Origin of the sequence: Streptomyces sp. NPDC058697 (genome assembly GCF_042715345.1) — a bacterium.
In the GTDB taxonomy this organism is placed as follows: domain Bacteria; phylum Actinomycetota; class Actinomycetes; order Streptomycetales; family Streptomycetaceae; genus Streptomyces; species Streptomyces liliifuscus.
Genome location: NZ_JBHXSU010000023.1, coordinates 82,210 through 137,926, shown reverse-complemented (window position 1 = coordinate 137,926; position 55,717 = coordinate 82,210). Strand labels below are relative to the sequence as shown.

At 70.0% G+C, this 55,717-nt stretch carries 53 protein-coding genes and 1 riboswitch; of the genes, 30 read left to right on the top strand and 23 right to left on the bottom strand.

Annotation, left to right across the window (positions count from 1 at the left end; genetic code table 11):
- Positions 1-372: 372 nt before the first annotated feature.
- Both ACFWXQ_RS37100 and ACFWXQ_RS37095 read left to right on the top strand, forming a co-directional pair.
- On the top strand, positions 373-2,937 hold the full coding sequence (locus ACFWXQ_RS37100) for a helicase-associated domain-containing protein (protein ID WP_383940218.1): 2,565 nt from the start codon (positions 373-375) through the stop codon (positions 2,935-2,937).
- Positions 2,938-3,387: 450 nt separating this feature from the next.
- Positions 3,388-3,612, top strand: coding sequence for a hypothetical protein (locus ACFWXQ_RS37095; protein WP_383940221.1), 225 nt, complete (start codon positions 3,388-3,390; stop codon positions 3,610-3,612).
- Here the strand turns inward: ACFWXQ_RS37095 and istB are convergent.
- Positions 3,590-4,918 (bottom strand): IS21-like element helper ATPase IstB, encoded by a 1,329-nt coding sequence (gene istB, locus ACFWXQ_RS37090; RefSeq protein ID WP_383940297.1) that lies wholly within the window; start codon positions 4,916-4,918, stop codon positions 3,590-3,592. The two genes, ACFWXQ_RS37095 and istB, sit on opposite strands and share 23 nt — an antisense overlap.
- Positions 4,919-5,296: 378 nt before the next feature.
- Here istB and ACFWXQ_RS37085 point away from each other — a divergent pair, with 378 nt between their 5' ends.
- The 3 genes from ACFWXQ_RS37085 to ACFWXQ_RS37075 all read left to right on the top strand — a co-directional run bounded on the left by ACFWXQ_RS37085 (position 5,297) and on the right by ACFWXQ_RS37075 (position 11,039).
- On the top strand, positions 5,297-6,940 hold the full coding sequence (locus ACFWXQ_RS37085; protein WP_383940224.1) for a hypothetical protein: 1,644 nt from the start codon (positions 5,297-5,299) through the stop codon (positions 6,938-6,940).
- Entirely contained in the window at positions 6,937-9,324 is a 2,388-nt protein-coding gene (locus tag ACFWXQ_RS37080) for a tetratricopeptide repeat protein (RefSeq protein ID WP_383940227.1), read from the top strand. Before ACFWXQ_RS37085 ends, ACFWXQ_RS37080 begins: the two co-directional genes overlap by 4 nt.
- 71 nt (positions 9,325-9,395) lie before the next feature.
- Positions 9,396-11,039 (top strand): DNA repair helicase XPB, encoded by a 1,644-nt coding sequence (locus tag ACFWXQ_RS37075; RefSeq protein WP_383940230.1) that lies wholly within the window; start codon positions 9,396-9,398, stop codon positions 11,037-11,039.
- A 158-nt stretch (positions 11,040-11,197) separates the two neighbouring features.
- Here ACFWXQ_RS37075 and ACFWXQ_RS37070 read toward each other — a convergent pair whose 3' ends face one another.
- Positions 11,198-11,386: a hypothetical protein gene (locus ACFWXQ_RS37070; protein WP_383940233.1), complete on the bottom strand. Its 189-nt coding sequence runs from the start codon at positions 11,384-11,386 to the stop codon at positions 11,198-11,200.
- Positions 11,387-11,725: 339 nt separating this feature from the next.
- Here ACFWXQ_RS37070 and ACFWXQ_RS37065 point away from each other — a divergent pair, with 339 nt between their 5' ends.
- Positions 11,726-13,804 (top strand): HelD family protein, encoded by a 2,079-nt coding sequence (locus tag ACFWXQ_RS37065; protein WP_383940299.1) that lies wholly within the window; start codon positions 11,726-11,728, stop codon positions 13,802-13,804.
- A 114-nt stretch (positions 13,805-13,918) separates the two neighbouring features.
- Here ACFWXQ_RS37065 and ACFWXQ_RS37060 read toward each other — a convergent pair whose 3' ends face one another.
- On the bottom strand, positions 13,919-14,608 hold the full coding sequence (locus ACFWXQ_RS37060) for a copper homeostasis protein CutC (protein ID WP_383940236.1): 690 nt from the start codon (positions 14,606-14,608) through the stop codon (positions 13,919-13,921).
- Between the two features lie 175 nt (positions 14,609-14,783).
- Here ACFWXQ_RS37060 and ACFWXQ_RS37055 point away from each other — a divergent pair, with 175 nt between their 5' ends.
- The 3 genes from ACFWXQ_RS37055 to ACFWXQ_RS37045 all read left to right on the top strand — a co-directional run bounded on the left by ACFWXQ_RS37055 (position 14,784) and on the right by ACFWXQ_RS37045 (position 17,873).
- Positions 14,784-15,437, top strand: coding sequence for a hypothetical protein (locus ACFWXQ_RS37055; RefSeq protein ID WP_383940238.1), 654 nt, complete (start codon positions 14,784-14,786; stop codon positions 15,435-15,437).
- 120 nt (positions 15,438-15,557) lie between these two features.
- Positions 15,558-16,814, top strand: coding sequence for a Cmx/CmrA family chloramphenicol efflux MFS transporter (locus ACFWXQ_RS37050; protein WP_383940302.1), 1,257 nt, complete (start codon positions 15,558-15,560; stop codon positions 16,812-16,814).
- Positions 16,815-16,832: 18 nt separating this feature from the next.
- Entirely contained in the window at positions 16,833-17,873 is a 1,041-nt protein-coding gene (locus ACFWXQ_RS37045) for a GNAT family N-acetyltransferase (protein ID WP_386270137.1), read from the top strand.
- 35 nt (positions 17,874-17,908) lie between these two features.
- On the opposite strand, the gene ACFWXQ_RS37040 is transcribed toward ACFWXQ_RS37045, so the two are convergent.
- A complete protein-coding gene (locus ACFWXQ_RS37040; RefSeq protein WP_359934112.1) occupies positions 17,909-18,184 on the bottom strand; it encodes a DUF4031 domain-containing protein in 276 nt (91 codons plus the stop codon).
- Complete coding sequence (locus ACFWXQ_RS37035) at positions 18,181-18,606, bottom strand: hypothetical protein (protein WP_383940245.1); 426 nt, start codon at positions 18,604-18,606, stop codon at positions 18,181-18,183. Before ACFWXQ_RS37035 ends, ACFWXQ_RS37040 begins: the two co-directional genes overlap by 4 nt.
- Before the next feature lie 146 nt (positions 18,607-18,752).
- Between ACFWXQ_RS37035 and ACFWXQ_RS37030 the strand changes: the two genes are divergently transcribed.
- From ACFWXQ_RS37030 to ACFWXQ_RS37020, 3 genes are all read left to right on the top strand, one after another.
- The gene (locus tag ACFWXQ_RS37030; RefSeq protein ID WP_383940247.1) at positions 18,753-19,676 is read left to right on the top strand and encodes a MurR/RpiR family transcriptional regulator; all 924 of its coding nucleotides are present in this window, start codon (positions 18,753-18,755) and stop codon (positions 19,674-19,676) included.
- Between the two features lie 189 nt (positions 19,677-19,865).
- Positions 19,866-20,840, top strand: coding sequence for an N-acetylmuramic acid 6-phosphate etherase (gene murQ, locus ACFWXQ_RS37025; RefSeq protein ID WP_383940250.1), 975 nt, complete (start codon positions 19,866-19,868; stop codon positions 20,838-20,840).
- A 165-nt stretch (positions 20,841-21,005) separates the two neighbouring features.
- The gene (locus ACFWXQ_RS37020) at positions 21,006-21,593 is read left to right on the top strand and encodes a hypothetical protein (protein WP_383940253.1); all 588 of its coding nucleotides are present in this window, start codon (positions 21,006-21,008) and stop codon (positions 21,591-21,593) included.
- A gap of 9 nt (positions 21,594-21,602) precedes the next feature.
- Here the strand turns inward: ACFWXQ_RS37020 and ACFWXQ_RS37015 are convergent, their stop codons facing one another.
- Positions 21,603-23,120 carry a subtype B tannase gene (locus ACFWXQ_RS37015; protein ID WP_383940255.1) on the bottom strand — a complete coding sequence of 506 codons (1,518 nt, stop codon included), beginning with the start codon at positions 23,118-23,120 and terminating at the stop codon, positions 21,603-21,605.
- 287 nt (positions 23,121-23,407) lie between these two features.
- Here ACFWXQ_RS37015 and ACFWXQ_RS37010 point away from each other — a divergent pair, with 287 nt between their 5' ends.
- Complete coding sequence (locus ACFWXQ_RS37010; protein ID WP_383940258.1) at positions 23,408-23,863, top strand: MarR family winged helix-turn-helix transcriptional regulator; 456 nt, start codon at positions 23,408-23,410, stop codon at positions 23,861-23,863.
- 73 nt (positions 23,864-23,936) lie between these two features.
- Here the strand turns inward: ACFWXQ_RS37010 and ACFWXQ_RS37005 are convergent, their stop codons facing one another.
- Positions 23,937-24,587 (bottom strand): FMN-dependent NADH-azoreductase, encoded by a 651-nt coding sequence (locus ACFWXQ_RS37005; protein ID WP_383940261.1) that lies wholly within the window; start codon positions 24,585-24,587, stop codon positions 23,937-23,939.
- A 169-nt stretch (positions 24,588-24,756) separates the two neighbouring features.
- Between ACFWXQ_RS37005 and ACFWXQ_RS37000 the strand changes: the two genes are divergently transcribed.
- Both ACFWXQ_RS37000 and ACFWXQ_RS36995 read left to right on the top strand, forming a co-directional pair.
- Positions 24,757-25,422, top strand: coding sequence for a nitroreductase (locus tag ACFWXQ_RS37000; RefSeq protein ID WP_383940264.1), 666 nt, complete (start codon positions 24,757-24,759; stop codon positions 25,420-25,422).
- Between the two features lie 87 nt (positions 25,423-25,509).
- Entirely contained in the window at positions 25,510-26,307 is a 798-nt protein-coding gene (locus ACFWXQ_RS36995) for a DUF899 domain-containing protein (RefSeq protein WP_383940266.1), read from the top strand.
- Positions 26,308-26,353: 46 nt separating this feature from the next.
- Here ACFWXQ_RS36995 and ACFWXQ_RS36990 read toward each other — a convergent pair whose 3' ends face one another.
- Together ACFWXQ_RS36990 and ACFWXQ_RS36985 are read right to left on the bottom strand one after the other, a co-directional pair.
- Positions 26,354-26,554: a hypothetical protein gene (locus ACFWXQ_RS36990; protein WP_383940307.1), complete on the bottom strand. Its 201-nt coding sequence runs from the start codon at positions 26,552-26,554 to the stop codon at positions 26,354-26,356.
- Positions 26,551-26,778, bottom strand: a complete 228-nt coding sequence (locus tag ACFWXQ_RS36985) for a hypothetical protein (protein ID WP_383940269.1) — start codon at positions 26,776-26,778, stop codon at positions 26,551-26,553. The genes ACFWXQ_RS36990 and ACFWXQ_RS36985 overlap by 4 nt, the downstream gene beginning before the upstream one ends.
- Before the next feature lie 115 nt (positions 26,779-26,893).
- On the opposite strand from ACFWXQ_RS36985, the gene ACFWXQ_RS36980 reads away from it, so the two are divergent.
- The 4 genes from ACFWXQ_RS36980 to ACFWXQ_RS36965 all read left to right on the top strand — a co-directional run bounded on the left by ACFWXQ_RS36980 (position 26,894) and on the right by ACFWXQ_RS36965 (position 29,757).
- A complete protein-coding gene (locus ACFWXQ_RS36980) occupies positions 26,894-27,733 on the top strand; it encodes a Scr1 family TA system antitoxin-like transcriptional regulator (RefSeq protein WP_383940272.1) in 840 nt (279 codons plus the stop codon).
- The gene (locus ACFWXQ_RS36975) at positions 27,717-27,905 is read left to right on the top strand and encodes a DUF397 domain-containing protein (protein WP_383940274.1); all 189 of its coding nucleotides are present in this window, start codon (positions 27,717-27,719) and stop codon (positions 27,903-27,905) included. The genes ACFWXQ_RS36980 and ACFWXQ_RS36975 overlap by 17 nt, the downstream gene beginning before the upstream one ends.
- Positions 27,906-28,192: 287 nt before the next feature.
- On the top strand, positions 28,193-29,020 hold the full coding sequence (locus ACFWXQ_RS36970) for a hypothetical protein (protein WP_383940304.1): 828 nt from the start codon (positions 28,193-28,195) through the stop codon (positions 29,018-29,020).
- Positions 29,021-29,082: 62 nt separating this feature from the next.
- The gene (locus tag ACFWXQ_RS36965; RefSeq protein WP_383940277.1) at positions 29,083-29,757 is read left to right on the top strand and encodes a Uma2 family endonuclease; all 675 of its coding nucleotides are present in this window, start codon (positions 29,083-29,085) and stop codon (positions 29,755-29,757) included.
- An 81-nt stretch (positions 29,758-29,838) separates the two neighbouring features.
- Here the strand turns inward: ACFWXQ_RS36965 and ACFWXQ_RS36960 are convergent, their stop codons facing one another.
- A complete protein-coding gene (locus ACFWXQ_RS36960; protein ID WP_383940281.1) occupies positions 29,839-30,963 on the bottom strand; it encodes an NADH:flavin oxidoreductase in 1,125 nt (374 codons plus the stop codon).
- A gap of 362 nt (positions 30,964-31,325) precedes the next feature.
- On the opposite strand from ACFWXQ_RS36960, the gene ACFWXQ_RS36955 reads away from it, so the two are divergent.
- Positions 31,326-32,141 (top strand): hypothetical protein, encoded by an 816-nt coding sequence (locus tag ACFWXQ_RS36955; RefSeq protein WP_383940284.1) that lies wholly within the window; start codon positions 31,326-31,328, stop codon positions 32,139-32,141.
- A gap of 121 nt (positions 32,142-32,262) precedes the next feature.
- Here the strand turns inward: ACFWXQ_RS36955 and groL are convergent, their stop codons facing one another.
- From groL to thrC, 4 genes are all read right to left on the bottom strand, one after another.
- Complete coding sequence (groL, locus tag ACFWXQ_RS36950; RefSeq protein WP_200396696.1) at positions 32,263-33,885, bottom strand: chaperonin GroEL; 1,623 nt, start codon at positions 33,883-33,885, stop codon at positions 32,263-32,265.
- Positions 33,886-34,222: 337 nt separating this feature from the next.
- Complete coding sequence (locus tag ACFWXQ_RS36945) at positions 34,223-34,429, bottom strand: cold-shock protein (protein WP_007493268.1); 207 nt, start codon at positions 34,427-34,429, stop codon at positions 34,223-34,225.
- 455 nt (positions 34,430-34,884) lie between these two features.
- Positions 34,885-35,160 (bottom strand): MoaD/ThiS family protein, encoded by a 276-nt coding sequence (locus tag ACFWXQ_RS36940; protein ID WP_200396697.1) that lies wholly within the window; start codon positions 35,158-35,160, stop codon positions 34,885-34,887.
- A gap of 129 nt (positions 35,161-35,289) precedes the next feature.
- Positions 35,290-36,594 (bottom strand): threonine synthase, encoded by a 1,305-nt coding sequence (thrC, locus tag ACFWXQ_RS36935; RefSeq protein WP_383940289.1) that lies wholly within the window; start codon positions 36,592-36,594, stop codon positions 35,290-35,292.
- A gap of 17 nt (positions 36,595-36,611) precedes the next feature.
- A riboswitch (SAM riboswitch) is annotated at positions 36,612-36,769 on the bottom strand.
- 216 nt (positions 36,770-36,985) lie between these two features.
- Between thrC and ACFWXQ_RS36930 the strand changes: the two genes are divergently transcribed.
- On the top strand, positions 36,986-37,933 hold the full coding sequence (locus ACFWXQ_RS36930) for a glucosyl-3-phosphoglycerate synthase (RefSeq protein WP_383940292.1): 948 nt from the start codon (positions 36,986-36,988) through the stop codon (positions 37,931-37,933).
- Between the two features lie 221 nt (positions 37,934-38,154).
- Complete coding sequence (locus ACFWXQ_RS36925) at positions 38,155-39,564, top strand: trehalose-6-phosphate synthase (RefSeq protein ID WP_383957311.1); 1,410 nt, start codon at positions 38,155-38,157, stop codon at positions 39,562-39,564.
- Positions 39,565-39,694: 130 nt separating this feature from the next.
- Here the strand turns inward: ACFWXQ_RS36925 and otsB are convergent, their stop codons facing one another.
- From otsB to ACFWXQ_RS36910, 3 genes are all read right to left on the bottom strand, one after another.
- Positions 39,695-40,546, bottom strand: a complete 852-nt coding sequence (gene otsB / locus ACFWXQ_RS36920; protein WP_383957313.1) for a trehalose-phosphatase — start codon at positions 40,544-40,546, stop codon at positions 39,695-39,697.
- Positions 40,547-40,805: 259 nt separating this feature from the next.
- Complete coding sequence (locus ACFWXQ_RS36915; protein WP_383948788.1) at positions 40,806-41,045, bottom strand: DUF3263 domain-containing protein; 240 nt, start codon at positions 41,043-41,045, stop codon at positions 40,806-40,808.
- Positions 41,046-41,156: 111 nt separating this feature from the next.
- Positions 41,157-42,374, bottom strand: coding sequence for an extracellular solute-binding protein (locus ACFWXQ_RS36910; RefSeq protein WP_383948846.1), 1,218 nt, complete (start codon positions 42,372-42,374; stop codon positions 41,157-41,159).
- Between the two features lie 237 nt (positions 42,375-42,611).
- On the opposite strand from ACFWXQ_RS36910, the gene ACFWXQ_RS36905 reads away from it, so the two are divergent.
- The 4 genes from ACFWXQ_RS36905 (at position 42,612) to ACFWXQ_RS36890 (ending at position 46,391) form a co-directional block, all read left to right on the top strand.
- Positions 42,612-43,595, top strand: a complete 984-nt coding sequence (locus ACFWXQ_RS36905) for an ROK family protein (RefSeq protein ID WP_383948791.1) — start codon at positions 42,612-42,614, stop codon at positions 43,593-43,595.
- Positions 43,592-44,806: an N-acetylglucosamine-6-phosphate deacetylase gene (gene nagA / locus ACFWXQ_RS36900; RefSeq protein ID WP_383948794.1), complete on the top strand. Its 1,215-nt coding sequence runs from the start codon at positions 43,592-43,594 to the stop codon at positions 44,804-44,806. The genes ACFWXQ_RS36905 and nagA overlap by 4 nt, the downstream gene beginning before the upstream one ends.
- 144 nt (positions 44,807-44,950) lie before the next feature.
- Entirely contained in the window at positions 44,951-45,889 is a 939-nt protein-coding gene (locus ACFWXQ_RS36895; protein WP_383948796.1) for a 1-phosphofructokinase family hexose kinase, read from the top strand.
- 151 nt (positions 45,890-46,040) lie between these two features.
- Complete coding sequence (locus tag ACFWXQ_RS36890; RefSeq protein ID WP_383948799.1) at positions 46,041-46,391, top strand: peptidase inhibitor family I36 protein; 351 nt, start codon at positions 46,041-46,043, stop codon at positions 46,389-46,391.
- Between the two features lie 87 nt (positions 46,392-46,478).
- Here ACFWXQ_RS36890 and ACFWXQ_RS36885 read toward each other — a convergent pair whose 3' ends face one another.
- Both ACFWXQ_RS36885 and cdgB read right to left on the bottom strand, forming a co-directional pair.
- Complete coding sequence (locus ACFWXQ_RS36885; protein ID WP_383948802.1) at positions 46,479-47,444, bottom strand: carbohydrate-binding protein; 966 nt, start codon at positions 47,442-47,444, stop codon at positions 46,479-46,481.
- A 118-nt stretch (positions 47,445-47,562) separates the two neighbouring features.
- Entirely contained in the window at positions 47,563-49,245 is a 1,683-nt protein-coding gene (gene cdgB / locus ACFWXQ_RS36880) for a diguanylate cyclase CdgB (protein WP_383948805.1), read from the bottom strand.
- 423 nt (positions 49,246-49,668) lie between these two features.
- Between cdgB and ACFWXQ_RS36875 the strand changes: the two genes are divergently transcribed.
- Positions 49,669-50,232, top strand: coding sequence for a flavin reductase family protein (locus tag ACFWXQ_RS36875; RefSeq protein WP_383948807.1), 564 nt, complete (start codon positions 49,669-49,671; stop codon positions 50,230-50,232).
- 14 nt (positions 50,233-50,246) lie between these two features.
- On the opposite strand, the gene ACFWXQ_RS36870 is transcribed toward ACFWXQ_RS36875, so the two are convergent.
- Complete coding sequence (locus tag ACFWXQ_RS36870) at positions 50,247-50,573, bottom strand: hypothetical protein (protein WP_383948810.1); 327 nt, start codon at positions 50,571-50,573, stop codon at positions 50,247-50,249.
- Between the two features lie 264 nt (positions 50,574-50,837).
- Positions 50,838-51,266, bottom strand: a complete 429-nt coding sequence (gene arfB / locus ACFWXQ_RS36865; RefSeq protein WP_383948813.1) for an alternative ribosome rescue aminoacyl-tRNA hydrolase ArfB — start codon at positions 51,264-51,266, stop codon at positions 50,838-50,840.
- Positions 51,267-51,482: 216 nt separating this feature from the next.
- On the opposite strand from arfB, the gene ACFWXQ_RS36860 reads away from it, so the two are divergent.
- The gene (locus tag ACFWXQ_RS36860; RefSeq protein ID WP_306938732.1) at positions 51,483-52,058 is read left to right on the top strand and encodes a TerD family protein; all 576 of its coding nucleotides are present in this window, start codon (positions 51,483-51,485) and stop codon (positions 52,056-52,058) included.
- Positions 52,059-52,165: 107 nt separating this feature from the next.
- Positions 52,166-52,681 carry a GNAT family N-acetyltransferase gene (locus tag ACFWXQ_RS36855; RefSeq protein WP_383948816.1) on the top strand — a complete coding sequence of 172 codons (516 nt, stop codon included), beginning with the start codon at positions 52,166-52,168 and terminating at the stop codon, positions 52,679-52,681.
- 20 nt (positions 52,682-52,701) lie between these two features.
- Here the strand turns inward: ACFWXQ_RS36855 and ACFWXQ_RS36850 are convergent, their stop codons facing one another.
- Positions 52,702-54,114 (bottom strand): M1 family metallopeptidase, encoded by a 1,413-nt coding sequence (locus ACFWXQ_RS36850; RefSeq protein WP_383948819.1) that lies wholly within the window; start codon positions 54,112-54,114, stop codon positions 52,702-52,704.
- A gap of 37 nt (positions 54,115-54,151) precedes the next feature.
- On the opposite strand from ACFWXQ_RS36850, the gene ACFWXQ_RS36845 reads away from it, so the two are divergent.
- Positions 54,152-54,652: a hypothetical protein gene (locus tag ACFWXQ_RS36845; protein ID WP_200396712.1), complete on the top strand. Its 501-nt coding sequence runs from the start codon at positions 54,152-54,154 to the stop codon at positions 54,650-54,652.
- A 251-nt stretch (positions 54,653-54,903) separates the two neighbouring features.
- On the opposite strand, the gene ACFWXQ_RS36840 is transcribed toward ACFWXQ_RS36845, so the two are convergent.
- Positions 54,904-55,596 (bottom strand): pentapeptide repeat-containing protein, encoded by a 693-nt coding sequence (locus ACFWXQ_RS36840; RefSeq protein WP_383938122.1) that lies wholly within the window; start codon positions 55,594-55,596, stop codon positions 54,904-54,906.
- Positions 55,597-55,717 lie beyond the last annotated feature (121 nt).

Here is a 55,717-nt window from a genome sequence, read left to right as displayed (position 1 = left end):
GGGACGACGTTAGCGCAGCGGGGTGGGCACGGACGCGGGTCAGGTCGGCTCGTACTCGCGTCGGAGTCGAGGTCCGTCCCCGGGGCCCCCGATCCCCCGGATCACTCAATTCCCTTGACCGGCCGAGCAGTTGACCGGGAGGCCAGAGTGACCGGTGCGGGTGGAGTGGCGCCTTGGGTGACGCCTGGAGTGACGCCCGGGGTGGCGTGATCCTCCTGACGATGTTCGTCCCGCGGCCGTCCGGGAAGCGTTCCGTCCGTCCGGCGTCCGTGCGGCATCCGCACGGCGTACGTCCGACATCCGCCCGGCACACGGGTTCCGCGCCCTGGTACACGGCCCCTGGCGGGCCCGCCACCCGCTACCGTTGAGCGGATGAGCAGCGATGAGAAGCAGGTGGCCCCGCGGTCCCTCGCGGAGGCGCTCCGCGCGAAGGACGACGGTTCCCTCGCCGCGCTCCTGCGCGCCCGCCCGGACCTCATCACGCCCGTCCCCACCGATCTCACGCAGCTCGCGACCCGTGCCGGCACCCGCGCCTCGGTGATCCGTGCCCTGGAGCGCCTGGACCGGTTCACGCTCCAGACGGCGGAGGCGCTGGCGGTGGCCCCGGAGCCTGCGGACCGCGAGACGCTCCTGGCGCTGCTGGCCGGCGACGAGAACGACCCCGCGGTCGTCGGGGCGTTCCCGCACGCCCTGGCCGCCCTGCGCGAACAGGCCCTGGTGTGGGGCCCGGACGACCGGCTCCGCCTGGTCCGCACGGCCCGTGAACTGCTCGCGCCCTCGCCGCAGCATCCGTCCCCGACGGGTCTCGGGCCGACGGTCGCGGAGGCCACCTCAGGCATGTCCCCCGGCCGGATCCAGGAGATCCTCACGGCTGCGGGGCTGCCCACGACGCACGACGCGGTGTCGGCGGTGGCGTCCCTGACCGGCCTGTTCACCGACCGCGCCCGGATGGCGGAGCTGCTCGCCGCGGCCCCGCCGGACTCGCTGGACGTCCTGTCCCGGCTGGTCTGGGGCCCGCCCTACGGCCAGGTGACCGCCGATCCCGCCTCGCGACTGCGCTGGCTCCTGGACCGCGGTCTGCTCCTGCCGACGGCGCCCGGCACGGTCGTACTGCCCCGCGAGGTCGCCCTCCACCTGCGCGCGGGCCGCGCGCACCGGGACACCGAGCCGCTGCCGCCCGCCGTCGAGCCCGCCGCCACGCACCGTCCACAGGTTGTGGACACGACGGCGGCCGGCCAGGCGTACACCTCGCTCGCGACCATCGAGGAGCTGCTGAAGGACTGGGACGAGGGCGGCCCGACGGTCCTGCGCGCGGGCGGCCTGAGCGTACGGGACCTCAAGCGCACCGCCGTGGCCCTGGACGTCCCGGAGCCGGTCGCCGCGTTCTGGGTCGAACTCGCCTATGCGGCAGGCCTGTTGGCGTCGGACGGCGAGGCCGACGAGCGGTACGCGGCGACCCCGGCGTACGACGAGTGGCTGGAGCTTCCGTCGGCGGAGCGCTGGACGCGGCTGGCCGCGGCCTGGCTGTCCGCCACCCGCACGGCGGGCGTGATCGGCGGCCGGGACACCAGGGAGCGCACCCTGTCGGCGCTGGGCCCTGGCCTCGACCGCTCGGCCGCCCCCGAGGTCCGCCACCGCGTCCTGACACTCCTCGCCGCACTCCCCGAGGGCGCCTCCGCGTCCCCCGACTCCCTGGTCGCCCGCCTCCACTGGGAGCGCGCGCTGCGCGGCGCCGCCTCCTCGGACGACCTGCGGGCGCGGCTCGCCCGGTGGACGCTGTCCGAGGCCGAGTCGCTGGGGATCACGGGGCGGGGGGCGCTGTCGGCGCACGGGCGGGCGCTGATCGGGGCGCAACCGGGCCCGGCCGCCCCGGAGACGGACTCTCTCCCGGACCAGGCCTCCGGTCCGGGCGACAAGCTCCCCGTGCACCACCACAGGCACCACCCCGCGCCCCCTCCGCAGCCCCGCTCGCCCGCCGAGCTGGCCTCCGCCGCCGCCCGCGCCGGCAAACTGCTCGCGCCCCTCCTCCCCGAGCCCCTCGACCACGTCCTCCTCCAGGCGGACCTGACGGCGGTGGCCCCCGGCCCGCTGCAACGCCCGCTGGCGGACACGCTGGACGTCCTGGCGGACGTGGAGTCGAAGGGCGGGGCGACGGTGTACCGCTTCACACCGGGCTCCGTACGCCGGGCCCTGGACGCGGGCCGCTCGGCCTCGGACCTGCACGCCTTCCTCTCCGAGCACTCCCGTACCCCGGTTCCGCAGCCGCTCACCTACCTGATCGACGACGTGGCGCGCAGACACGGCCATCTGCGGATCGGCTCGGCGTCGGCGTACGTCCGCTGCGACGACGACGCCCTGCTGAACGAGATCATCGCCGACAAGCGCTCCCAGGGCCTGCGCCTGCGCCGCCTGGCGCCCACGGTGCTGGCCGCGCAGGCCGACCCGGCGACACTGCTCGAAGGGCTGCGTGCGATGGGCTTCGCACCGGCCGCCGAGTCCGCCGAGGGCGATGTACTGATCACCCGCGCGCACGCCCACCGCACGCCCCCGCGCACGGCGCCCGAGCCGGTCCCCGACGGTCCGCCGTCCCCCGACACCACCCTGCTGGGCGCCGCGATCCGGGCCATCCGCGCGGGCGACCTGGCCTCCACGACCCCGCACAAGCCCACCGCGTCCGCCGCTCCCGGCCGAGGCGGCACGCTCCCGCGCACCACCTCCGCCGAGACCCTCGCGACCATGCAGGCCGCCGTCCTGACCGGCGACACCCTCTGGATCGGGTACGTCAACGCCGAGGGCTCCGCCAGCCAGCGCGTCATCGCCCCGATCAAGGTGGAGGGCGGCTTCGTCACGGCGTACGACCACACCGCGGACGAGGTCCGCACCTATCCGCTGCACCGGGTGACGGGCGTCGCGGAACTGGCGGACGAGCAGGCCTGAGGCAGTCCCCGTCGGGTAGAGCACCCCGCCCCCGGCCGGAGATCCGCCCCCGTCTCACTCGTCCGGGTGTAGGCGGCGGTTCATGCACGCCACGCCGCACGCTTCCCACCCATGAGGGACCTTCGGGGACCTCCCGCATCGCGGCGCGAGTCGCGGGGCAGCCACTGGACGTCCTGATCGGGCACCGGCCTGATCACACCACCAGGAGGTAGTCCCATGCGCACTGCTCGCCGTGTCGCCACCGTTCTGATCGGTACCGCCGCGCTGCTCGGCGCACTCGCGTCACAGGCCGCCGCGATCGGCATCGATCTCGGCGGGGGCCTGACCCTCTGAGGCCGCCCCCGCACGTCCCGTACGCCCCGCGGGCCGGACTCGGCATGCCGAGTCCGGCCCGTCCCCTCCGAGGGCCCCCACCCCCGCTCAGCAGCGTTCGAAAGGCTTCAGAAACCCATGCGTTCCACGCTCCGGACCCCCACCACGATCCGTACCGCCGCCGCCACCGCCACGCTCTTCGCCTCGGCCGCGCTCATCGGCGTGCTCGCCCCGCAGGCCGCCGCCGCGCAGCCCGCGCTGCCGCTGCCCATCCCGGTCGCCGCCGTCGAACCGCTCGTCACCGAGGGGGTCAGCATCGAGGGACCGCTGGTCAACAACATCACTCTGCCCACGCTGAAGTAGCCCGGCGCATCCGGTAGCTGTCCCCTTCGAGGCGGACGATCTCCGCGTGGTGCGCGAGGCGGTCGACCATCGCGGGGGCGGCGCCGCCGAAGATCTCGTCCCAGCGGCCGAGCGGGCGGTCGCCGGTCACGATCAGCGAGGACCGCTCGTAGCGGTGCGCGACGAGCTGGAAGAAGAGGTGGGCGGTGTCCGCGTCGAACGGGGTGTAGCCGACCTCGTCCACGATCAGCAGCGGGTGGGCGTCCAGCGCGGCCAGCTCCTCGGCGAGCCGCCCGGCCGCCCGCGCCTCCCGCAGCCTCGCGGCCCACTGAGCGGCGGTCGCGAACAGCACCTGGTGCCCCGCCTGGCAGGCCCGCACGCCGAGACCGACGGCGAGATGCGTCTTGCCGGTGCCGGGCGGCCCGACGAACACCACGTTCCGCCGTGCGGCGACGAAGTCCAGCTTGCCGAGCCGGGCCAGCACCTCCCGGTCGAAGTCCCGCGGATGCTCCTCGTCGAACTCCTCCAACTGCTTCCGGGAGGGAAAACGCGCGGCCCGGATCCGGGTCTCGGCCCCCGTCTCGTAGGAGTCGTAGGCAGACGGATCCCGGTTCTCGTACGAGGGCGGGGACAGGTACGAGCCCGTCGCCTGGGCCGGGATCGGGACCTGGACCTGGACCTGAGCCGGGACCTGGGCCTGTGTGACCGCCGCCGAGGTCGAGAACTCGGCGGGGACGGCCGTCGAGGCGCAATGCCCCCCGCCGCATCCGTCCTGCCCCGGCACCGGCCCGTGCCCCTTGTGCGTACGGTCCCCGTGCTCCGCCATCGGCCCCGACATGTACGCCAGGATCGCCGCCGAGGCGATGAAGGCCATGTGGATCACCGTCCCCCAGAGCAGCGAGTGCTGCGAGGTGTGGTGCACGTCCACGAACATCTGGAGCAGGTGGACGGAGGAGATGCCCACGATGGCGGTGGCGAGCTTCACCTTCAGGACGTTGGAGTTGACGTGCGAGAGCCATTCCGGCTGGTCACGGTGGCCCTGGAGACCGATGCGGGAGACGAAGGTCTCGTACCCCCCGACGATCACCATGATCAGCAGGTTCGCGATCATGACGACGTCGACCAGCTTCAGCACGGCGAGCATGACGTACGTCTCGTTCGCCTGACCGGTCACGCACCGGAGAATTAAATTCCACAGCTCGTTGAAGAACTTGTAGACGTACACGCCCTGCGCCGCCACCAGCCCGAAGTAGAGCGGGGCCTGGAGCCAGCGGGTGGCGAAGAGGGCGTACCCGAGCGTCGTGGACGGCTGGGAGACGACCGGCAGCGGAACAGTCGGTGAGGCCGGCGGAGGCGCGTGCGGCGGTGCATGGATGTGGCTGTGACCGGGTCCGGACAACGGTGGCTCTCCCTGGGCGGTGACCTGGGGCAGTGACCTGCGGGGATCGCCATTCTTCGGGTCCACGGCGGTAAATCTGAATTCCCACCACTCATTGGAATGAATAGACATCCAGTAGGACAGGACGGGGCGCCACCCGGTTCGTCGGACCTGGCGCGCGCAACTGAGCGTCCGCACACCCTTCGGCGCGACGTGCCCCACCGGCCCTCGCCCTCGCATCATGGACCTCCCGGCCGCTTGCCGAGGTTCCAGGGATACCGCGGTCAAGTCCGGTGCGGTGCGCCATCCTTGTGCCGGGAGGGCGATGTGGGCAAAGCATCGAGGAAGAAGCAGGAACAGCGGGCGCAGAAAGCCACCTCGGTAGAAATCTTGGACGGTGGTGACCCGCGAGCGCGCGGCGAGGAAGCCCTCGAGCGGCTACTGCGCTCGAACACGCCGGGGAAGATCAGTCTGGCCGGTGCCTACGCGTGGGGTTACGCGGCGCTGGGACTCGCTCAGCAGGAAGGAACCGATCCGGACTGGCACCAGGAGATCGACCCCTTGGACGTCCTCTTCCTGGGAACGGCCTGGCCCAAGGGGTTCCGTAACGAGTTCGAGTTCGCCAACGCACGTGACGCGTGGCTGCGGCTCTTGCGCGGAACCGTGCACGGGAAGGGCATCCGGCACTTCGTACGCGAGGCCGTCTCGGTGAGCGAAGAGCTGGGGCTCCCTGTGGACGACGCGGAACTGATGTTGGCACTCATCGGGCGACTCGAAGCGGCCGGGCTCGACCAACGCCGGCTGCCCCGGCGGCTGCTGCCCGAGGTGGCCCTCCAGGACTGTCGTGCGGCCCATGGTCCGTCTCTGGATCTGCGTGTCCCCGACCCCCCGGAGGACGTGCAGAAGCGCGTACGGCGATTCTGGGAAAACGAGGAGGAGCCATGGGCCGATGACAGTCCTCAGGCAGTTCTCCGTAACGGGCTGCGACGGTTCCATGACATGGGTCTGCCGGTCGAAGACGAGTCCGGAGTGTTACTGCCGGCCTTGTACGCGGCGCTGATGACGAAGCCGGGCGAGCTTCTGGAGGACATGGGCGAACATGCCTGGGCGTGGGCTGTTTCCCTGGACGAAGCGTCGCCATTGGTGCCGGTGCTCGACATCCTCCTTGTCGCCCCCGAGCTGGAGATGTCCGTCGCTGAAACCCTCGGGCGTCTCTTCGCCGTCCCCGCGTTCACCGAGCCGTTTCCCTCGGACGCCCTGCTCTGGACCAGCTCTCCAGGTCTCGCTCTACCGCGCCTGGCCTTCGAGTTGGGCATTCCCGAGGTGTCAACCCGGGATCGAGCGATCACCCCGGACCTACTTGACTGGGTGGGCATGCACACCCGGATGCACCTGAGTACCGCCGCTCGCGGCAGTGCAGCCAATCTCGACATCGAGGAGACGGGCCACGCCGAGGGTACGAACAGCCCGCAGAAGGAGCCGGACGAGCCATGGGCCGAGCGACGTGAGTCCGTGCGCGAGGCGGTGCGGCAGAAGACCCGTAAGGCGTCCGGCAGTACGGCCGCCGGAGGCCGCCGGTCCGACCGTCCCGTCGAGCGCATCTGGAACGCGGACGGCAGCTCCGAGATCCGGATCTCGACCGACACTCCGCAGGGGCAGGAGTTGAAGGAGGCTCTGGAGAGCCAAATTGATGCCTTCCGGGACAAGTTCGGCCGCGAGCCGGCGCCGGACGATCCGCTGTTCTTCAACCCCGATGCCGACGAACCCACCCGTATCACCAAGAAAGACTTTGACGACATGCTGCGGCGCATGGCGGAGCGCGCGGTCGAGATGGGTGTCGACCCTGAGTTCCTCCACGCTTGGCGCGAGGTCGGGTACGTGGTCACCGAGGAAACCAGGAAAGGGTTCACCACCGCTGAAGTGATCGCCTTCAACAGGGCTCTCTCTCGGCACCGAGAGGCCTGCGAGTGACCGGCGGAACCGACAATCACATCAGCGGAGGAGTCCTATTCAGCCTCGTCGTCCAGGGGCGGACCGTCACCCTGACTCTGCCGAGCCGTCCGGACCCTGCACTCGCCGGACTTCCCCGACGGTCTGCGACCTACGCGGGGCGCCACAACGAACTGGCTCAGATCCTCGCTGCCTTGGCACCGGCGACGCCGGGCGAGGCGAAGGGCACCGTAATGGTCACCGGGCTCGCCGGGACAGGCAAAACCGAACTCGTACTGCAGGCAGCCCACCGAATGCTTCATGACAAATCCTGGTTCCCCGGTGGAGTCCTCTTCGTCGATCTCCACGGCTACGACGCGGAGCGCAGGGTGTCGCCGAAGCGGGCGCTCGGCACCCTCCTGCGAGCACTCGGCATCCCCCCGGAGCACATCCCTCCCGGGTTGGAGGAACGCGCGCTCGTCTACCGTTCTGCACTCGGCGCACTGGCCGCTGCCGGGCGACGGGTCTTGGTCGTCCTGGACGACGTACCGGCCACCCGCCGCGTACGCCACCTCCTGCCGAGTGACGGAAGCACCGCCACGATCATGTCCTCACGGCACTCCCTCGCGGAACTGGACGCTCTGGCACTGACCCTGCGGGAGCTGCCCGCCGAGGAGGGACGAGAGCTGCTGGGCGACGCCATCCTCACCGCTCTGCCCGATGACTCGCGGATGGCAGTCGAAGCGAGTGAGGCCGACCGGCTTGTCGCGCTGTGCGGCGGGCTGCCACTGGCCCTGCGCATTCTGGCGTCCCTCCTCGTGGACGTGCCGTCCCGACCCCTGTCCCACCTTCGCCGAGACCTTGCGGACGCGCACTCCAGGCTCTCCGTGCTGAGCCGGGAGAAACGCGCCGTAACCGCGGCCTTCGAACTGTCCTACCGAAGGCTCACCAAGGAGCAGGCCAAGCTCTTCCGGCTGACATCCCTGCATCCCGGACCGGACTTCTCTACCGAGGCCACTGCCGAGTTGTACGGCGAGAACCTCAAGAAAACCGAACGACTTCTGCTGGACCTGGCCCGCAGGCACCTGGTCGAGCCGAGAGATCCGTATGGCCGCTGGCAGCAGCACAGTCTCGTACGCCTCTACGCCCGGGAGCAGCTCGTCCCGGACGACAGCGCCTGGGACAAAGCCCTCTTACGTCTGCTCGCTCACTTCCACAGAATGACCACCCTGGCGTGTGAAAGGCTCTTCCGCCCCGCGAGGACCGGACCTGCCGTGGAGTCTGCCTTCACCGACCGAGCCGAAGCGCTGCAGTGGCTGGAGGCTGAGCGACACACTCTGGTTGCGGCGACCCTCTGGGCTCACGACGCCGACGACGATCCGGTGTGTGTGGCCCTGGCCGTGCCCGTCTCAAAATTCCTGATGGAGACGCGCTACCTGGAGGATGCCGGGCGGGTGCTGTCCGCGGGCATCCGGTCGTGCCGACGGAGCGAGGACCTTTTTCACGAGGCATCTCTGCTGAGTTCCTTCGGTGTGGTGCTCCGGGACACACGCAAGCTGCGCAGATCTGTTCGTGCGCACCACAAAGCAATCAAGATCTGCCGAGGGCTGAAGAATCACCAGGCCCTGGCCAGCGCGCTGAACAATCTCGGGCTCTCGCTCCATGAGCAGCGCCGGTTCGAACAGGCTGTGGCGTCCCACACCGAAGCCGCGCAGCTGTTCAAGCGCGCCGGTGACCGGGTCGGTGTGGCGCAGGCGCTGAGCAATACCGGCGAGACACTGACCGAGCTGGGCCGCACGGAGGAAGCTGCCCACTCCCTTCGGAAGGCCGCGAAGATCTTCCGGAGACAGGGCGACCTGCGCGGTTACGCCCAAGCTCTGGGAAGCCTCGCCAAGGCGACACGCAACGATGGGAAGGCCGAGCAGGCGGTCGAGCTGTACAAACGTGCGCTCGACATGGCCGACGGCCTGCTCACACCCCATGAGAGAGCGGTCGAACTGTCCAACCTCTGCGGCGCCCTGACCGCTGCTGGAGACCTCGAAGCTGCTCTCACCGCGCAGCAGGAGGCATTGGGTACTTTCCGTCGACTGCGAGACCGCCGCGGTGAGGCGATGGCCTTGGGCAACATGGCCCTCGTACGCCAGAAGCAGTGCAAGTGGAAAAAGGCTGTACAGCTGCACACTCTCGCCCTGGAGACATTCCTCGAGAGCAAGGACGATCACGGTCTGGCCACCGAGATGAGGAATCTCGCGTTCACACTTCTCCAGCAGGGCTGCAACACCGAAGCCATGGAGACCTTGGAGCTCGCCGCTGATCTGTACGGCCAGACCGGCGATGCGGCGAGGGTCATCGGCACGCTCGACGTCGTAGACCAGGTGAGAAGGCAGAATGGTGTCGGCATGCACCCCATAGAGAGCTGGACGTGATCGCTCATGGGTGAGGCACACTGGACGTTTGGCCGTGCACACCGCACAGCTGTGCAGAAGGGGACGCACGCGTGAATGGTCCACTCATCGTCCAGTCCGACAAGACGCTGCTCCTGGAGGTCGACCACGAGCTGGCGGACGAGTGCCGTCGTGCCATCGCGCCCTTCGCCGAGCTGGAGCGGGCGCCCGAGCACATCCACACGTACCGGCTGACGCCGCTCGGGCTGTGGAACGCGCGGGCCGCCGGGCACGACGCCGAGCAGGTCGTGGACGCGCTCGTGCAGTACAGCCGCTATCCCGTGCCGCACGCGCTGCTGGTCGACATCGCCGAGACGATGGACCGCTACGGCCGCCTGACGCTGAGCAAGGACCCGGCGCACGGGCTCGTCCTGACGACCACCGACCGGCCCGTGCTGGAGGAGATCCTCCGCTCGAAGCGGGTCATTCCGCTGGTCGGCGCCCGGATCGACCCGGACACGGTCGCCGTGCACCCCTCCGAGCGCGGCCAGATCAAGCAGACGCTGCTGAGGCTGGGCTGGCCGGCCGAGGACCTCGCCGGGTACGTGGACGGCGAGGCGCACCCCATCGAGCTGGCCGAGGACGGCTGGGCGCTGCGGCCCTACCAGAAGCAGGCCGTGGAGAACTTCTGGCACGGCGGGTCAGGGGTGGTCGTACTCCCCTGTGGCGCCGGAAAGACGCTGGTCGGCGCCGGGTCCATGGCCCAGGCCAAGGCCACGACCCTGATCCTCGTCACCAACACCGTCTCCGCCCGGCAGTGGAAGCACGAGCTGGTGAAGCGGACCTCGCTGACCGAGGAGGAGATCGGGGAGTACAGCGGTACGCGCAAGGAGATCCGGCCGGTCACCATCGCGACGTACCAGGTCCTGACGACGAAGCGGAAGGGTGTCTATCCGCACCTGGAGCTGTTCGACTCCCGCGACTGGGGCCTGATCGTCTACGACGAGGTGCATCTGCTGCCCGCGCCGGTCTTCAAGTTCACGGCCGACCTGCAGGCGCGTCGGCGGCTCGGTCTGACGGCCACGCTGGTGCGGGAGGACGGCCGCGAGTCGGACGTGTTCTCGCTGATCGGCCCGAAGCGGTTCGACGCTCCCTGGAAGGAGATCGAGGCGCAGGGGTATATCGCGCCCGCGGACTGTGTGGAGGTCCGCGTCAATCTCACGGACGCCGAGCGTCTCGCGTACGCGACCGCCGAGACGGAGGAGAAGTACCGCTTCTGCGCGACGACCGCGACGAAGCGGAAGGTGACGGAGGCGCTGGTGCGGCGGTTCGCCGGGCAGCAGATCCTTGTCATCGGGCAGTACATCGACCAACTCGACGAGCTGGGCGAGCACTTGGACGCGCCTGTCATCAAGGGTGAGACGTCGAACGCGCAGCGCGAGAAGCTCTTCGAGGCGTTTCGGCAGGGCGAGATCAGTGTGCTCGTGGTGTCGAAGGTGGCGAACTTCTCGATCGACCTGCCGGAGGCGACTGTCGCGATCCAGGTGTCGGGGACGTTCGGGTCCCGCCAGGAGGAGGCGCAGCGGCTCGGGCGGGTGCTGCGGCCGAAGGCCGACGGGCACCAGGCGCACTTCTACTCGGTGGTGGCTCGGGACACGATCGATCAGGACTTCGCTGCGCATCGACAGCGGTTCTTGGCTGAGCAGGGGTATGCGTATCGCATCGTGGATGCGGATGAGTTGCTTGCGGACAGTTGAGCGGGGGGTTCGTGGGGAGGGGTTCGTCGGGAGGGTGCGGGTCGGTGGGGGCTGGTCGCGCAGTTCCCCGCGCCCCTAAAAGCCAAAAGACTGCGCAGTTCCCCGCGCCCCTAAAAGATTGCGCCGTTCCCCGCGCCCCTGAAGGGGCATCGGCGCGCTTACCGGCGGCGTACGCCTGCTTCCTCTTCGTATTCGCCTAGGAGGACCACGCTCAGGGTGGTGGTTGCGAAGACCTTGATGGCTCGGAGGGTGTCGCCGAGGCGGTGGCGGTGGCTGCCGTGGAGGGCGGTGGCTCCCGGGGGTGGGCCGGGACTGACGGAGGCTGAGGTGAAGGTCGCTGTGCTCATGTATCCATAGTGGAATTTCCGCCCTCCGCTTTCATCGGCCTGTGGACCGAACCTCCGTCGTCGCCTCGTACGACTCCGGAGTGACCCGTCCCCCGTAGGGAGGGGGACCGCGTCCCCTAGGGGATGCCGCGAAAAATGGTTGGCCCCCGCCGCCTCCCCTCGCCTAGGATCTCCGCTCTTGCCCGCCTCCCTCGTGGAGTGCCGCCGACCGGACGGAAACCGGTCGGCACACAGCCCGGCCATACGGCGACAGCCCCGCCATACGGCGACGAGGCACACCCACTCAGCAGGCTCCAGGCCCCGGAGGCATCACCCGTGTCCACCCCGCCCGACCCCGCCATGCCGGTACCCGGTCCGACCGGCGACCCGCTCTCCCGCGAGCGCGCCCACCTCACCCACTCCCGTGCCGCCCTCCGCTCGATGCGCGAGGACGTCGAGTCGCTCGACATCCGGGACGTCACCGCGAACTGGGTCAACGCGGAGGTCCTCACACGCCAGATCGACGACCGCGTCAAGGCCCTCGCGGACCTCTCGCACACCCCGCTCTTCTTCGGCCGCCTCGACTATCTGCACTCCCCGGGCGCCGACCGGGCGGAGGGCGCGGGGGGCGAGCGCTTCTACATCGGGCGCCGGCACGTGCACGACGCCGACGGGGACCCGATGGTGATCGACTGGCGTGCCCCGGTGTCCCAGCCCTTCTACCGGGCCTCCAAGAAGAACCCGCTGGACATCGCGCTGCGCCGCCGCTTCGGCTACACGGCCGGCGACCTCACCGCGTACGAGGACGAGCACCTCTCCGACCCCGCCGAAGCGGCCGCCACCAGCAAGCTGCTCCAGCAGGAGATCGAGCGCCCGCGCGTCGGCCCGATGCGCGACATCGTGGCGACGATCCAGCCCGAGCAGGACGAGATCGTACGGTCCGGCCTCGGCGGCACGGTCTGTGTGCAGGGCGGTCCGGGCACCGGAAAGACGGCGGTCGGCCTGCACCGCGTCGCCTACCTCCTCTACGCCCACCGCGACCGGCTCGCCCGCACCGGCACCCTGGTCATCGGGCCGAACGCGTCCTTCCTCCACTACATCGAGCAAGTGCTGCCCGCACTGGGCGAGTTGGCGGTCAGGCAGGCCACGGTCGACGACCTGGTCGCCCATGTGGAGGTGCGGGGCAGGGACGAGGCGGCGGCCGCGGTCGTCAAGGGCGACGCACGGATGGCCGAGGTACTCCGCCGGGCCGTCCGCTCGCACGTCACCATGCCCACCGAGCCGGTCATGGTGGTCCGCGGCTCACGCCGCTGGCGCGTTCCGGCGTACGAACTCGAAGTCATCGTCCGGGAGTTGCTCGACCGGGACATCCGGTACGGCGCCGCCCGCGAGGCCCTGCCGCAGCGCATCGCACACGCCGTGCTGGTGCAGATGGAGCGGTCGGGCGAGGCCCCGGACGACCGGGTGCAGGACGCCGTGGCCCGCAACACCGCGGTGAAGGCGGCGGTGAAGGCCGTCTGGCCGCCGGTCGACCCCGCGAAGCTGGTCCTCCGCCTCCTCTCCGACGCCGACTTCCTGGCCGCCCACGCCGAGGGCATCCTCACCGAGGACGAGCAGAAGACGATCCTGTGGGCCAGGCCCGTACGGTCGGTGAAGTCCGCCAAGTGGGCAGCCGCGGACGCCGTGTTGATCGACGAGGCCACCGACCTCGTACAGCGCACTCACTCCCTCGGGCATGTGGTGCTCGACGAGGCGCAGGACCTGTCCCCCATGCAGTACCGGGCGGTGGGGCGGCGCTGCACGACCGGTTCCGCGACCGTGCTCGGGGACCTGGCACAGGGCACGACCCCCTGGGCGACCCGGAGTTGGGAGGAGGCGCTGACCCATCTGGGCAAGGGGGACGCGGTCGTGGAGGAGCTGACGGCCGGTTTCCGTGTGCCGACGGACGTCATCACGTACGCGTCCCGGCTCCTCCCCCACATCGCGCCCGGCCTGACCCCGGTGGCGTCGGTCCGCGAGAACCCGGGCTTCTTCGAGGTCCGCCCGACCGCCGCGGACACCTCGGACACCTCGAACACCGCGGACACCGAAGTGGTCGCCGCCTGCGAGGAGTTGCTGCGCAACGAGGGCTCGGTCGGCCTGATCGCGGCCGACGCGCGCGTGCCGGCGCTGGCCGCTGCGCTGACGGCGGCCGGTCTCCCCTATCTGGGCCCCGGCGAGGAGACGACCCTCACCACCCGCCTCACCCTGGTCCCGGCCTCGCTCGCCAAGGGCCTGGAGTACGACTACGTGGTCCTGGACGAGCCCCGCGCCATCGTCGACGGCGAACCGGACGAACGCACCGGCCTACGCCGCCTGTACGTCTCCCTGACCCGAGCGGTCTCAGGCCTGATCGTCACACACGCGGCACCGCTTCCACCCCAGCTGTCGCAGGGTTAGCAGGATTGTTAGGGGCGCGGGGAACGGCGCAATCTTTTCGCCCTTCAGGGGCGCGGGGAACGGCGCGACAAGCCCCCACGCACCCGCAGACGAAATCCGCACCCCAGCGGAGCGCTACACGTCCAACGCCGCCCGCCACCCCCGTACCGCCTCAGCCGAGACCGGTACGTCCCAGCCGCCGGGCCGCGCCGCTCCCCCGATGTGGAAGGCGTCGACGCCGGCGGCCCGCAGCCGCGGTACGTGGTCGAGGCGCAGGCCGCCGCCGATGAGGAGCCGCGGCTCGTACCCCGGTTCGCCGCGGCGGGCCGCCTCCGCGAGGAGCGTGGCCAGGCCCTCGTCCACACCCGCCGCCGACCCCGCCGTGAGGTACGCGTCCAGGCCGGGCAGGTCGGCGAGGCTCTTGCGCAGCGCGTCGCGGTCGGCCGCGCGGTCGATCGCCCGGTGGAACGTCCAGCGACAGCCGTCCAGCTCGGCGAGCACCGCCTCCAGCGCGGGCAGGTCCGGGTCCCCGGTCTCGTCCAGGAACCCGAGCACGAACTCGTCCGCCCCGGCGGCCCGCAGCTCCCGGGCCGCCCGCCGGAGTTCCCGTACGTCCCCGGCCTCGAAGCCGTCGGCCAGGCGCAGCATCACCCGCAGCGAGATGCCGACGGCGGCCCTGATCTCCGCGAAGGTCCCGACCGGCGGGGTCAGCCCGTCGGCGGCCATGTCGGTGACCAGCTCCAGCCGATCCGCGCCTCCGGCCTCGGCGGCGACCGCGTCCTCGACACCGAGGGCGATCACCTCCAGGACTGCACGCTCACTCATAGGACCTCTTCCCTCGGGCGGCTACAGGTCTAGTCCAATAGTCAGCCTACGCGTAAGCGCTCCGCTGGGGTGCGGGGATTCGTCTGCGGGTGCGATGTGGCTGGTCGCGCAGTTCCCCGCGCCCCTGAAGGGGCGCAGCCCCGCGATGCCCAGGGGCGCGGTGGACAATGAGCCCATGGCCGATCTCGACTCCCTGCGTGTCCGCTGGTTCCGTGCTCTGGAAGGGGCCCGTGACGCCGGCGTCCGGGCGGACCCCGCCCCCTACGCCGACAACCTCATCTCCCGGTGGTCGGAGCCGCAGCGGCGGTATCACACGGTGGAGCATCTGACGGCGGTGCTGGACCACATCGATGTGCTGGAGGCGCACGAGAAGCACGCGGCGGACGCCGATCTGGTCCGGCTGGCGGCGTGGTTTCACGACGCCGTCTACCTCCCCGACCGTTCCGAGAACGAGGAGCGGTCCGCGCGGCTCGCCGAGCGGGCGCTGCCCGAGGCCGGGGTCTCCGCGGCCGGTACGGCGGAGGTCGCCCGGCTCGTCCGCCTGACCGTCACGCACGCCCCGGCCGACGACGACCCCAACGGCCAGGTCCTCTGCGACGCCGACCTGGCCATCCTGGCGGCGCCCCCGGCCGCGTACGCCGCCTACACGGCCGCCGTGCGCGAGGAGTACGCCTTCGTCCCGCCGGAGGCCTTCCGCGAGGGCCGTGCGGCGATCCTGCGGCAGCTTCTGGAACTGCCCCGGCTCTTCCACACCCCTTACGGGACAAGGGAATGGGAGGGTTCGGCACGTCGGAACCTGGAGTCGGAGCTCGGCCTGTTGACGGGCTGAACGGCAGCCGATGGAATGACAGGTCCACCCATGAGGTTGGCACCTGATATGCCCGTCCCCACGAGCGCCGGCTCCGCCACGCCCACCAGCACCAGCACCCACCCCCGCAACCGCACCCGTATGCCCCTCGCCGTCTACGTCCTCGGGCTCTCCGTCTTCGCACTGGGCACCAGTGAGTTCATGCTCTCCGGCCTGCTGCCGGCCGTCGCGGACGACATGAACGTGTCGATTCCGCGCGCGGGGCTCCTGATATCCGCCTTCGCCGTCGGGATGGTGGTGGGCGCGCCGCTGCTGGCCGTGGCCACGCTCCGGCTGCCCCGCCGTACGACCCTGATCTCGCTCATCGCGGTCTTCGGGGTCGGCCAGATCGCGGGCGCCCTCGCCCCGAACTACGCCGTGCTCTTCGCGTCCCGTGTCGTGAGCGCGCTGGCGTGCGCCGGGTTCTGGGCGGTCGGCGCGGCGGTGGCCATCGCCATGGTCCCGGTGAACGCCCGGGCCCGCGCCCTCGCCGTGATGATCGGCGGCCTGTCCATCGCGAACGTCCTCGGCGTTCCGGCGGGCGCCTTCCTGGGCGGGAGCCTCGGCTGGCGTTCGGCGTTCTGGGCGGTCGGCGCGGCCTCCGCGGTCGCGCTGGTCGGAGTGGCCACGCTCATCCCGCGTATCCCGCTCCCCGACGAGAAGCCGCAGCTCAGGCGGGAGCTGCGGATCTACCGCGACCGGCAGGTCTGGCTCTCCATCTCGCTGATCGCGTTCGCCGCGGGCGGTGTCTTCTGCGCGTTCAGCTATCTCGCGCCGCTGCTCACCGACGTCTCCGGGCTCGACGACAGCTGGGTGCCCGTGGTGCTCGGGCTGTTCGGCGTCGGGGCGCTGATCGGCACGATGATCGGCGGCCGGATCGCCGACGCGCACCTCTTCGGGGTGCTGCTCACCGGTATCGCGGCCTCGTCCGTGCTGCTGGTCGCGCTGGCGCTGCTCGGGCAGTACGCCGTCGCCGCCGTGACCCTCGCCTTCCTCCTCGGCGTCTCCGCCTTCTACACGGCCCCGGCCCTGAACGCCCGGATGTTCAACGTCGCGGGCAAGGCCCCCACCCTGGCCGGTGCCACCACCACGGCCGCGTTCAACCTCGGCAACACCGGTGGCCCCTGGATCGGCGGTGCCGTCATCGACGCGGGCCTCGGTTTCGCCTCCCCGGCCTGGGCGGGCGCGGCCCTGACGGTCACGGCGGGCGCGGTGACGGCGGCCTCGCTGCGCCTGCACCGGCGTACGGCGGCCTCGCGCGTGGTGACAGCCGGAGCCCCGGCCTCCACAACCACCGCCGCGGCTCCCTCTGCCGCCGCCCCCAACGAGCCGGTTAATCAGTCTCGTTCGGCGAACTGATCACCTATTCTCACCGGCATGCTGGACATGGGCGGGGATCAGGTGGAAGAGGCGGTCGCGGACGCGGTGGCAGCGCTGCGGAGGGTGGCCGACCGGGACTGGAGCGTCAAGGCGGGCCGCCTGGACTGGAGTTGCCGTAAAACGGCGGAGCACATCGCGTCGGACTGCATCGCGTACGCGGGGCAGTTGGCGGGCCTCCCCACCGACCGTTACGTACCGTTCGACATCACCTTCGACGAGTGCGAGAGCCCCGAGGACGTCCTCCAGGTCGTCGAGGCGACCGGCACCCTGCTCGCGGCCGCCGTCCGGACCGCCCCCCGCGAGGCCCGCGCCTTCCACCCGTACCCCTTCCGCAGCGCGAACCGCGAGGGCTTCGCCGCGATGGGCGTCACCGAGGTGCTCGCGCACACGCACGACATCGCCGAGGGCCTGGGCATCCCGTACGAGCCGCCGGCGGCGCTCTGCGAGGCGGTGCTCACCCGGATCTTCCCGCACGTCCGGCCCGCGCCCGGCGACGGCCACTGGCGCACGCTGCTCTGGGCCACGGGCCGTGGCGACCTGCCCGGCCGGGCGCCCCTCACCGAGTGGCGCTGGAACAACAACCTGGTCATCCCCGCCGAGCGCCTCACCCTCCAGGGCGTCACCCCCGCGGCCGCCGCCGACCTCGGCGCGGGCGGCACCGGCGGCTTCGAGTGGATTGAGGACGGCCCCTTCGAGGGCACGCGGGACGCCGCCGGCATGGTGACGAAGGCGTACGAGGCCGGGGTGCACCGACCGGAGTTCGGCCTGTTCGTCCTGGTACGCCGCGAGGACGGCCGCGCCGAGGTCGGCTACGACCTGACCGAGTCCGCCCGCGGCAACGGCTACGCCGCCGAGGCCCTGCGCACCCTGTCCGCCTGGGCCCTCTCCCGCGACGACGTCACGTCCCTGTTCGCCACGGTGGACCACGTCAACGCCCCTTCCCAGAGCGTGCTGTCCCGCGCGGGCTTCACCCGGGTGAGCGGGGAGGGCGGGGACGGAGAGGACGGCGAGCAGTACGCGTACGAACTGAGGGGCTGAGCGACGGGCTGAGGTCGGAACGTCGTCCGGGCCCGTCAACTCCCGGGAACGGCACGCCCCTTGGGCCTACGCAGCCCGGAGGCGAGCAGCAGCCGCACCACCTCGCGGCTGCGGACCTCCACCGCTCCGGCCGCCACCGCGTCCTCGTACCGATGCGAGGGAATGTCGTAGTGATCACGCTCGAATGCCCGGGCGGGGGCACCCAGCCGGCGGGCGAAGTCGTGCAGTTCCTCGTACGAGACGTCGCTGACGAGGTGGGACCACATACGGCCGTGCCCCGGCCAGTCGGGCGGGTCGATGTAGACGGTCACGAGGAGGGCGTCCCGCCGTTGCTCGCGCCGCCGGTCCCGCCACCGGCCGCCTGGAGCGCGCCCACCGCCGCGACCTTCACCCCCGCCTTGTGGCACACCCAGTGCGGGTCGGCGCCCAACTCCGGCTCCACTTCCAGGGCGTGGGGATCACCGGCACCGCAGACGGGACACAGCGGCCACCGCCCGTACCGCTCAAGAAGCGCGTCCTGTACGTCCTGGGCGACCAGCCCCGCCACGTAGTCGACCCCCTCCGGCCACTGCTCCACCCACCAGCGCCGCTGCACCACCGACTCCTCGACGAACGAGACGACGTCCGGCTCGGCGACCTCACCCGCGGCAAGATCGGCAAGCACAAGCGCCCGCGCCGCGTGCAACGCCTGCTCCAAGGGGCTGATGGGATGGGGAGAGGGCGGAGAATCCATACGTCCATTGTGCGCCACCCCCGCCCCGTCAAGGGGCGCGGGGAACTGCGCGACCAGCCCCCACGCGCCCGCAGCCGAAAACACCACCGTCCCAGCCACCCCCTCTCCCCTTGACCCCTCCCCTGAAGCGAAAATATCTTTCATACGTGACCCACGAAGTGAAGGAAATTTTCGCGGGCGAAACCCCGCCGGCCCCCGCGGCCCTCGCCGCCAAGGTCCGCACACTCGCCCCGTCGATGACCCGCTCCATGCAGCGCGTGGCGGAGGCCGTGGCCGCCGACCCCGCCGGCTGCGCGGCCCTCACGGTCACCGGCCTCGCGGAGCTGACCGGCACCAGCGAGGCGACGGTCGTCCGTACGGCCCGCCTCCTCGGTTACCCCGGCTACCGCGACCTGCGCCTGGCCCTCGCCGGACTCGCCGCCCAGCAGCAGTCGGGCCGCGCCCCCGCCGTGACGGCCGACATCGCGGTCGACGACCCGATCGCGGACGTGGTCGCCAAGCTCGCGTACGACGAACAGCAGACGCTCGCCGACACGGCGGCCGGGCTGGACACGGTCCAGCTCGGCGCGGCGGTCGGCGCCCTTGCGGCCGCCCGCCGCATCGACGTGTACGGCGTCGGGGCGTCCGGCCTCGTCGCGCAGGACCTGACCCAGAAGCTCCTGCGGATCGGACTCATAGCGCAGGCGCACAGCGACCCGCACCTCGCGGTGACCAACGCCGTGCAGCTGCGCGCCAAGGACGTGGCGATCTCGATCACGCACTCCGGGTCGACGGGGGATGTCATCGAGCCGTTGCGGGTCGCGTTCGAGCGCGGGGCCACGACGATCGCGATCACCGGGCGTCCGGACGGTCCCGTCACCCAGTACGCGGATCACATCCTCACCACGTCCACGGCCCGGGAGAGCGAGCTGCGGCCGGCGGCGATGTCCTCGCGGACGAGTCAGCTGCTGGTGGTGGACTGCCTGTTCATCGGGGTCGCGCAGAGGACGTATGAGACTGCTGCGCCTGCGTTGTCGGCGTCTTACGAGGCGTTGGCGCACCGTCATCGGAGCGCTGGCGCTCCGCGATAGCCGGAGTTTTGAGGCCGGTGGGTGGCTGCGGGTGGGTGGGGGCTGGTCGCGCAGTTCCCCGCGCCCCTGAAAGACAAAGACCAGGCGCCCCAGCACCGGAAAGTCCAGCCACCGAAGGCCCTGCGCCAGACAGCTCAGCACCAGACAGCCCAGCACAAGAACGCCCCGTACCAGAAAGAGCCGTCGCACATGACCTCCAGCGCCGATGCCACCGACGCCCCCTCTCACTCCTCGTCCGCCGATTACCGTGATGTGCGGGCCGAGTTGGAGAGTCTGACCACTGAGGCCTTTCGGCCCGAGTTGTCCGAGATCGATCAGTTGCCCACGCTCGACATCGCGAAGCTCATGAACGGGGAGGACGCGACCGTGCCGGAAGCGGTCGCCGCGCAGTTGCCGAGTATCGCGGCGGCGATCGACGCGATCGCGGAGCGGATGGGGCGGGGCGGGCGGCTCGTCTACGCCGGTGCCGGTACCGCCGGGCGGCTCGGTGTGCTGGACGCGTCCGAGTGTCCGCCCACCTTCAACACCGACCCCTCCGAGGTCGTCGGGCTGGTCGCGGGCGGCCCGGCGGCGATGACGACGTCGATCGAGGGCGCGGAGGACTCGGCGGAACTGGCCGTGGAGGACCTCTCCGCCCTGGACCTCACGGCGGACGACGTGGTCGTGGGCGTCTCCGCCTCGGGCCGCACCCCGTACGCCATCGGTGCCGTGGAGCACGCGCGGGCGCTCGGGGCCCTCACGGTCGGCCTGTCCTGCAACGCGGGCAGCGCCCTGGCGGCGGCGGCCGAGCACGGCATCGAGGTGGTCGTGGGGCCCGAGCTGCTGACCGGCTCCACCCGTCTGAAGGCCGGTACGGCACAGAAGCTCGTCCTCAACATGCTCTCGACGATCACGATGATCCGCCTGGGCAAGACGTACGGGAACCTGATGGTCGACGTACGCGCCTCGAACGAGAAGCTGCGGGCCCGCTCCCGCCGTATCGTCGCGCTCGCCACCGGCGCCTCCGACGAGGAGATCGAGGCAACCCTCGCCGCAACGGACGGCGAGGTCAAGAACGCCATCCTCACCATCCTGGGCAACGTGGACGGCCCCACGGCGGCCCACCTCCTGGAGGAATCCAACGGCCACCTACGAGCGGCCCTGGCAGCAGCACCCCGCCTCTAGCCCCTTGTCTTTTGTCTTTGTGTCTTTTGTCTTTTAGGGGCGCGGGGAACTGCGCGCCCAGCCCCCACGCACCCGCAGCCGAAGAACCCACCGACCTCGTCCGAACCCCGGACTGTCAGTGGGACATGCAATCGTGGAGGAGCCAAAGGAAGGGACGCCAAAACCGTGAACCACGCACAACTGACCGCTCTGGGCCGCGCCCTGCGGGTGCTCGGCGAGCACGGGGACGCCCTGTCCTCCGACACGCAGGACGCCAAACTGCACGAGGTGAAGGCCGATCTCAAGCGGGCCCTCGACCTGCTGGAGGAGACCGTCACGACGGCGGCCCCGACCACGCGCTGCCCGGAACACCCCACGGGCCCGGTCGACCAGGACGCCCCGGACCTGTGCCTGCTCTGCGAGACCCGTCGCCGCCTCGCCCGCCGTTCGAAGGTCAACGACTCGTTCCCGCAGGGCCGTCCGACCGCCCCGGACGAGATCGTGGAGCGCACGAAGTCGCGTTACGGCGTACGGGGCGACCGGCCCCAGCCCCAGCAGCGCTGGCTCCCGGAGCTGTGGACCGGCCAGACCTGGCAGCTCTGCGGCACACCCCGCCGCGACAAGCAGGAGGCGGAACTGTATCTCGCCGCCCAGCGCCGGGGCCCCCGCCCGAGCATGGCCTACCGACTGGTGCACGAGTTCACGGACTACGAGGTGCTACGGATCTGGGGCACCCCGGTGAAGATCGACATCGAGCCGATGGGGAACCTCTGACCAGGCTCCTCAGCGTCGGCCCGACACCTCGGCGATCCACCTGATGAAGGCGCCCGGGTCCTGGTCGGCGCCATGGCCGGCGTCCCAGTAGTACGCGGTGTCGACGTCGTCGCCCAGGCTCGTCAGGCGGGCGGAGAGGTTGCCCGCGACGGAGAGCGAGGTGTCGCTGTCCTTGGTGCCGAGGCGTATCCACCAGTGCTTCGACCGGTTCCGGTTGAGGTCCTCGACGAGGTGGTGCATCGGGTTCATCAGGTCGAGCTTCGCGGGGATGTCGGCGTCGAGACGGGCGCTGTCGCCGTTCTCGTGGCGCAGGCTGTAGAGCGTGAAGTGGCGGGCCTTCGTGGTCCCCGTACCGAACAGGTTGTTCTCGGGGGTGGCCAGGTCGAAGCCGTCGAACGACGGCGCGTTCTTCTTCCGGGCGCCCACGTGGGTGAGGAAGTCGGCCCAGGAGAAGGCTGCCCGGCCGCCGGACCAGGTGATGAAGGTGTTCGCGGCGAGGTAGGCGGCACGGTCCGCGTCCGACAGGGCGGCGAGGTACCGGGTGGCCGACGGCTCCAGATGGGTCTTCAGCAGGTACTCGTCGAGGTTGCGCGCGGTGAGCCTGCCGAAGCCCTTCGCCCGCAGCCCGAGTGAGGCCAGGTGGTCTCCGTACGCGGCCTTCAGTTCCCGGGAAATGGCCGGGTCGACCTGCGTACCACCGCTCAGCGGGTTGCCGCCCCAGCACCACTCGTACGCCATGTCGGAGTGTTCGAGGTCGGTGATCGGGCACCAGGCGCCGACGGCGAAGATCGCGTCGCTCGCGTCGGCCGCGCCGATCGCCTCCAGGTACGGGTCGTAGAGCGGGCTGTCGCCGGACGCGCCGAGCAGCGAGGACAGGGCCCCGCCCGCGCTGACCCCGGAGGAGACGATCCGGTGCACGTTGCCCGGGACGCGGCCCTTGTTGGACTTCAGGTACCGCACGGCGGCCTTCAGGTCCACGATGGCGGCCGGCGCTGTGCCGTAGTACGTCCCGGTGGCGTCGACGAGGGTACGGCCGCGGGCGCCCGGCTCCACGACGACGTACCCGGCGGCGAGCGCCAGCGCCTGGCGGCTGGTCCCGCCGCCCATGCCGGACGCGACGATCCCGGTGTTGTTCGCCACGGACGACGGCATGTAACCGCCGATGGCGTTGGCGAGGAGGATCGGCGCGTCGGTGGCGTCGACGGCCGTCCCGTCGATCCGCACCGGGACGCTGACGTTCAGGGACTGGTACGCCGCGTTGACCGGCTTCGCCACGTACGAGGCGACCTTGTGGAAGCGGTAGACGACCTCGTGGGCGACGCCGTCGGTGTCCTTGATGGTGATGGTCGACTCGGTGTAGGCGCCGGGGTCGAAGACCAGGGAGGAGCGGCCCACGGCTGCCGAGGAGGTCCCGGTCCCGGCCGGAGTGGCCCGAGTGGCCTGCGCGGCCCGTGCCCCGGGGGCGAACCCGACCGCCGGCACCGCCGCGGCCGCCGTGAGTCCCATGACCACTGCTCTACGCTGCACTTCCGTCTCCTGTCTGCGCGGCCCATACGGTCAACAACCGTTTGCCAACGCCCGGTTCGGCGCCGACGGACCCCAGTGCAGCAGCGATTTCTTAAGACTTCCTGTGCCCCGCCGGCCGCAGCACAGGGAACCGGCCACCATCCCCCAACACCACGTCCTGCCTGGTCCACCGCCATACCGAACGAATCGCCCACAAAATTGTCAGCAATTTTGGCGCATTCTGGTGCGGCCCCATATCGTTTCGATCGATACCGTATCGATTGAATTAACAGCGGTAACATGCCCCCATGACCGCCGACGCCCCTCGCCCCGGGGACAACTCGCCCTTCGCTCTCGGCCTGCTGCTGCGGCAGGCGCACTGGCGGGCGGCCGCGGTGATGTCGGAGGCGCTTCGGCCGCTCGGCATCGAGTTGCGGCACTTCGCCGTGCTGATCGTGCTGGTCGACCGCGGACCCACCGTGCAGCGCGACCTGGCGGCGGCGACGGGGACGGACAAGGCGGGAATCATGCGGGTCGTCGACGACCTGGAGCGCAAGGGTCTCGCCGTACGCAAGTCCGTCCCGGGGGACCGGCGGGTGCGGGCCGTGGAGATCACGCCTCAGGGCGTCGAGCTCTTCGACGCGGCCCACGCGGGGGCGGCGCCGCTGGCCGAGGGCATGATCGCGGACCTGGCGCCCGGCGAGCCCGAGCAACTGACCGACCTGCTGACCCGGTTCGCGTACCCCGCGGACGGCGAGGCGTAAGCACTCCCACGCCGCACGCCCCACGCCCCACGGCCCAAGCCCCTCGCCCCATAACCCCCGACCCGCGGGCGGGCTACGCGGCGAGGCGTTCCGCGAGCGCCTTGGCCTTGGCGGTCGCGTCCGTGAAGGCGCGCTCGCGCGAGGCCTCGTAGAGGGGGATCAGCTCGGACATGGCCGGGTTGCGGGGGGCCATCGTCAGCTCCGGGACGATGAATTCGAGGTCCAGGGCGAGGGCGCCCTGGAGGACGGCCGCCAGGTAGTTCTGCACGAACTCGAAGCCCTCGCGCGGGGTGCCCGGCGCGTAGGAGCCGCCCCGGCTGGCCACGACGACGACCGGGGTGCCCTTGGCGGAGGGGTCCTCGCCCGCCGTGCGGCCGAGCAGGAACACGTTGTCCAGCCACGCCTTGAGGGTCGACGGGATCGAGTAGTTGTGCATGGGGGCGCCGATCAGGACGGCGTCCGCCCGCTCCAGTTCCTCGATGAGCCTGACGCGCTCACCGAACGCGGCAGCCTGCTCCGGCGTGCGCTCGGACGGGTCCGTGAAGCCGGCGGACCAGGCGGCGGCGGTGATGTGCGGGACCGGGTCGGCGGCGAGGTCGCGGTGGATCACCGTGCCCTCCGGGTGCTGCTCCTCCCAGGCCTTGCGGAAGGCGTCCGCGACCGAACGGGACGAGGACGCCTCGCCGGGAAGCACGGACGAGTCGATGTGCAGCAGCGTGGTCATGCGCTTTCTCCAAGGAACGGTGTCCCGGGCGGGGTGAGCCGGGACAGAGGATTCGTACTCTCGCCGACAGTTAAACACGAGAAGGTATCGAATGATACCGTCGCGGGTAAGACGAGTAAGACGAAGACGGTGACGTCGAGCAGCGGCAAGCGGATGGAGGTAGGCGGCCTTGGACGTCTATGAGGCGGTCACGAGCCGACGGGCGGTGCGCGAATTCACCGACCGGTATGTCCCGAGGGAGACCCTGGAGCGCGTGCTGTCGACCGCGGCCCGGGCGCCCTCCGCGTCGAACCTCCAGCCGTGGCACGCCTACGTGCTGACCGGCGGTCCGCTGGCCGAGTTAAAGAAGCGCGCCGGTGAGCGCCTGGCCGCGGGCGACCCCTGGGACGAGCCGGAGTACGAGATGTACCCGCCCGCGCTCAAGTCCCCGTACCGGGAACGCCGGTCCGCGTTCGGCGAGCAGCGCTACGGCGCGCTCGGCATTCCGCGCGAGGACCTGGAGGCGCGCCAGCGGGCCGCCGCAGCGAACTGGGAGTGCTTCGGCGCACCCGCCGCGCTCTTCTGCTACATCGACCGCGACCTGGGTCCGGCCCAGTGGTCCGACGTCGGCATGTATCTGCAGACCGTCATGCTGCTGCTCCGCGCCGAAGGGCTGCACAGCTGTACGCAGATGGCGTGGGCGAAGTACCACCGGACCGTCGCCGAGGTCCTGGCGCCCCCGGACGAGCTCATCCTCTTCTGCGGCATGTCGATCGGGTTCGAGGACACCGCATCGGGATACACCCGTACGGACCGGGCCCCGCTCGCCGAAACGGTCGTGTTCGTCGAGCCTTGAGTCCGACGGGAGCACAGAGTCGCAGCAAGAGCAGTGGCGAGAGCAGTAACAAGAGCAATGGCGAGAGCAGCTGGGAGGCGGCCCGCGATGGCGACTATGGGGAACCTGCCCGAGGTGGTGTCACGCGAGGAGTGGCTCGCGGCCCGCAGGGAACTGCTGGCGAAGGAGAAGGAGCTCACCCGGGCACGCGACCGGGTGAACGCCGAGCGGCGGCGCCTGCCGATGGTCCGCGTCGACAAGCCGTACACCTTCGAGGGCCCGGACGGGACCGTGTCCCTGCCCGACCTGTTCGAGGGGCGGCCCCAGCTGGTCATGCACCACTTCATGTGGATGTACGACATCGACGCCGACGGCAACGAGCACCCCCGCGACACCGGCTGCCCGAGCTGCTCCTCCGCCGCCGACGGCATCGCCGGACTGCGGCAGCTGCACGCCCGCGACACGACGCTGGTCGCGGTGACCCGCGCGCCGTACGCGAAACTCGCCGCCTACCGCGAGCGGATGGGCTGGACGTTCCCCTGGTACTCCTCGGCCGGCGGCGACTTCAACTACGACTTCCACGCGACGGTCGACGACCGCGTCGCGCCCGTCCAGGTCTTCCACTACACCGAGGCCGAACTCGCCGAGGCCGGAATGCCCTGGTCGCAGAGCATGCGCGGCGACTGGCCGGGCATGAGCGCGTTCCTGCGGGTGGACGACGAGGTGTTCCACACCTACTCGACCTTCGGCCGTGGCATCGAGGAGTTCCACAACGGCTACCGCTGGCTCGACCTCACCGCGCTCGGCCGCCAGGAGGCCTGGGAGGAGCCGAAGGGCCGCGCGGCCCCGCGCGGCATGCAGGTCGGCGGCCCCGGGATGCGTATCCCGGACGAGTACGACGTCTGACGCGTACGGCGGCCGACCAGGCGCCCTGCTCGCAGCGCGTTGCCGGTCACGGCAGCCGACCCTCCCAGTTGAGCCGCCGCACCCGGGCCCGCAGCACTTCCCCCACCGGCGCCTCGCCCACCGCCTCCGGCGGACAGTCCCACTCCCGGCCGCCACCCACGGGCCGCAACTGTACGTAGCCGCCCTCGCGCCCCATGACCTGCCCGACCCGCCCGTCGCGCAGGTCGACCGCGTACTCCCGGGTCACGCGTCCCCACCCGCCGCCGCCCCGCGCAGCGCGTCGGCCAGCCGAACCGCCGTCCGTACGTTGCAGCGCCCCAGCTCCACCAGTGCGTACGGTTCGCCGGTGGCCGCCGTCACCGGATCGACGCCCAGCGACGGCAGCGCGACGCCCGCCCCCTCCAGGGCCGCCCGAAGACACGCCACCGCCTCCTCCGTCGACAGCACCCGCTGACTCGACGTCATCTCCATCGCGCCCTGCCTCCACTCTGAGTGTTCACGTTCACCACACAGCGTGGCCACTACGCCTCTAGCCTGGCCAGAGACGGCGCCCCAACAACCCCGCTTGTCGGACAGGGAGTTGCGCATGGCAGGCCCGAAGGACCTCGACCCGTCCTCGTCACCTCGTGCGTTGCTGGGTGCGGAACTGAGACACGCACGCGAGAAGAAGGGGCTCAGTCAGGAACAGTTGGGCCAAAGGCTGTTCGTGAGTGGCTCCTTCATCGGCCAGCTGGAGTCGGGGACTCGTCGGATGCAGGCGGAGTACGCGCGCATGCTTGACGACGCCCTTGAGACGGCGGACTTCTTCGCACGGAACTGCAAGGCGGCAGCCAAGTCGAAGCATCCGGAGCACTTCGCCGACGCGGTGGAAGCGGAGGAGCAGGCCACGGCGATCAGACAGTACGCGCCGCTGCTGATCCCAGGACTGCTTCAGACTCCCGCGTACGCGCGGACCGTTTTCCGTGCGTACCGACCGACGGCATCGGACGCGAGGCTCGACGAGATGGTGAAGCTTCGGATGGACCGAGCCCGCATCCTCGGCGGTCCAACAGAACCGTTGTTGTGGGTGGTGATCGACGAGGCCGCGCTGCGTCGCGTGACGGGCGGACGCCAAGTAATGGCGGAAGCCCTACGCCACGTCGTCGACGTGGCGCGCCGCAACCAGGCCATCGTGCAGGTCATCCCGTTCGGAGCCGGTGCGCATGCGTCGATGGAGGGTTCGATCAAGCTGATGGACTTCGATGACGCTCCACCGCTGCTCTTCCTGGAAGCGGTCGGAACCGGCCGACTGGAGGACGACCCCCTCACCGTCAAGCAACAGCGGCGCAGCTTCGAACTGCTCACGGCCTGTGCGCTGTCGCCGGACAGCTCCCTGGCCCTCATCGGGACGATGGCGCAGGATTACGCTCATGAGGAACACCCCTGACACCTGGCGCAAGTCGACGTACAGCGGCGGGAGCGGAGCCGACTGCCTGGAAGTGGCCCCCGGCCATCCCACCCACGTCCCCGTGCGGGACTCCAAGAACCCCCTCGGCCCGAAGCTCGCGTTCCGGGCCGAGGCATGGTCGGTGTTCGTCGAGAACCTCAAGCGGGCCTAGCCGGCGGCAGCCCCGACGCTCAAGCGCCGAGCTTCGAGACCTGCTTGTACGGATTGGGTGGCGGGCCCCAACCCACCCACCCTCCCCGCGAGTTGACTCGACGCGACCGACTTGCCACGGACAGTTACATGGGCTTAGCGTGCCCAATTAACAAACAACCCCCGCCAGGTGCTGGAACACCTGCGGGGGTTTGACCAACGAGATCGTAAGTAAAGGAAACCGATCCCGTGGCTGACGCCAAGCCTAGTGCTGCCTTCCTGCCCGCGCACGCGACCCCGCCGCACCCGATGGCCAATCCGGGTTACGGAAAACGCGCCGCACCGGACCAACACCCCCGAACGGCCCACGACTTCGCGCACCTCCCACCCCGCGAAGCGGCCGTCGCCGCATACATCGACCGGCTCCCCGGCGGAGCCGACATCTCCGTAAAGACGCTGGCCAAGACACTCCCGTACGGGCAATGCGCACTCCGCACGGCCCTCAACAACCTCCAGCGGGCAGGGCACTTGCGCCGGGGCCGCGAACACCTGGCCGACTCGGGAAGTCCACGCTGGATCACCCGAACGTGGTTCTCGCGAACAGTGCGGGACGACGACTGGTGGGCGGCGTTCACGAGGGGCGACGTACCGCAGGAGTCCCCCGAGAAGCCCCGCCCCACCCGGTCCCGGGCGCACATCCTCCTGGCCGCCCTCGGCCGCACGAACCCGTCCCTGTCCCTCTCGGCCAGGGACTGCGAGGACCTCGCCCCGCTCCTCATGGAGTGGCTCGTGCGCGGAGCGACAGACGAACACGTACTCCAGTCGCTGACCGCAGGTCTTCCCGTCCCGGTCCACAGCCCGGCCGCCCTCATCCGCACCCGCCTGACCACGAAGCTCCCACCGGAACCGGAGCCGGAACAGAAGCGCGCCCCGCGCCCACCCCTCCGCGTACTGGAGTGCGCGAAGTGCGGCGCACCGGGCCGCCCGGAGGCCCTGCCGGGCGGGATCTGCGGTCCGTGCCGGGGCGAGGCGGCCCCACCTGGGCCATCCCTCCCCCTGACATCCACCGCAGTACACGCCCACGCCGCCGCAGCCCGCGCGGCGATGGTCGACCGACGGGAAAGGCCACGCCTATGACCGCTCCAACAGTCCGAAGGCACACAGCCGGGGCACCATGGTGGGAAGGAGGCGACACCACCATGACCTTTGGCACCAGGCGCCCGCAGATGTCCATGGAGGACTTCGAAGAGCTGGCCAGTAAGGCCCCGGAAAACGTACGGCTCGAATTCCTCGATGGCCGGCTTTACGTCAAGGGCGACCACATCGAGGTCGAGGACTTCGAGGAGCTCGCCCGCAGGGCCCCAGAGGGCGTCAAGCTCGAACTCATCGACGGGAAGCTAGAGGTCAAGCCGTTGCCGGACAATCGCCACAGGGCCATCGTGATGTGGCTCATCCGGCTGTTCCTGCAACTGCGCCCAGAGCTGGCCCTGTATCCCGAACAGGACCTCAAGATCGGCACTTATCGCAAAGGGCACGCCAGTGCGGACGGCGCGTTGGCGCCGCTGGATCACTTCATCGCCCAGGAAGACGACTGGGCCGACCCGAAGGGCATCCTCATGGTCGTCGAAGTCACCTCTCACGACCGTGACACCAACCGGCGCGACCGCATCGACAAGGTCCGCGGCTACGCGGAAGCCGGCATCCCCATCTACCTCCTCATCGACAGGGACAACGACACCGTCGTCGTGTACAGCGGCCCGAAGAACGGGAGGTACCAGCAGAGCCCTTCGTACCCGTACGGAACCGTCGTCGACCTCCCCGCCCCCGTGAACATCACCCTGGAAACCGAAAAGCTGAAGGACTACGCGGACTGACAGCTCGTACAACGCCGAGGGCGGCGCCCCCGCAAGAGGGGTGCCGCCCTCGGCGTACAACAGCCATCAGTGTTGGTCGGCTCAGCTGAGTGAGCCCAGCGACGCCGCGTCGTACGCGCCCAGCTCGCCGAACCGGCCGTCGAGGACCTTTACCGCCCACTGGGGGTCCTGGAGGAGGGCGCGGCCCACGGCGACCATGTCGAACTCGTCGCTCTCCAGGCGGTCCAGCAGGTCGTCGATGCCCCTGGCCGGGGCGCCCTCGCCCTGGAAGCCCTTGAGGAAGTCGCCGTCGAGGCCGACCGAGCCGACGGTGATGACCGGCTTGCCCGTCAGCTTCTTCGTCCAGCCGGCCAGGTTCAGGTCGGAGCCGTCGAACTCCGGGCGCCAGTAGCGGCGGGTGGAGGCGTGGAAGGCGTCCACACCGGCCGCGACGAGCGGGGCCAGCAGCGCCTCCAGCTCCTCCGGCGTCTCGGCGAGGCGTGCTTCGTAGGCCTGCTGCTTCCACTGCGAGAAGCGGAAGATGATCGGGAAGGTGGGCGAGACGGCGGCGCGCACCGCGGCCACGATCTCCGCGGCGAACTGGGTACGGGCGACGAGGTCACCGCCGTACGCGTCCGTGCGGCGGTTCGTGCCCGCCCACAGGAACTGGTCGAGCAGGTAACCGTGCGCGCCGTGCAGTTCGACTCCGTCGAAGCCGATGCGCTCGGCGGCGGCAGCGGCCTCGGCGAAGGCCTGGATGACGTCGTCCAGGTCCTGCTGGGTCATCGCCCTGCCGGTGACCTCGGCGCCTTCCGTGTGGATACCGGACGGGCTGACGGACGGGGCGTCCGCGAACGGCGGCTCGCCGGCCCTGCGCACGCTGCCGATGTGCCAGAGCTGCGGCACGATCTTCCCGCCCGCCGCGTGCACGGCCTCGGCGACCTTCGCCCACCCGGCCAGCTGCTCCGCCCCGTGGAAGCGGGGGACGCTGTCGCTCTGTCCGGCCGACTCATGACCCACGTACGTGCCCTCGGTGACGATGAGACCGACCCCGGCGGCGGCACGGCGCGCGTAGTACGACGCCACGTCCTCCCCCGGAACACCGCCCGGCGAGAACTGCCGGGTCATCGGCGCCATCACGATCCGATTCGGAACGGTCAGGCCGTTGAGGGAAACGGGCCGGGAAAGAATCTCGGCCGCACGGGAGGCGGAGGGGGCGACAGTCACGTAGGGGCTCCTGGTGGGGGTGGAGTGGTCGAGCGGTCGGTGGTGCGGTGGATCAAGCGGTCGGTCCGTCGATCTGCGGGTCCATCTGCACGTATACGCATCCCCATTGGTATGTGCACACGCATGAACCCCTCCAGACGACAACCACCCCACCCCTCATCACATTCCGCCACCCCGCCCCACACCTCTGTGACCCCGGACACGCCCGAGGACGGGCACCGACACCGGGTGGCCAGGCCGGTCCGGACATCATCCGAACGGGTCACCGTGTGTGTTCATTCGGTGCACACTGCGTGTTCGGATGACGCGTGGCGGGCAGATTGCCTTTGGCATTTGCCTCCGGCCGATCACCTGGAGTCACCATGAGGTCCATCCACACCGTCGCGATCGCGACCGCCACCGCTCTCTGCTGCGCCGCCACGTCCGTAGCCGTGGCGGAACCGGGCAGGACGCAGGTGCGGGCCGCCCACACAATCGTCGTGGGCGACCCCGTGACCGTGTTGCCCCACACGGCGGGCACGACCAACGTGCCCTGCCAGGGGGGTCAGGTGCCCTCCGGAGGCGGCGTGCGGACCAGCGGCACCGGGGTGTTCCTGACCGCCACGTGGCCCAACGGAAACAGCTGGGCCGGGGACGTCTACAACGAGTCCGGCACCGCACAGACATTCACGCCCGTGGTGATCTGCACCTCCCAGCGCCACGTGACCCGGCACGGCACTGCGGTGAACGTGCCGCCGGGGCAGACGGGGCTCGTCCGCGCGGCCTGCGACCCGGGGCAGGTGGCCAGCAGCGGTGGGCCGGACGCCGGTGCCAGGGGCACAGGGTCGGACCACGGGCAGGCCTACGTCAGCCAGTCGTCCGACATCGGCCAGGAGTGGGTCGGACGGGTCACCAACCACGGCCCCGGCGCCACGATCCTGCAGACCTGGGTGCGGTGTACGACCGCACCCCACACCGCCTATGCCAGCGGGCCGACCAGGCTGGCGCGAGGCGCGACCGGAACCGCCCATGTCAACTGCCGCGCCGGCGAGGTGCCGACCGGAGGCGGAGGGCTGGGCAACCCCGCGGTCGAGTTCAACGAGTCGTATCCGACGGCCACGGGATGGACGATGCGAGCCACCAACCACGGCTCCACCGCGCTGGATCTGTTTGCCCGGGTGACCTGCACGACACCCTGACTTCGAGCACCGCGTACGCCCGAGGGCGGCACCCCTGGATTGGGATGCCGCCCTCGTTCGCGTGATGCGAAGTACTGCCTACTGCGATGAACTACCGAGCCTTGGCTGTGTGCGCCGGGGCTCAGAAGTCCATGTCGCCGCCCGGCATGCCGCCGCCGGCGGGCGCGGACGCCTTCTCCGGCTTGTCGGCGATGACGGCCTCGGTGGTGAGGAACAGCGCGGCGATGGACGCGGCGTTCTGCAGGGCAGAGCGCGTGACCTTCGCCGGGTCGATGATGCCTTCGGCGATCATGTCGACGTACTCACCGGTCGCGGCGTTCAGGCCGTGGCCGACGGGCAGGTTGCGCACCTTCTCGACGATGACGCCACCCTCGAGACCACCGTTGACGGCGATCTGCTTGAGCGGGGCCTCCAGGGCGAGCTTCACGGCGTTGGCGCCGGTCGCCTCGTCACCCTCCAGGTCCAGCTTCTCGAAGACCGAGGAGGCCTGGAGCAGGGCCACGCCACCACCGGCGACGATGCCCTCCTCGACGGCCGCCTTCGCGTTGCGAACGGCGTCCTCGATGCGGTGCTTGCGCTCCTTGAGCTCGACCTCGGTGGCGGCACCGGCCTTGATGACGGCCACGCCGCCGGCCAGCTTCGCCAGGCGCTCCTGGAGCTTCTCGCGGTCGTAGTCCGAGTCGGAGTTCTCGATCTCGGCACGGATCTGGTTGACGCGACCGGCAACCTGGTCCGCCGAACCCGAGCCGTCGACGATCGTCGTCTCGTCCTTGGTGATGACGATCTTGCGAGCGCGACCGAGCAGCTCCAGGCCCGTGTTCTCGAGCTTGAGGCCGACCTCCTCGGAGATGACCTCGCCGCCCGTGAGGATGGCGATGTCGTTCAGCATCGCCTTGCGGCGGTCACCGAAGCCCGGCGCCTTGACGGCGACGGACTTGAAGGTGCCACGGATCTTGTTGACGACCAGCGTCGACAGGGCCTCGCCCTCGACGTCCTCGGCGATGATCAGCAGCGGCTTGCCCGACTGCATGACCTTCTCCAGGAGCGGGAGCAGGTCCTTGACGTTGGCGATCTTCGAGTTGGCGATCAGGATGTAGGGGTCGTCGAGGACGGCCTCCATACGCTCCATGTCGGTGGCGAAGTACGCCGAGATGTAGCCCTTGTCGAAGCGCATACCCTCGGTGAGCTCGAGCTCCAGACCGAAGGTCTGGGACTCCTCGACCGTGATGACGCCTTCCTTGCCGACCTTGTCCATCGCCTCGGCGATGAGCTCGCCGATCTGGGTGTCGGCGGCGGAGATGGAGGCCGTCGAAGCGATCTGCTCCTTGGTCTCGACATCCTTGGCCTGCTCAAGAAGGGCACCGGAGACGGCCTCGACGGCCTTCTCGATACCGCGCTTGAGAGCCATCGGGTTGGCGCCGGCCGCCACGTTGCGCAGGCCCTCGCGGACGAGTGCCTGGGCGAGGACGGTCGCGGTGGTCGTACCGTCACCGGCGACGTCGTCCGTCTTCTTGGCGACTTCCTTGACCAGCTCAGCGCCGATCTTCTCGTACGGGTCCTCGAGCTCGATCTCCTTGGCGATGGAAACACCATCGTTGGTGATCGTGGGGGCGCCCCACTTCTTCTCGAGGACGACGTTGCGACCCTTGGGACCAAGGGTGACCTTGACGGCGTCGGCGAGCTGGTTCATCCCGCGCTCGAGACCGCGCCGTGCCTCCTCGTCGAACGCGATGATCTTGGCCATGTGAAGTGGTCCTCCCGGACTGGGGTGGAATCTCCAGGACCGCGCCCGCGCCCGCGACGGACGGCCTGCCGACCTCGTGGTTCCTTGCCCCACCCGGCCAGCGGGCCTCACCGACCCGGTCCTCGTTATCACTCTCACCTTCAGAGTGCTAACGCCAATGATTAGCACTCGACCCATGCGAGTGCAAGCGGCTCAGGATGATCCGCAGGTGGGAGCAGGTGGGAGCAGTGGGGGAAGTGAAGCAGTGGACGGCGCGCGGGCGTGCCGAAGGGCCCGCACCCGGTGGGGTGCGAGCCCTTCGGAAGAAGAACGTCGCTGCAGTAAGTCGGCGCGTGCTTCAGCCGGTCGCCAGTCGGACCATGTCCGCCTGCGGCCCCTTCTGGCCTTGCGAGATCTCAAAATCGACCCGCTGACCCTCTTCCAGGGTGCGGTAGCCGTCCATCTGAATCGCGCTGTAGTGGACGAAAACATCCGCACCACCGTCGACCGCGATGAAGCCGTACCCCTTCTCCGCGTTGAACCATTTGACGGTGCCCTGAGCCATGCCTAACTCCCCTATTACTGGCCCTTGCACAGACCCGCACTTCGCGGATCCGGGTCAGACCTCACCCCCCAACGGTTGGGGGTGTGCGCCGGAACGCGTCGACCGCGGCTGAATGTATCCGTCCAACTGCCGTCTGCAACAGGTCAATCCGACGAGAATTCCGGGCACGACCGATCGGGAATATGTGAAGAATTCACGAAGATTCAGGGCAAGTCGGGCCCCATGAATGCCATAAAAGGCTCAAAAAGGCGGGGCACTTTGGCTACTTCTTGTCGGGCTTCGGGCGGGATCTCAATGCGCCCGGCGTGCGGATCGAAGCAGGTTCCCCAACTGTACCGCGCTCAACCATACAGAATTGCCCCCTCCGCTTCTCTCACGGAGGGGGCAATTCGATGAACTCTCGGTGACGGCCGTTACCGAAGGTAATAATCAGCCCTCGGGGCGCCGCCCGACGGTCAGCCGCCGGCGACCGCGGGAATGATCGACACCCCGGCCCCGTCCGGCGTCGCCGTCTCAAGACCCTGCTCGAAGCGGACGTCGTCGTCGTTCACGTACACGTTGACGAACCGGCGCAGCTGCCCCTGGTCGTCCAGGACCCGGGCGGCGATCCCGGCGTGGTTCTTCTCCAGATCGGCGATGACCGCGCCGAGAGTCGCCCCCTCGGCAGCAACCTCGGCCTGACCGCCCGTGTAGGTACGCAGGATGGTGGGGATACGAACGTTGACGCTCATGGGGTCAAGACCTCCGTCGGGGTGCGAAGCGCCCCCGTCGAGGGGCGCGGGGAACTGCGCAGTCTTTTGGCTTTTAAGGGGCGCGGGGAACTGCGCGACCAGCCCCCACGCGCCCGCAGGATGAAACGACTAGCCGAGCCCAGCCTCACGGAAAGAGTCCAGGTTCGGGCGAATGGTCGCAGTCAACCCCGTGTCGGAAGCAACCGCATCCAAGGTCTTCAGACCATCCCCGGTGTTGAGCACCACAGTGGTCAGACTCGGATCCAGCAGACCATTCTCGATCAGCTTCTTCGCCACCCCCACCGTCACACCACCGGCGGTCTCCGCAAAGATCCCCTCGGTCCGCGCGAGCAACTTGATCGCGTCGACCACCTGCTCGTCGTTCACGTCCTCGACGGCCCCACCCGTACGCCGGGCGATATCGAGAACGTAAGGACCATCCGCCGGGTTTCCGATCGCGAGCGACTTCGCGATCGTGTTCGGCTTCTGCGGCCGTACGACGTCGTGCCCGGCCTTGTACGCCACGGAGACCGGCGAGCAGCCCTCGGCCTGCGCACCGAAGATCTTGTACGGCTTGTCCTCGACAAGCCCGAGCTTGATCAGCTCCTGCAGCCCCTTGTCGATCTTCGTGAGCTGCGAGCCGGAGGCGATCGGGACGACCAGCTGGTCCGGCAGCCGCCAGCCGAGCTGCTCACAGATCTCGTACGCGAGGGTCTTGGAGCCCTCCGCGTAGTACGGACGCAGGTTGACGTTGACGAAGCCCCAGCCCTCGCCGGCCGGGTCGCCGATCAGCTCGGAGCAGAAGCGGTTCACGTCGTCGTAGTTGCCCTCGATGCCGACGAGCTCGCCGCCGTAGACCGCGGCCATGACGACCTTGCCCTGCTCCAGGTCGTGCGGGATGAACACGCAGGAACGGAAACCGGCGCGCGCGGCGGCGGCACCCACCGCGCCGGCGAGGTTGCCGGTGGAGGAGCAGGAGAGGGTGGTGAAGCCGAAGGCACGCGCGGCCTCCAGCGCCTGGGCGACGACCCGGTCCTTGAAGGAGTGCGTCGGGTTGCCCGAGTCGTCCTTCACGAAGAGCTTGCCGGCCTCGACACCCAGCTCGCGCGCAAGGTTGTCGGCCTGGACGAGCTTGGTCCAGCCGGGGTTGATGTTGGGCTTGTCGGCCACGTCCGCGGGGACGGGCAGCAGCGGCGCGTAACGCCAGATGTTCGCGGGGCCCGCTTCGATCCGCTTGCGGAGCTCCTCGGTGTCATAGGCCGAGAAGTCGTACGCGATCTCCAGCGGGCCGAAACACTCCTCGCAGGCGAAGACCGGACCGAGCGGGACGCGGTGGCCGCATTCACGGCAGGAAAGCGCGGCGGCCGGGCCGAGGTCGACGGAGTTCGCGGCGGGGGCGGAGTTCGTGGTGCTTGCAACTGTCTGCGCAGCCATGGAGGCGAGGCCCTTTCTCCTCATCTTCCTCACGACGCACTTCGCCGTGAGACGGATTTGGCACCTTCCCTAGCCGGGAGCCTCGCTGCGCTGAACGACGATGATCAGGACGAGACCGGCTGGAGGGTTGCCGGGGCTTCAACGGGCCGTATCCCTCTGCCCCTCTGGATGAGCGGTATTCAGTTGTGGTTTTGGTCGTGCTTCTGGTCGTGCATTTGGTTGTACACGCAACGACCCCCGACATGCGATGGTCATCAGCGTTGTTCAAGACTGTAACCGAAGGCCTGGATGGTGGAGAGAGCCGTCCGAACCGCGAGATGACAGTGACGCAACCCACACTGCAGGCCGCGGCGGGCACACGCATCCCAATGAACGCAAGGGAGAGCCGCACGTGCTGGAAGACGTCGAGCGCTGGCTGAGCACGCGCTCCTGGTCCGTCGAGGACCGCCCGCTCAAGAAACTCATCGCCGCGAAGCGTGCCAACGGCTCCACGGTGAGTGTCGTACTGCCCGCGCTCAACGAGGAGGAGACCGTCGGCGAGATCGTCGCGATCATCCGCCGTGAGCTGATGACCGGGAAGGTGCCGCTCGTCGACGAGATCGTGGTGATCGACTCGGGTTCGACGGACCGCACCTCCGAGGTCGCCGCCGAGGCGGGTGCCCGTGTCGTGCACCGGGACGAGATCCTGCCCCGGCTGCCGGCCGTCCCCGGCAAGGGCGAGGTGCTGTGGCGCTCGCTGCTCGTCACCCGCGGGGACATCGTGGCCTTCGTCGACGCGGACCTGAAGGAGTTCTCGGCGGACTTCGTCTCCGGGATCGTCGGCCCGCTGCTCACCGAACCGGGCGTGGACCTCGTCAAGGCGATGTACGACCGCCCGCTGGGCTCCGCCGCAGGTCAGGGGGGTCGGGTCACCGAACTCATGGCCCGCCCGCTGCTGAACATGCACTGGCCGCAGCTGGCCGGCTTCGTCCAGCCGCTGGGCGGGGAGTACGCGGCCCGCCGCTCCCTCCTCGAACAGCTCCCGTTCCCCGTCGGATACGGCGTCGAGCTGGGCATGCTGGTCGACTCGCTGCACCTGGTGGGCCTGGACGCCCTGGCCCAGGTCGACGTCGGCGTCCGCAAACACCGCCACCAGGACGGCCAGGCCCTGGGCCGCATGTCCGCCGCGATCTACCGCACCGCCCAGCTCCGGCTGGCCCGCGGCCACATGATCCGCCCCTCCCTCACCCAGTTCGAACGCGGCGAGAACGGCTTCGAGCCCCGCACGTACTCGGTGGACATGGAGGAGAGGCCGCCGATGGCGGAGATCGAGGAGTACGTGGAGAGGAAAGCGGCGTAGCGCTCCGCGGGGTGCGCCGTTGTTGTCTGCGGCGCCGCGGAGGCTGGTCGCGCAGTTCCCCGCGCCCCTAAAAGCAAAAGATTGCGCAGTTCCCCGCGCCCCTAAAAGGGGCGCGGGGAACTGCGCGGCCCGCCCCCACCGGCGGCCAGGCGAGGCACACCTCACGCACCACGGCGAGTGGGAACGTTTGAGCGTTTACGGCGGGGGCTAGATTTCGAGGCATGGTCTCCACCCGCGCCACCCACAACATCCTGGTCGCCTCCAACCGCGGCCCGGTCGCGTACACCCTGGACGAGACCGGGGCGCTCACGGCCAAGCGCGGCGGAGGCGGCCTCGTCTCCGGCCTCTCCGCGATCGGCCCGGACGCGGGTGCCCTGTGGGTGTGCTCGGCCCTCGGCGACGGCGACCGCGAGGCCGTACGACGCGGGGAGGGCGAGGACGGCGTACGGATGCTGGACATCGACGCCGACACCCACGAGGCCGCGTACAACGGCATCGCCAACTCCGCGCTGTGGTTCGTCCACCACCTGCTCTACCAGACACCGCTGGAGCCGGTCTTCGACAAGGAGTTCCGGCGCCAGTGGGCGGCGTACGAGACGTACAACCACGCCTTCGCCGAGGCACTGGCCGAGGAGGCCGCGGAGGGCGCGGCCGTCCTCGTGCAGGACTACCACCTGACCCTCGTCCCGCGGATGCTCCGCGAGCTCCGCCCCGACCTGCGGATCGGGCACTTCTCGCACACCCCTTGGGCTCCGCCGGAGTACTTCCGGCTGCTGCCGGACGACATCGCGGCGAAGGTGCTCGGCGGGATCCTCGGGGCGGACCGGGCCGCGTTCCTCACCCAGCGGTGGGCGGACGCGTTCACGGACTGCTGTCACGCCGTCCTGGGTCCCGGCATCCCCTCCGGTACGCGGATCGGGGTGCACGGGCTCGGGGCGGACGCGGACTTCCTGCGCGAGCGCTCGCACCGGCCGGACGTGGACGAGCGGCTGGCGGTACTGCGGGAGCAGATCGGCACGGCTCCCGACGGCAGTGCCCGCAAGACGATCGTGCGGGTGGACCGGACCGAGCTGTCCAAGAACATCGTGCGCGGGCTGCTGGCGTTCCGGGAGCTGCTGGAGGACCGACCGGAGTGGCGCGAGCGGGTGGTGCACGTGGCGTTCGCGTACCCGTCGCGGCAGGACCTGGCGGTCTACCGCGACTACACGGCCGAGGTGCAGCGGGTCGCTGACGAGATCAACTCCCAGTACGGGACGCCCGGTTGGACCCCGGTCCTGCTGAACCTCAAGGACGACTTCGCGCGTTCCCTGGCGTCCTACCGGCTGGCGGACGTGGCCCTCGTCAACCCCATCCGGGACGGTATGAACCTCGTCGCCAAGGAGGTGCCGGTCGTGTCGGACGACGGGTGCGTGCTGGTGCTTTCGCGGGAGGCGGGGGCGTACGAGGAGTTGGGCGAGGATGCGGTTGTCGTGAATCCGTATGACGTTTCGGGGACGGCCCGGGCGTTGCATGAGGCGTTGACGATGCCGGTGGGGGAACGGGCGGAGAGGACCAAGCGGTTGGCTGCGGCTGCCACCGCTTTGCCTCCGGCGCAGTGGTTTCTGGACCAGTTGCAGGCGCTGGACTCGTAGTTCGCTGGCGCGGGGTTGTTTGGACCGTGCGGGTGTGTGGGGGCTGGGCGCGCCCCGCGGCGGAGCCGCAAATGTCACCGCCCCGCGCCCCTAAAAGCAAAAAGATTGCGCAGTTCCCCGCGCCCCTTAATTACGCCAGCTCAGTCGCCAAAGCAGCCAGTAGGCGGACTACCCCCTCCGGGCCGTCCACCACCAAGTCCGCGCGGTCGGAGAGTTCTGTGACCTCGTTGCTGCCGCTGCAGACTAGGAGGCCGTGGGTGCCGTCGGAGCGGAGTTTGTCCACGGCGGCGAAGGCTGGGAGGTCGCCGAGGTCGTCGCCGCAGTACATGACCGACTCGGCGCCGACGTCGCGTACGTACTCGATGAGGGCGACGCCCTTGTCCATGCCGGGCGGGCGCAGTTCCAGGACCATTCTTCCCGGTTCGACGATCAGGCCGTGGCGGGTGGCGAGTTCGGCGAGGGGTTCGCGGAGGGCCTCGAAGGCGGCCTGGGGGTCCTGGGCGCGGCGGGTGTGGACCGCGACGGCCCTGCCCTTCTCCTCGATCCAGGTGCCCTGCCAGGCGCCGATGGCGTCGAGGAAGCCGGGGAGTTCGGCGCGGGCCTCTGCCACGCCGGGGTGGGGGGCGGGGGCCTGGACGGTTCCGGTGACTGCGTCCCAGCGTTCCGCCCCGTAGTGGCCGAGCACGACGAGGTGCTCCAGGCCGGGGACTCCGGCGAAGCCGCCGTGGCGTACGGCCACGCCGGCCGGTCGTCCGGTGACTACGGCGACGGAGGCGACCTTCGGGGCGAGTGCCGCCAGGGCGGGTACGGCGTCCGGGTGGGCGCGGGCCTGTTCTGGGTCCGGGACGATCGGGGCGAGGGTGCCGTCGAAGTCGAATGCGAGGACTGCGGTGGTGGGCCGCGCGATGATGGCTTCGAGGCCGTCTCGGCCCGCCGGGGTCACGGGGGTCGGCATCGACGATGACTCGGGGTGACTGGCCATGCCGCGACCCTATCCGCGGCCGGGGAGTCTTTCGCCCCCGCCGCCCCTACCCATTCCCGTCCCTGACTCAGGGGCTCCGCCCCCGAACCCCCAAAAGACCAAAAGACTGCGCAGTTCCCCGCGCCCCTAGGCACCTAGGGGCGCGGGGAACTGCGCGACCAGCCACAACGAACCCGCACCCGAAATCGCTACGGACGGGGTCTGGGGCGGAGCCCCAGGGGACGGGAATGGGTAGGGGCGGCGGGGGCGAAGAAAACCCTCACCCCTCCCTCTCATCTCGGCGCACATCCCTCACCCGTCGCAGCCGATTGACCGTGACGGGGTCGTGGGCCAGAGCCCGCGGCGCGTCCAGGAGGGCGTTCAGGAGTTGGTAGTAGCGGACGGGGGCCAGCCCCAGTTCCTCCCGTATCGCCCGCTCCTTGGCCCCCGGCGTACCCCACCCCCGCCGCTCCAACGCAAGAACGGCAAGCTCCTGGGGTGTCAGCTCCGCGTCTTCCATGCCCAGCACGCTAGCCGCTACCACCGACAGAGCCCCGCCCCGAAAGGGGCGCGGGGAACTGCGCGACCAGCCCCCACGGACCCGCACCCGACCAACGACCAACCAGCGGAGCTAAGACGCGTTCTCCTCCGCGGCAGCGGCCCTCTGCAACTGCCCCAGAATCGCCGCCGGACTGCCCTTCGGGCTCACGGCCTTGCCTATCTGCTGTTTGATGTCCGCGCTGACAGCCGCCCAGGACGTCTTGGCCACGGGATACAACTCGGCGTTGGGCAACTCGTCGAGGAAACCGACAAGATCCGCGTCGGACTCGTCGGCGGACATCGCCTCGGACGCCGACGTGGTCACGGGCAGCAGATCGTATTCGTGCGAGAACTTGAGCACGTTCTTCTCGCTGTAGACGTAGTCGAGGAAGTCCCCGACCTGCTCGGCATGCCCGGGCTTCTTGAAGGCCATCATCCAGTCGGCGACGCCCATGGTGGCCTTGGAGCGCCCGTTGATCCCGGGCATCGGCACCATGCCGAACTTCACGCCCTTCGCCGCGGCGGCCTGCATGAGCGTGGGGTGGCCGTTCAGCATCCCGACCTCGCCGCGAGTGAACGCCGCAAACGCCTGCGCACGGTTGAGATTCGCGGGCGCGACGGGTCCGGTGAGCCCCTTCTCGACCAGTTTCTCCTTGAGCCAGGTGAAGGTCTCGATGTTCTGCTCGGAGTCGATCCCGTACGAGCCGACCGTGTCGGTGTAGCCGTCGCCGCCGCTCAGCAGCCACATCATCGTCTCGGCCTGCGCCTCCTCGGGTCCGAGGGGCAGCGCGTACGGGTACTTCACGCCACGCGACTTGAGGACCTCGGCGTCGGACGCGAGCTGGTCCCAGGTCCGCGGCGGGGTGAGGCCCGCGTCGCTGAAGAGCTTCTTGTTGTAGAAGAGCAGCCGCGTCGAGGAGGCGAACGGCATGCCGTACTGCGTCCGGTCCTGCTCGCCCGCCTCGGTGAACCGGCTCACGAAGTCGGCCTGGGTGTTGATGGAGAGCAGGTCATCGGCCCTGTAGAGCTGGCCCTTCGCGGCGTAGTCGGCGTACGCGCCGATCTGCGCCATGTCGGGTGCGTCACCGTCGGCGACCATGTTCTTGACCTTGGCGTCCACCTCGTTCCAGGAGTAGACGCTCACCTCGACCTTGATCCCGGGGTTCTTCGCCTCGTACGCCTTGGTCAGCTCGTCCCAGTACTTCTGGGAGCTGTTCGCCTTGGAGTCGCCGTAGTCGGCCGCGACCAGTCGCAGCGTGACGTCCCCGGAACCGGAGGAACCGCCGCAGCCGCCGAGGGCCGCCGTCATGCCCAGTGCGGACACCACCGCGATCAGACCTGTCACTCGCCGCTGCACCGCTGCCGCCCCAACCTTCTCGTCCCGCACTCGTCCCACACCGCCGATTCGCGCGACCGGTTCACCCGGCCGGCCCGCACGGCTGGTTCACACGTGCGATCGCATGCTTTCGATTCGCAATTTCGCTCTAAGGTCTACACCACGTGAGTGGACTAGACCTCTCACGGGGTAAGGGGCGACACTGTACGCGTGAGACATGTCATCGCCCTGGATGTGGGCGGCACCGGGATGAAGGCCGCCCTCGTGGGGGCGGTCGACGCCGCGCCCTCCGGGGGGACACCCCCCGTGCTGCACCGGGCCCGCCGCGCCACGGGCCGGGAGCACGGTCCGGACTCCGTGGTCGAGTCGATCCTCGCCTTCGCCGCCGACCTGCGCGCGCACGGCGAGCGCCACTTCGGCGAGCCCGCGGCGGCGGTCGGCGTCGCCGTGCCCGGCATCGTGGACGCCGACCGGGGCATCGCCGCGTACTCGGCCAACCTCGGCTGGCGCGACGTACCCCTGCGGGCCCTGCTCAGCGAGCGGCTGGACGGGGTCCCGGTCGCCCTCGGCCACGACGTGCGCACCGGCGGGCTCGCGGAGGGGCGGATCGGCGCGGGCCGGGGCGCGGACCGCTTCCTGTTCGTGCCGCTCGGCACCGGTATCGCGGGCGCGATCGGCATCGACGGCCGGGTCGAGGCGGGCGCGCACGGCTTCGCGGGCGAGATCGGCCACATCGTCGTACGCCCCGGCGGCACCCCCTGCCCGTGCGGCCAGCGCGGCTGTCTGGAGCGGTTCGCGTCCGCCGCGGCGGTCAGCGAGGCCTGGGCCGAGGCGTCCGGCGACCCGGAGGCGGACGCGGCGGACTGCGCGAAGGCCGTCGAGTCCGGGGACCGGCGGGCCCTGGTGGTCTGGCAGGAGGCCGTGGACGCGCTGGCCGACGGGCTCGTCACCGCGCTCACCCTGCTGGACCCGCGCACCCTGATCATCGGTGGCGGACTCGCCGAGGCCGGGGAAACCTTGTTCACACCGCTACGAGCCGCGGTCGAGCGACGTGTCACCTTCCAGAAACTCCCGTCCATCGTCCCCGCCGCACTGGGCGACACCGCCGGCTGCCTGGGCGCGGGCCTCCTGGCCTGGGACCTGCTCAGCACCCTTTCCGCTTCCACCCCCGCTTCGGAGGTAACCACCCGATGACCATGAACCGGGTTCACGACAGCGCCCCGCAAGGGGCGCGGGGAACTGCGCGACCAGCCCCCACCGACCCGCACGTAGTGGTCCTCTCCGGTGCCAACGTCGTACTCCCCACCGGGACGGTGAACGGCGGCCGCGTCATCGTCGAGGGCACGCGCATCGCCGGGAGCGCTCCCGTGGGCGCTCCGACGGTGGACCTGCGAAACCACTGGGTGGTCCCGGGCTTCGTCGACATGCACAACCACGGCGGCGGCGGAGCCTCCTTCACCTCGGGCACGGTCGAGGAGATCCTCAAGGGCATCCACACCCACCGTCTGCACGGCACGACGACCCTCGTCGCCTCCACCGTCACCGGCGACATGCACGGCCTCGCCCAGCGCGCCGGACTCCTCTCCGAGCTGGCCGAGCAGGGCGACCTCGCGGGCATCCACTTCGAGGGCCCGTTCATCTCCCCGTGCCGCAAGGGCGCCCACTCCGAGGAACTGCTGCGCGACCCGGACCCGGCGGAGGTCCGCAAGCTGATCGACGCGGCCCGCGGCCGGGCCAGCATGGTCACGCTCGCCACCGAACTGCCGGGCGGCATCGAGTCCGTACGCCTCCTCGCCGAGCACGGCGTCATCGCGGCGATCGGCCACACGGACGCCACGTACGAGCAGACGGTGGAGGCCATCGACGCGGGTGCGACCGTGGCGACGCACCTCTTCAACGCGATGCCCACGCTCGGGCACCGCTCCCCCGGTCCGATCGCCGCTCTCCTTGAGGACGAGCGGGTCACGGTCGAGCTGATCAACGACGGTGTCCATCTCCACCCGGCCTCGCTCCAGCTGGCGTTCCATCACGCGGGCGGCGACCGAGTGGCGTTCATCACGGACGCGATGGACGCGGCGGGCTTCGGCGACGGGCGGTACATGCTCGGTCCGCTGGAGGTCGAGGTCAGCGAGGGTGTGGCGCGGCTCGTGGAGGGCGGTTCGATCGCGGGCTCCACGCTCACGCTGGACCGGGCCTTCAAGCGGGCGGTGACCGTGGACCGGCTGCCGATCGAGGACGTCGTCTCCGCCATCGCGGCCAATCCGGCCAGGTCACTGGGCCTGTACGACCGGGTGGGCTCGCTGGAGCCGGGCAAGGACGCGGACCTGGTGGTGCTGGACGCCGACTTCGAACTCAAGGGCGTGATGCGCCGGGGCGAATGGGTGGTGGATCCCCAACTGGGGTGATTCACACTCCTGTTGCCGAACGGCGGTCGGCCCGCAGGACTGGGCCGACCGCCGTTCCCTTTGGCATGATCGGGCCTCCGGAACAACCGGCAAGCGCGTTCCACGCGTCCACTTCACGCATCTCTTCGAGGGAGGCCGGCCCAGGTGATCCTCACCGTCACGCTGAACACCGCTCTCGACATCACCTATCGCGTACGGGGGCTGCGACCGCACACCTCGCACCGCGTCACCGAGGTGATCGAACGGCCGGGCGGGAAGGGCCTGAACGTGGCCCGGGTGCTCGCCGCCCTCGGTCACGAGGTGACCGTGACGGGCTTCGTGGGCGGTGCGACCGGGCGGGCCGTCCAGGAGCAGCTCACGCACACACCGGGTGTCGTGGACGCGCTGGTCCCGGTGGCGGGTGCGACCCGCCGCACGATCGCGGTGGCCGACACGGCGACCGGTGACACGACTCAACTCAACGAGCCGGGCCCCTCGATCACCCCGGCCGAGTGGTCCGCCTTGCACGAGGCGTACGAGGGCCTGCTGCGCTCCGCCTCGGCGGTGGCCCTGTGCGGAAGTCTGCCGCCGGGGGTGCCGGTCGGGGCGTATGCCCAACTTGTGCGCACCGCCCGGGCGTTGGCGGTTCCGGTGCTGCTCGACACGAGCGGGGAGCCGTTGCGGCGGGGGATCGCCGCACGGCCCGACATCGTGAAGCCGAACGCGGACGAACTGGCCGAGCTGACCGGCTCGCACGACCCTTCGCAGGCCACCCGGGACGCTCTCCGGCGCGGGGCGCACTCGGTCGTGGCGTCGCTGGGGGCGGAGGGGCTGCTGGCCCGTACGCCGGACGGGGACTGGCGTGCCGCTCCGCCGCGGGCCGTGCGCGGCAATCCCACGGGTGCGGGTGACTCCGTGGTGGCGGGGCTGCTGTCGGGGCTGGTGGAGCGGTTGCCCTGGCCGGAGCGGCTTTCCCGGGCGGTTGCTTTGTCCGCCGCGACCGTGCTGGCGCCGGTCGCGGGGGAGTTCGACCGGTCGGCGTACGAGGAACTGGTGAACCACGTGACCGTGGACCTTTTCCAGCGTCAGGTCGAGACGCGGTGAACAGCTCGAAAACTTCGTCGCTCCAGGTTTCTTCCGCCAAGTGCTCGGCCATGCCGCGTGCCTGATCTCACGTCACGTTATTCACGCGCGCAACTGCAGGCCCTGCGTTAGCATTCGAAGGTCTGCCGATCAAGAAAAAGGGAAATGTGTCATGGGCATGATCAGAGCTGGTCTGACGATGACGGCTGTGGCCGGACTGCTGCTGGGCGGCACGCTCGCCACTCCGGCCGCGGCGGCCGATCCGAACACCTGCCCGCAAGGATTTGCGTGCGGATGGTCGGGAAAGAACAGGACCGGTGAGAGGAAGGTCAACTCTCTGACACCCGGCTGCTACGCCCTCAACCGGATCAACCGGTCCGTCTCGAACCAGACGAACTACCGTGTGGAACTCTGGAACGCCACCACCGGCTGTCAGCAGGGCACCAAGCTGGCCACACTGAAGCCGCACACCTATGCGGACAACCCCGGTGCCGTCAACTCAATCGCGGTCTACGCGCAGTAGTGCCGCGAGCCCTCGTATCGAGGGCCGCTCCTGGAGTACATCGACGGTGCTTCGCCCGTGACCGGGCGGAGCACCGCGCTTCGGCCCCTACTTCCAGCCGCTCTCAAGCCACAGCTGATCCAGATTGACATCGCACTGGTTTCCCGTCTCGCAGGAAAGCCCGATGACGTTGGTGCCCTTGTTCAGCTGGATGTTGGCCCACGTCTCCGTCCAGCCCTTCTCGTAGTCGCCCTCGGCGGCCTTGGAGAAGTTCGCCAGGTTGAGCGGGCGGCTCTGCGCCTTGCCGTTGATCGTGAGAGTGGCGTCGGCGTCCTTGCCGGGCACGCCGTAGTTGACGAACAGCGTGTACTTGCCGCTCTTGGGGATGTCGTTCATGTTCCAGGTGACCGACGCGCCGACCTGGTTGAAGCCCGCCACATAGATACCGCCCGCGGCCTCGGCTCCCTTGATGTCCGACGCGGTCGACACGCCGGGGCCCAGCTTCAGGGCCTTCGCGTCGATCTCCGGCAGTTCCGCCGGGTCCGCGGCAGGCTTCGACGCCTCCTTGCTCGGCTCGGCGCTGTCGGCGGCCGACGGGGTCGAGCCCGACGCCTCGCCCCCCTTGTCGTCGTCCGAGTCGCCGCCGAGCATCGCGATACCGATGCCGATCACGACGGCCGCCACGACGGCGACGGCACCGATCAGCAGACCCTTGGTGTTGGGACCGCGGCCCCGGCCGCCACCACCGTGGCCATGGCCCTGGTCGGGCATCGGCTGGTACGTGGTGGGCTCGCTGCCGGGGAAGGCCTCGGGCGCCGAGTAGTTCGCGTTCGGCTGGCCGTACGTCCCCTGCTGCTGGGGCACCTGTCCGTACTGCGCGGTGGGGGCGGTCGGCGCGGCGGACTGGCCGTACTGGCGCTCGCCGACCGGCCGCACCCTGTTGACCGAGCCGGGGTAGCCGTAGCCACCTCCGCCGCTCGGCGGCTGGGCTCCGGCGGCCTGCCCGTCGGCGTACAGATAGCCGAACGGGTCGTCGTCCTCGGGCGTGCTCGCGCCGTTGTTGCCGGGCGTCATCCCTAGGTCTCCTAGCGGGTGCGGTACAGATGCGGTACGGGGGATCGAAAGGCGAGCCTACCCGCTCTCGCTGCCCCAAACGGGTGACTCCGCTCGCATCGCATCGCTGACCTGCGGATCAACCCGCACGCCTGTGCGCTTTGGGACGAGACCGTTTCTCTATGTACATCCGCTCGTCGGCAGACTGCAAGACCTCGTCCGCCGTCATGCCACAGTGCGCCCACCCGATACCGAAGCTGGCACCGACCCGCATGGCCCTGCCGTCGACCCTGATGGGCTGGATGATCTCGTTCCGCAGGCGTACCGCGAGGTCCTGCGCGTCGGCGCGGCCGAGGCCGTCGGCGAGCACCACGAACTCGTCACCGCCGAGCCGCGCGACCGTGTCCCCGTCGCGCACCGCGCCGCCGAGCCGCCGGGCCACCTCGATCAGCACCGCGTCGCCGGCGTTGTGCCCGAAGCGGTCGTTGATCGACTTGAAGCCGTCGAGGTCGCAGAAGAGGACCGCGAGCCCCTTCGTCCCGTCGTCCCGCTCGCCCTCCGGGGCGACGGTGTGCACATGGTGGTCGTAGGCGTCGAACGCCTCGGGGCCCGGCCGGTAGTCGAAGCCGTGTCCGTTCGCGTCGTACACACCGACCGCGGTGTGCTCGGCCGGCCCGTGCCCGTACGCGGCGTCGATGGTGTCGACGTCGCCGGGCTCGATCGCCGCGGGCCGCGCGCACAGCCGGGCGCCGAGCCGGGAGCGCAGCTCGGCGGAGTTGGGCAGGCCGGTGAGCGAGTCGTGCGAGGCCCGGTGGGCGAGCTGCAGCTCGCGGCGCTTGCGGTCCTCGATGTCCTCGACGTGGGTGAGCAGGAACCGCGGCCCGTCGGCGGCGTCCGCGACCACGCTGTTGCGCAGCGACACCCAGAGGTACGTCCCGTCGCGGCGACAGAGTCTGAGTTCGGCGCGCCCGCCCTCGGCGGAGGTCCGCAGCAGGGTGCCGATGTCCTCGGGGTGGACGAGGTCGGAGAAGGAGTAGCGGCGCATCGAGGAGGCGGGACGGCCCAGGAGGCGGCACAGGGCGTCGTTCGTGCGCAGGATCCGGCCGTGCTGGTCGCCGCCCATCTCGGCGATGGCCATGCCGGACGGGGCGTACTCGAAGGCCTGCCGGAAGCTCTCCTCGCTGGCGCGCAGCGCCTGCTGCTCCCGCTCCAGGCGGACCAGCGCGCGCTGCATATTGGCTCGTAGACGCGCGTTGCTGATGGCGATGGCGCCCTGGAACGCGTACATCTGCAGGGCCTCGCGGCCCCAGGCGCCGGGGTGCCGGCCGTTGCGCGGCCGGTCCACGGACAGGACGCCGATCAGCTCGCCGCAGGAGCCGCCGGGGACTCCCGGGGTGTACATGGGCGCGAAGAGGCGGTCGGCGGGGTGCCACTCGTCCTCGAAGCGCGGTGCGGGCCCGTCGGTGTACCACTGCGGGACGTCGTCCTCGTCGAGGACCCAGCCCTCGGTGTGCGGTATGAAGCGCAGATCGCCCCACGCCTCGCCCATGCCGAGCCGGCGCTCCCAGGAGGCGCGGGAGCCGACGCGTCCGGTGATGAGCGCCTCGGCGGCGGAGTTCCCGGCGAGAGCGGCGACCACGAGATCACCGTCGGGCTGCACGAGGTTGACGCAGGCGAGTTCGTAGCCGAGGCCGGTCACGACGCCGTCGGCGACGGTCTGCAGCGTGTCGGCCAGGCTGCGGGCCGTGTTCATGTCCGCCATGACCTGATGCAGCTGCCGCAGGGTCGCAAGACGGACGTACGGCTCCGACTCGGTCTCCATGCTCGCTCTCCCCGAGACGCTCGACAGCAACTCCAGAGTTATCCAGGCTTCTCGTCGGTACTCATCGCCTACTGATCGACTACTGATCGACTTCTGGTCACTCACCGGCCGCCCACCGGCCGGTCCCACTGATCGACTACTGATCGCCTACTGCTCGCAGCGTCCCCGCCACTGAATCACAGCGCGCTGCCCACTCGGTACACAGGGTCAACAAAATATGGCACCTGTGACTCAAGTCACAGGTGAAGATGAACAATTGAGTAGAGTTTCTGTGTTTTCGCCGTGCGTTTACTGAACGCAAATTGGTGGGAGATGTGCGCGCGCCTGATAGGAGGCACAAGTCACACTCCTTCCTCGGTCCTAGGACCCGGTTCGGCCCCTGGCCCGATGTGTCGCACGGAGGCCGGAGAATAGCGTCTTCCCGTGCTGAACACTCCCTCCGCCTCTCCTTCCGCCCCGTCCGTGCATGCTGAGGGGGTGAGCAACGACGAGTTCCGCGCCGCCATGTCCCGGCTGGCCGCGGGTGTGGTCCTGGTGACCGCGCACGAGCCGCAGCCGGACCCGACGGGCCCGAGCGGCGAGGACGTCGGCATGACGGCGACCTCCTTCATGTCCGTGTCCCTGGACCCGCCCCTCGTCATGGTCGGCCTGCGCGAGGGCTCCCGCATGGACGACCTGCTCGACGAACAGCCCCTGTGGGCCGTCTCCGTCCTCGCCGAGAGCCAGCGCCAGATCGCGGGCCGCTTCGCCATGAAGGGCCGTATCTCCGACCGTCTCCTCTTCGAGGACCTCCTGTGGGTACGCGGTGAGGTCTCCGGGGCCCCGCTGATCGGCGGCGCCCTGGCGACCCTGGAGTGCCGCACCGAACAGCGGGTGACCGCCGGGGACCACACGCTGGTCATCGGCCGGGTCCTGACGTCCTCGGCACCGAACACGGAGGGCGGGCCGCTGACCTACTTCCGGGGCCGGTACCGGCAGTTGGGGTAGCGGCGGCAGAGGTGCTATCGGTCGGCCCTCCCAGAAAGGGTGCCGCCGAGCCCGGCCGACCGCTCCGGCTCCGGCTCCGGCTCCGGCTCCGGCTCCGGCTCCGGCTCCCGGACGATGTCGATCACGGCGATCCGGCCGTGTACGACTGTGAAGGACACCACGCCGACCAGGCACCCCTCCATCAGGCCCCCGACACCGACGACCCCGTCGACGAGGGCGAGCCGCCCGACCGCAGCCAGCTGCCCGAACGTGATCGCGCCGGATGCCACGGCCGCCGCGCCGGTCGTCACACCGGTCGTCACACCGGCCCCGGACCGTGCCACCACATCCGGGTCGAACACCGCGACGAGACCGTCGAAGTCACCGTCGCTCCCACGGCAGTTCCCAATTGCCTTGCGACCCGGCTTCCGACTTTCCTTCGGCCTTTTCTTTCGGCGTCAGAAATTCATCCCCGCTCATGCGCCGCATCTCCTCCGCCACCGCTGTTTCCGCACTCTTGCGCGGCCCGTCGATGAGCAGACGGACCGCGAAAGTCGGATGTGACAAAGGACGCAGGTGCCGGGATTCAGTAGGCGGCCCTCAGGTCCAGTGGGCGGGGCGGACCCTCAGGTCCAGTCGCGCCCGGAGCGTCCCCGCTTCATGTCCCCGCGCTGCTTCTTCTCCCGCAGCCGGCGCTCGTTGATCCCGCGAGGGATCCGGGTGGCGCGGCGGGCCCGCGGCGGCGGGGCGGTGGCTTCGGCGAGCAGCGAGGCGAGCCGGACGGCCGCGGTCTCGCGGTTGCGCCACTGGGAGCGGTGCTCGGAGGAACGCACGCTGACGACGCCGTCGACGAGCCGCCCGGCCAGCTTGGCGAGGGCACGCTCCTTCCACACCGGCGGCAGCGACTCCGTCTTCGCCAGGTCGAAGCGCAGTTCGACCTGGGAGTCGGAGGTGTTGACGTGCTGCCCGCCCGGCCCGGAGGACCGCGAGAAACGCCACATGAGCTCGGCCTCGGGCAGCGAGACGGAGCCACGGATGACGTAAGGACCGGACATGCCCCCATGGTCCCTTGTCTGTCCGGTCCACGTCACCCGTTTTTCGGCGCGTCGAGCACGCTCCGGGGCGAGTAGGTAAAGAAAGTAAAGAGGTGCGGAACCCTGGGGACCCCCTTCGGCGTTCATAGGGGTGCCGGTAGCTTCGTCCCGTACGAAGCCCGACGCGCAGGACCGCACGACCCGTACGTACGTCAAACGAGGGAAGGACTCCCAACAATGGCTGTAAGCCTGTCCAAGGGTGGCAACGTCTCGCTCACCAAGGAGGCTCCGGGCCTGACCGCCGTCACCGTGGGCCTCGGCTGGGACGTCCGCAGCACCACGGGTACCGACTTCGACCTGGACGCCTCGGCCATCGCGGTCAACCCCGAGGGCAAGGTCTACTCGGACGCCCACTTCGTCTTCTTCAACAACAAGCAGACCCCGGACCAGACGATCGTCCACACCGGCGACAACCGCACGGGCGAGGGCGCCGGCGACGACGAGGCGATCAACGTCAACCTGGCCGGCCTCCCGGCCGACGTCGACAAGATCGTCTTCCCGGTCTCCATCTACGACGCGGAGACCCGCTCGCAGAACTTCGGCCAGGTCCGCAACGCGTACATCCGCATCGTGAACCAGGCCGGCGGCACCGAGATCGCCCGCTACGACCTCTCGGAGGACGCGGCCACGGAGACGGCCATGGTCTTCGGCGAGCTGTACCGCAACGGCGCGGAGTGGAAGTTCCGCGCCGTGGGCCAGGGCTACGCCTCCGGCCTGACGGGCATCGCCCAGGACTTCGGCGTCAACGTCTGACAGCCGCCCCCCGCCTGAACAACAGCGGAGGAGCCCCCGATCCGGCACACCCGGACCGGGGGCTCCTCCGCGTCCGCACACACCCTCGCCCGGCTAACCTGCCGCGGGTGATCATCGAAGCCCTCGCCCTCACAGCCGACCACGATCTCCCCGGCCCGCTCCTCACCGAACTGACCGCGCTCTACGCGTCGAACCACGAGTTCTACGTGCTCAGCGGCGACTTCCCGGACCCGCATGACATCCGTCCGGAACAGGTGGCGGCGGCGCTGGCCGACGAGCTGGCGAACCCGGATGTGGAGGTCTTACTGGCCCGCAGCGCCGGACAACTCGTCGCCGTGGCGATCACGCTCGCCCACCACCCCGACCCGGCCGACCCGGACCCCTGGATCGGCCTGCTGCTGGTGGACGCGGAACAACAGGGCAAGGGATACGGCAGGCAGCTGGCGGCCCGTATCGAGGACCGGTTCCGCGAGGCGGGCCGGGACGCCGTGCGCCTGGCCGCCCTCGACAACAACCCCGCGGCCCTCGCCTTCTGGACGGCCATCGGCTACGAGACCATCGGCCACCGCAAGGACCGCCAACTGGGCCGCCCGTGCGCGGTACTGCGCAAGATCCTCCGCTAGCGAGCCCTCGGCTCCCGGCCTCAGGGCCGGTCCGGCCTGCCTTCCCCGTAGAGCCAGTCCGCCCAGATGCGCGAGAAGTCCTCACCCGGCGCCTTCTTCTCCACGTACGCCGTGAAGTCGGCCGTGTTCGCGTTGCCGTGGCGGTGGGTGGCGGCCCAGCCCTGGATAATGGCGTAGAAGGTGTCGTCGCCGACCTTCTGGCGGATCTTGTGGAGCACCATCCCGCCCCGCTGGTACACGGGACTGTCGGAGATACGAGCCGCGCTCGGGGGCTTCGCGGGCGGAAAGGCCCAGACCGCGTCGCTGTCCTCCTTGCTGTCGAAGTAGTCGCCCTCATAGAGGGCATCGAAGACGTCCTGGGCCGAGTCACCGCCGTGGTCCTCCGCCCACAGCCACTCGGCGTACGTCGCGAAGCCCTCGTTCAGCCACATGTCCCGCCAGGTCTTCGGGGTGACGGAGTTCCCGTACCACTGGTGGGCCAGCTCATGGACGAGCAGTTCGACGCTCGGGGCACCAGGGAAAACGGGCCGGTTCTGCGTCTCCAGCGCATACCCGGCGTCGTCCTCCCGCTCGACGATCGCCCCCGCGGACGAGAACGGGTACGGCCCGAAATTCAGCTCGCCCCACTCCACAACTTCCGGAATGCGACCGAGCACCTCGCGGCTCGCCTTCGCCTGACCGGGATCCACGGCCACATACACCGGCAGCCCGTGCGGCCCCTTCGACCGCCGCACCTCGTACTCCCCCACGGCGACCGTCGCCACATACGACGCCATCGGCTCCCCCACGTGCCAGGCGAACGAAGTCCGCCCCCGCTTGGTCACCTCACTCCGCAACTCCCCGTTGGACACGGCCTTCAGCCCCTCGGGCACGGTGACCGTGATGTCGTACGTGGCCTTGTCGCTCGGATGGTGATTGCCGGGGAACCAGGCCATCGACCCGGTCGGCTCCCCCAGCCCGAGGGCCCCGTCCTCCGTCCGCAGCCAGCCCTCCTCCGAACCGTCCGGATCGGTGATCGTCTCCGGCGAACCGGAGTAACGGACAACCGTGGTGAACACGGACCCCTCATCGAGATCGTCACGCGGCCGGACGACCAGCTCCTGCCCCCCACTGCGGTTGAAGCGCGCGGCCTCCCCCGCCACCTCCACCGACTCGACCTTCATCCCCTTGAAATCGAGATCGAACGCACTCAGATCCTGCTCCGCCCGAGCCGTGATCTCCGCCTTCCCCGTCAGCCGACGCGCCCCGGGGTCGTAGTCGAGGGTCAGCCCGTAGTGCGTGATGTCGTATCCCCCATTCCCCGCCTTCGGAAAGTACGGATCCCGCACCCCGGGCTCACCCGCACTCCCTCGCACCCCTCCGTCACAGCCGACGAGGGCGAGCACGAGCAGAACGGCGACGGTCGCTGGACCAACGGGCACAGATCGGGGCACGACGGTGATCCTAAGACGACGTGACACCATCACCCACGTGCTCGACATCGGCTACGCCCTCTCCGCCCGGTTCCCGGACCCTCCGCAGACCGACTACCGCCGCGCGGACGTCCACGCCCTCCGCCACGACCTCTTCTGCGGGGACGTCTACCTCGCCGACACGAAGGCGGACCGCGAGTTGTCCACAGGCTGGGGATGGGTGCCCGTACTCGACTTCGCCTGGGCGCTGTGCGACATCGTCGAGCAACTCGACAAGGACCCTCTCGGCAGCCGTGCCTCCCGCCCCCAGCGTGCCGAACTCGACTTCACCGAGTCCACCGACCGCATGCTCTTCGAGCGCCGCTTCGGCTGGGTCGACATCGAGTCCGACTGGATGCCCGGCGACGAGCCCCCGCTCACCTTCTCCCACACCGAACTCCGCCGCGAGGCCCGCGACTTCCTCCACGACCTCCTGGCGGACCTGACCGACCTCCACGAGGCGCTCCGCGAGAACCCGGCGATCTGGAGTCTTGAGGCCCGCTTTCCCCGGCTGCCCTAAGCCAATGTGACCGCCCTGGGGGCTCCGCCCCCAGACCCCCAATCGGCCTGAACGGCCTCGTCCTCAAACGCCGGACGGGCTGAAGGTGCAGCCGACGACGCACGGGAGCGGGCCGTGCCGGTACGTCGAAGTCCGCCGCATACAGCTCCTCCGGTGGGCAGGACCCTCGAAAGCCACAGTCGTATACCCGGCACGCGGCGGGCTCGACGTACCGGCACGGCCCGCGCCCCACCCCCCACCGGCGGGCGCGCTCAGACCTCCACCCGAACCCCCAGCTCCGCCGCGAACACCCCCGCCAGATCCATCAACTGAGCCGGACTGATCACGGCCCCCGCCAGCCGATCGACCCCCCGCGCGAACCCCACCTCGGCCGCCCGCCGCAGGTCGACGTCCACGAGCGTCGCCCCACTGAGGTCCGCCCCCTTCACCACACAGTCCACAAACTCCACCCGCTCCAGCCGAGCACGCCCGAAGTCCGGCTCAACGAGCACACACCCCTCGAACACGACATCCCTGAGCCGAGCCTCCCGCAGATTCAGGTAGTCGATCTTCCCCCCACGCACGACGACCCGCTCCAGCACGGCCCCGTGCCACTGAACCCCACCCAGCCGGGCATCGACAACCTCCACGTCCCGGAAGGTCGAAGACCCAAGATCCGTACCCACCCCCCGGATCCCAGTCAGCACAGAGTCAAGCACCCGCGCCCCATGCAGCCGCGTCTCATCCACCGCGCACCCCGTCAGCGCACAGTCCATGAACCGCGCACCCCCACCGTCCTGCCCCACGAAGTCGACGTCGCTGAACCGCAGCCCGTCATAGTCCCCGTCGGGCTCCAGTTCCCCACCCCCAAAAGCCTCCAGCGGCGGCAACCGCACCTCGGGCCGCCGAGCCGCCTTGACCCCCACCTTCGCCCCCGCCCCCGCCTTCGCCACGTTCCTCACCATGCCCCCCATCCTGCACCCACCCACTGACAACCCACCTGACCAGCCAAAACTCCCCCGATGTCACATTCCAACGCCTCCGAAGAGTCATAAGGGACGAAGACCCGAACGCAGCCCCGGCCCA

Bases quoted from the DNA above. Each gene is read 5' to 3' on its own strand.
- ACFWXQ_RS37100 (WP_383940218.1), top strand. From the start codon at position 373: ATGAGCAGCGATGAGAAGCAGGTGGCCCCGCGGTCCCTCGCGGAGGCG.
- ACFWXQ_RS37095 (WP_383940221.1), top strand. From the start codon at position 3,388: ATGCGTTCCACGCTCCGGACCCCCACCACGATCCGTACCGCCGCCGCC.
- ACFWXQ_RS37070 (WP_383940233.1), bottom strand. From the start codon at position 11,386: ATGAGCACAGCGACCTTCACCTCAGCCTCCGTCAGTCCCGGCCCACCC.
- ACFWXQ_RS37065 (WP_383940299.1), top strand. From the start codon at position 11,726: ATGCCGGTACCCGGTCCGACCGGCGACCCGCTCTCCCGCGAGCGCGCC.
- ACFWXQ_RS37060 (WP_383940236.1), bottom strand. From the start codon at position 14,608: ATGAGTGAGCGTGCAGTCCTGGAGGTGATCGCCCTCGGTGTCGAGGAC.
- ACFWXQ_RS37055 (WP_383940238.1), top strand. From the start codon at position 14,784: ATGGCCGATCTCGACTCCCTGCGTGTCCGCTGGTTCCGTGCTCTGGAA.
- ACFWXQ_RS37050 (WP_383940302.1), top strand. From the start codon at position 15,558: ATGCCCCTCGCCGTCTACGTCCTCGGGCTCTCCGTCTTCGCACTGGGC.
- ACFWXQ_RS37045 (WP_386270137.1), top strand. From the start codon at position 16,833: ATGCTGGACATGGGCGGGGATCAGGTGGAAGAGGCGGTCGCGGACGCG.
- ACFWXQ_RS37035 (WP_383940245.1), bottom strand. From the start codon at position 18,606: ATGGATTCTCCGCCCTCTCCCCATCCCATCAGCCCCTTGGAGCAGGCG.
- murQ (WP_383940250.1), top strand. From the start codon at position 19,866: ATGACCTCCAGCGCCGATGCCACCGACGCCCCCTCTCACTCCTCGTCC.
- ACFWXQ_RS37010 (WP_383940258.1), top strand. From the start codon at position 23,408: ATGACCGCCGACGCCCCTCGCCCCGGGGACAACTCGCCCTTCGCTCTC.
- ACFWXQ_RS37005 (WP_383940261.1), bottom strand. From the start codon at position 24,587: ATGACCACGCTGCTGCACATCGACTCGTCCGTGCTTCCCGGCGAGGCG.
- ACFWXQ_RS36995 (WP_383940266.1), top strand. From the start codon at position 25,510: ATGGCGACTATGGGGAACCTGCCCGAGGTGGTGTCACGCGAGGAGTGG.
- ACFWXQ_RS36985 (WP_383940269.1), bottom strand. From the start codon at position 26,778: ATGGAGATGACGTCGAGTCAGCGGGTGCTGTCGACGGAGGAGGCGGTG.
- ACFWXQ_RS36980 (WP_383940272.1), top strand. From the start codon at position 26,894: ATGGCAGGCCCGAAGGACCTCGACCCGTCCTCGTCACCTCGTGCGTTG.
- ACFWXQ_RS36975 (WP_383940274.1), top strand. From the start codon at position 27,717: ATGAGGAACACCCCTGACACCTGGCGCAAGTCGACGTACAGCGGCGGG.
- ACFWXQ_RS36970 (WP_383940304.1), top strand. From the start codon at position 28,193: ATGGCCAATCCGGGTTACGGAAAACGCGCCGCACCGGACCAACACCCC.
- ACFWXQ_RS36965 (WP_383940277.1), top strand. From the start codon at position 29,083: ATGACCTTTGGCACCAGGCGCCCGCAGATGTCCATGGAGGACTTCGAA.
- ACFWXQ_RS36955 (WP_383940284.1), top strand. From the start codon at position 31,326: ATGAGGTCCATCCACACCGTCGCGATCGCGACCGCCACCGCTCTCTGC.
- groL (WP_200396696.1), bottom strand. From the start codon at position 33,885: ATGGCCAAGATCATCGCGTTCGACGAGGAGGCACGGCGCGGTCTCGAG.
- ACFWXQ_RS36945 (WP_007493268.1), bottom strand. From the start codon at position 34,429: ATGGCTCAGGGCACCGTCAAATGGTTCAACGCGGAGAAGGGGTACGGC.
- ACFWXQ_RS36940 (WP_200396697.1), bottom strand. From the start codon at position 35,160: ATGAGCGTCAACGTTCGTATCCCCACCATCCTGCGTACCTACACGGGC.
- thrC (WP_383940289.1), bottom strand. From the start codon at position 36,594: ATGGCTGCGCAGACAGTTGCAAGCACCACGAACTCCGCCCCCGCCGCG.
- ACFWXQ_RS36925 (WP_383957311.1), top strand. From the start codon at position 38,155: ATGGTCTCCACCCGCGCCACCCACAACATCCTGGTCGCCTCCAACCGC.
- otsB (WP_383957313.1), bottom strand. From the start codon at position 40,546: ATGGCCAGTCACCCCGAGTCATCGTCGATGCCGACCCCCGTGACCCCG.
- ACFWXQ_RS36915 (WP_383948788.1), bottom strand. From the start codon at position 41,045: ATGGAAGACGCGGAGCTGACACCCCAGGAGCTTGCCGTTCTTGCGTTG.
- ACFWXQ_RS36910 (WP_383948846.1), bottom strand. From the start codon at position 42,374: ATGACGGCGGCCCTCGGCGGCTGCGGCGGTTCCTCCGGTTCCGGGGAC.
- nagA (WP_383948794.1), top strand. From the start codon at position 43,592: ATGACCATGAACCGGGTTCACGACAGCGCCCCGCAAGGGGCGCGGGGA.
- ACFWXQ_RS36890 (WP_383948799.1), top strand. From the start codon at position 46,041: ATGGGCATGATCAGAGCTGGTCTGACGATGACGGCTGTGGCCGGACTG.
- ACFWXQ_RS36885 (WP_383948802.1), bottom strand. From the start codon at position 47,444: ATGACGCCCGGCAACAACGGCGCGAGCACGCCCGAGGACGACGACCCG.
- cdgB (WP_383948805.1), bottom strand. From the start codon at position 49,245: ATGGAGACCGAGTCGGAGCCGTACGTCCGTCTTGCGACCCTGCGGCAG.
- arfB (WP_383948813.1), bottom strand. From the start codon at position 51,266: ATGTCCGGTCCTTACGTCATCCGTGGCTCCGTCTCGCTGCCCGAGGCC.
- ACFWXQ_RS36860 (WP_306938732.1), top strand. From the start codon at position 51,483: ATGGCTGTAAGCCTGTCCAAGGGTGGCAACGTCTCGCTCACCAAGGAG.
- ACFWXQ_RS36840 (WP_383938122.1), bottom strand. From the start codon at position 55,596: ATGGTGAGGAACGTGGCGAAGGCGGGGGCGGGGGCGAAGGTGGGGGTC.